General features: G+C 65.8%; 54 protein-coding genes and 1 pseudogene (2 of these 55 running past the window's edge). 17 read left to right on the forward strand and 38 right to left on the reverse strand.

All coding sequences use genetic code 11. The features are described from left to right. The 3 genes in view from FQV39_RS19505 to rimP are tightly spaced (at most 14 nt apart) and all read right to left on the reverse strand, a layout consistent with a single transcriptional unit that may run on beyond the window. A protein-coding gene (locus tag FQV39_RS19505) for an RNA-binding protein (RefSeq protein WP_282570088.1) crosses the window boundary here: on the reverse strand, positions 1-673 show its 5' portion. It extends 17 nt beyond the left edge of the window; the window shows 673 of its 690 coding nt (coding positions 1-673); the start codon lies at positions 671-673; its stop codon lies beyond the left edge, outside the window. A 14-nt stretch (positions 674-687) separates the two neighbouring features. After that, entirely contained in the window at positions 688-2,280 is a 1,593-nt protein-coding gene (nusA, locus tag FQV39_RS19510; RefSeq protein WP_149131803.1) for a transcription termination factor NusA, read from the reverse strand. Between the two features lie 5 nt (positions 2,281-2,285). Further along, on the reverse strand, positions 2,286-2,984 hold the full coding sequence (gene rimP / locus FQV39_RS19515; protein ID WP_248313071.1) for a ribosome maturation factor RimP: 699 nt from the start codon (positions 2,982-2,984) through the stop codon (positions 2,286-2,288). Between the two features lie 217 nt (positions 2,985-3,201). On the opposite strand from rimP, the gene FQV39_RS19520 reads away from it, so the two are divergent. Next, entirely contained in the window at positions 3,202-4,290 is a 1,089-nt protein-coding gene (locus FQV39_RS19520) for a DUF2336 domain-containing protein (RefSeq protein ID WP_149131805.1), read from the forward strand. Here FQV39_RS19520 and trmB read toward each other — a convergent pair. The 19 genes from trmB to hslV all read right to left on the reverse strand — a co-directional run bounded on the left by trmB (position 4,265) and on the right by hslV (position 21,767). Further along, positions 4,265-4,960, reverse strand: a complete 696-nt coding sequence (gene trmB, locus FQV39_RS19525; protein WP_149131806.1) for a tRNA (guanine(46)-N(7))-methyltransferase TrmB — start codon at positions 4,958-4,960, stop codon at positions 4,265-4,267. The genes FQV39_RS19520 and trmB overlap by 26 nt on opposite strands. 212 nt (positions 4,961-5,172) lie before the next feature. After that, positions 5,173-6,378, reverse strand: a complete 1,206-nt coding sequence (metK, locus tag FQV39_RS19530) for a methionine adenosyltransferase (protein ID WP_149131807.1) — start codon at positions 6,376-6,378, stop codon at positions 5,173-5,175. Positions 6,379-6,536: 158 nt separating this feature from the next. Then, positions 6,537-6,950 (reverse strand): helix-turn-helix domain-containing protein, encoded by a 414-nt coding sequence (locus tag FQV39_RS19535; protein ID WP_149131808.1) that lies wholly within the window; start codon positions 6,948-6,950, stop codon positions 6,537-6,539. 129 nt (positions 6,951-7,079) lie between these two features. Further along, entirely contained in the window at positions 7,080-8,672 is a 1,593-nt protein-coding gene (gene lnt / locus FQV39_RS19540; protein ID WP_149131809.1) for an apolipoprotein N-acyltransferase, read from the reverse strand. Beyond that, positions 8,672-9,661, reverse strand: a complete 990-nt coding sequence (locus FQV39_RS19545; protein WP_149131810.1) for a hemolysin family protein — start codon at positions 9,659-9,661, stop codon at positions 8,672-8,674. Before FQV39_RS19545 ends, lnt begins: the two co-directional genes overlap by 1 nt. Further along, a complete protein-coding gene (gene ybeY / locus FQV39_RS19550; protein WP_248313072.1) occupies positions 9,658-10,239 on the reverse strand; it encodes an rRNA maturation RNase YbeY in 582 nt (193 codons plus the stop codon). Before ybeY ends, FQV39_RS19545 begins: the two co-directional genes overlap by 4 nt. After that, the gene (locus FQV39_RS19555; protein WP_248313073.1) at positions 10,236-11,354 is read right to left on the reverse strand and encodes a PhoH family protein; all 1,119 of its coding nucleotides are present in this window, start codon (positions 11,352-11,354) and stop codon (positions 10,236-10,238) included. The genes ybeY and FQV39_RS19555 overlap by 4 nt, the downstream gene beginning before the upstream one ends. 207 nt (positions 11,355-11,561) lie before the next feature. After that, complete coding sequence (gene miaB / locus FQV39_RS19560) at positions 11,562-12,932, reverse strand: tRNA (N6-isopentenyl adenosine(37)-C2)-methylthiotransferase MiaB (RefSeq protein WP_149131811.1); 1,371 nt, start codon at positions 12,930-12,932, stop codon at positions 11,562-11,564. Between the two features lie 107 nt (positions 12,933-13,039). Beyond that, positions 13,040-13,840, reverse strand: a complete 801-nt coding sequence (locus FQV39_RS19565; protein ID WP_149131812.1) for a lysophospholipid acyltransferase family protein — start codon at positions 13,838-13,840, stop codon at positions 13,040-13,042. 79 nt (positions 13,841-13,919) lie between these two features. Continuing rightward, positions 13,920-14,414, reverse strand: coding sequence for a GNAT family N-acetyltransferase (locus FQV39_RS19570; protein WP_149131813.1), 495 nt, complete (start codon positions 14,412-14,414; stop codon positions 13,920-13,922). A 53-nt stretch (positions 14,415-14,467) separates the two neighbouring features. Further along, complete coding sequence (gene tsaB, locus FQV39_RS19575; RefSeq protein WP_149131814.1) at positions 14,468-15,151, reverse strand: tRNA (adenosine(37)-N6)-threonylcarbamoyltransferase complex dimerization subunit type 1 TsaB; 684 nt, start codon at positions 15,149-15,151, stop codon at positions 14,468-14,470. 54 nt (positions 15,152-15,205) lie between these two features. Further along, entirely contained in the window at positions 15,206-15,766 is a 561-nt protein-coding gene (locus FQV39_RS19580) for a NifU family protein (protein ID WP_149131815.1), read from the reverse strand. A 191-nt stretch (positions 15,767-15,957) separates the two neighbouring features. Beyond that, complete coding sequence (locus FQV39_RS19585) at positions 15,958-16,452, reverse strand: universal stress protein (RefSeq protein WP_149131816.1); 495 nt, start codon at positions 16,450-16,452, stop codon at positions 15,958-15,960. Positions 16,453-16,539: 87 nt separating this feature from the next. After that, positions 16,540-17,586 carry a tryptophan--tRNA ligase gene (gene trpS, locus FQV39_RS19590; protein WP_149131817.1) on the reverse strand — a complete coding sequence of 349 codons (1,047 nt, stop codon included), beginning with the start codon at positions 17,584-17,586 and terminating at the stop codon, positions 16,540-16,542. A gap of 46 nt (positions 17,587-17,632) precedes the next feature. After that, complete coding sequence (gene murJ, locus FQV39_RS19595; protein WP_187639991.1) at positions 17,633-19,189, reverse strand: murein biosynthesis integral membrane protein MurJ; 1,557 nt, start codon at positions 19,187-19,189, stop codon at positions 17,633-17,635. After that, positions 19,186-19,500, reverse strand: a complete 315-nt coding sequence (locus tag FQV39_RS19600; RefSeq protein WP_149131819.1) for a type II toxin-antitoxin system RelE/ParE family toxin — start codon at positions 19,498-19,500, stop codon at positions 19,186-19,188. Before FQV39_RS19600 ends, murJ begins: the two co-directional genes overlap by 4 nt. Further along, positions 19,497-19,757, reverse strand: a complete 261-nt coding sequence (locus FQV39_RS19605; RefSeq protein ID WP_149131820.1) for a ribbon-helix-helix domain-containing protein — start codon at positions 19,755-19,757, stop codon at positions 19,497-19,499. Before FQV39_RS19605 ends, FQV39_RS19600 begins: the two co-directional genes overlap by 4 nt. Before the next feature lie 78 nt (positions 19,758-19,835). After that, complete coding sequence (gene hslU, locus FQV39_RS19610) at positions 19,836-21,146, reverse strand: ATP-dependent protease ATPase subunit HslU (RefSeq protein WP_149131821.1); 1,311 nt, start codon at positions 21,144-21,146, stop codon at positions 19,836-19,838. 51 nt (positions 21,147-21,197) lie between these two features. Then, a complete protein-coding gene (hslV, locus tag FQV39_RS19615; RefSeq protein ID WP_472840600.1) occupies positions 21,198-21,767 on the reverse strand; it encodes an ATP-dependent protease subunit HslV in 570 nt (189 codons plus the stop codon). Between the two features lie 381 nt (positions 21,768-22,148). Between hslV and FQV39_RS19620 the strand changes: the two genes are divergently transcribed. Further along, a complete protein-coding gene (locus tag FQV39_RS19620) occupies positions 22,149-24,296 on the forward strand; it encodes a methyl-accepting chemotaxis protein (RefSeq protein WP_187639992.1) in 2,148 nt (715 codons plus the stop codon). Between the two features lie 313 nt (positions 24,297-24,609). Then, positions 24,610-24,960 carry an Atu4866 domain-containing protein gene (locus FQV39_RS19625; protein ID WP_187639993.1) on the forward strand — a complete coding sequence of 117 codons (351 nt, stop codon included), beginning with the start codon at positions 24,610-24,612 and terminating at the stop codon, positions 24,958-24,960. A gap of 88 nt (positions 24,961-25,048) precedes the next feature. On the opposite strand, the gene FQV39_RS19630 is transcribed toward FQV39_RS19625, so the two are convergent. After that, a complete protein-coding gene (locus FQV39_RS19630; protein ID WP_149131824.1) occupies positions 25,049-25,660 on the reverse strand; it encodes an NAD(P)-dependent oxidoreductase in 612 nt (203 codons plus the stop codon). A gap of 124 nt (positions 25,661-25,784) precedes the next feature. Between FQV39_RS19630 and FQV39_RS19635 the strand changes: the two genes are divergently transcribed. Beyond that, positions 25,785-26,192, forward strand: coding sequence for a winged helix-turn-helix transcriptional regulator (locus FQV39_RS19635; protein WP_210251118.1), 408 nt, complete (start codon positions 25,785-25,787; stop codon positions 26,190-26,192). Here FQV39_RS19635 and ligD read toward each other — a convergent pair. Next, entirely contained in the window at positions 26,179-28,698 is a 2,520-nt protein-coding gene (gene ligD, locus FQV39_RS19640; RefSeq protein ID WP_149131825.1) for a DNA ligase D, read from the reverse strand. The two genes, FQV39_RS19635 and ligD, sit on opposite strands and share 14 nt — an antisense overlap. Positions 28,699-28,920: 222 nt before the next feature. Then, complete coding sequence (gene ku, locus FQV39_RS19645; RefSeq protein ID WP_149131826.1) at positions 28,921-29,793, reverse strand: non-homologous end joining protein Ku; 873 nt, start codon at positions 29,791-29,793, stop codon at positions 28,921-28,923. Between the two features lie 289 nt (positions 29,794-30,082). Between ku and rpsO the strand changes: the two genes are divergently transcribed. The 3 genes from rpsO to FQV39_RS19660 all read left to right on the forward strand — a co-directional run bounded on the left by rpsO (position 30,083) and on the right by FQV39_RS19660 (position 33,682). Then, positions 30,083-30,352 (forward strand): 30S ribosomal protein S15, encoded by a 270-nt coding sequence (gene rpsO / locus FQV39_RS19650; RefSeq protein WP_149131827.1) that lies wholly within the window; start codon positions 30,083-30,085, stop codon positions 30,350-30,352. Positions 30,353-30,614: 262 nt separating this feature from the next. Beyond that, positions 30,615-32,789: a polyribonucleotide nucleotidyltransferase gene (gene pnp, locus FQV39_RS19655; RefSeq protein ID WP_149131828.1), complete on the forward strand. Its 2,175-nt coding sequence runs from the start codon at positions 30,615-30,617 to the stop codon at positions 32,787-32,789. 257 nt (positions 32,790-33,046) lie between these two features. Further along, the gene (locus tag FQV39_RS19660; protein ID WP_149131829.1) at positions 33,047-33,682 is read left to right on the forward strand and encodes a pyridoxamine 5'-phosphate oxidase family protein; all 636 of its coding nucleotides are present in this window, start codon (positions 33,047-33,049) and stop codon (positions 33,680-33,682) included. 126 nt (positions 33,683-33,808) lie between these two features. On the opposite strand, the gene FQV39_RS19665 is transcribed toward FQV39_RS19660, so the two are convergent. The 5 genes from FQV39_RS19665 to FQV39_RS19685 all read right to left on the reverse strand — a co-directional run bounded on the left by FQV39_RS19665 (position 33,809) and on the right by FQV39_RS19685 (position 37,724). Beyond that, entirely contained in the window at positions 33,809-34,807 is a 999-nt protein-coding gene (locus tag FQV39_RS19665) for an adenosine kinase (RefSeq protein WP_149131830.1), read from the reverse strand. 92 nt (positions 34,808-34,899) lie between these two features. Next, positions 34,900-35,274, reverse strand: coding sequence for a helix-turn-helix domain-containing protein (locus FQV39_RS19670; protein WP_149131831.1), 375 nt, complete (start codon positions 35,272-35,274; stop codon positions 34,900-34,902). Next, entirely contained in the window at positions 35,271-35,834 is a 564-nt protein-coding gene (locus FQV39_RS19675) for a Smr/MutS family protein (protein WP_149131832.1), read from the reverse strand. The genes FQV39_RS19670 and FQV39_RS19675 overlap by 4 nt, the downstream gene beginning before the upstream one ends. Position 35,835: 1 nt before the next feature. After that, a complete protein-coding gene (gene mltA / locus FQV39_RS19680; RefSeq protein ID WP_149131833.1) occupies positions 35,836-37,002 on the reverse strand; it encodes a murein transglycosylase A in 1,167 nt (388 codons plus the stop codon). Continuing rightward, positions 36,999-37,724, reverse strand: coding sequence for a Tim44/TimA family putative adaptor protein (locus tag FQV39_RS19685; protein ID WP_149131834.1), 726 nt, complete (start codon positions 37,722-37,724; stop codon positions 36,999-37,001). Before FQV39_RS19685 ends, mltA begins: the two co-directional genes overlap by 4 nt. Before the next feature lie 247 nt (positions 37,725-37,971). Between FQV39_RS19685 and secB the strand changes: the two genes are divergently transcribed. Together secB and FQV39_RS19695 are read left to right on the forward strand one after the other, a co-directional pair. Then, positions 37,972-38,469: a protein-export chaperone SecB gene (secB, locus tag FQV39_RS19690; protein WP_149131835.1), complete on the forward strand. Its 498-nt coding sequence runs from the start codon at positions 37,972-37,974 to the stop codon at positions 38,467-38,469. 172 nt (positions 38,470-38,641) lie between these two features. Further along, complete coding sequence (locus FQV39_RS19695) at positions 38,642-39,376, forward strand: TerC family protein (RefSeq protein ID WP_149131836.1); 735 nt, start codon at positions 38,642-38,644, stop codon at positions 39,374-39,376. Positions 39,377-39,513: 137 nt separating this feature from the next. Here the strand turns inward: FQV39_RS19695 and dnaQ are convergent, their stop codons facing one another. Genes dnaQ through FQV39_RS19720 form a run of 5 tightly spaced genes read right to left on the reverse strand, consistent with a single transcriptional unit; the run spans position 39,514 to position 43,167 of the window. Next, positions 39,514-40,230: a DNA polymerase III subunit epsilon gene (gene dnaQ, locus FQV39_RS19700; RefSeq protein ID WP_149131837.1), complete on the reverse strand. Its 717-nt coding sequence runs from the start codon at positions 40,228-40,230 to the stop codon at positions 39,514-39,516. Positions 40,231-40,234: 4 nt separating this feature from the next. Beyond that, the gene (gene coaE, locus FQV39_RS19705; RefSeq protein WP_149131838.1) at positions 40,235-40,852 is read right to left on the reverse strand and encodes a dephospho-CoA kinase; all 618 of its coding nucleotides are present in this window, start codon (positions 40,850-40,852) and stop codon (positions 40,235-40,237) included. 15 nt (positions 40,853-40,867) lie between these two features. Then, entirely contained in the window at positions 40,868-41,701 is an 834-nt protein-coding gene (locus FQV39_RS19710; protein WP_149131839.1) for a shikimate dehydrogenase, read from the reverse strand. 12 nt (positions 41,702-41,713) lie between these two features. Continuing rightward, complete coding sequence (locus tag FQV39_RS19715; RefSeq protein ID WP_149131840.1) at positions 41,714-42,340, reverse strand: Maf family protein; 627 nt, start codon at positions 42,338-42,340, stop codon at positions 41,714-41,716. After that, the gene (locus tag FQV39_RS19720; protein WP_149131841.1) at positions 42,337-43,167 is read right to left on the reverse strand and encodes a pyruvate, water dikinase regulatory protein; all 831 of its coding nucleotides are present in this window, start codon (positions 43,165-43,167) and stop codon (positions 42,337-42,339) included. The genes FQV39_RS19715 and FQV39_RS19720 overlap by 4 nt, the downstream gene beginning before the upstream one ends. A 440-nt stretch (positions 43,168-43,607) precedes the next feature. Between FQV39_RS19720 and hemE the strand changes: the two genes are divergently transcribed. The 8 genes and pseudogenes from hemE (at position 43,608) to FQV39_RS19760 (ending at position 52,794) form a co-directional block, all read left to right on the forward strand. Continuing rightward, positions 43,608-44,660: a uroporphyrinogen decarboxylase gene (hemE, locus tag FQV39_RS19725; RefSeq protein ID WP_149131842.1), complete on the forward strand. Its 1,053-nt coding sequence runs from the start codon at positions 43,608-43,610 to the stop codon at positions 44,658-44,660. Positions 44,661-44,667: 7 nt separating this feature from the next. Next, positions 44,668-45,093: pseudogene (gene hemJ / locus FQV39_RS19730) on the forward strand (protoporphyrinogen oxidase HemJ); the annotation flags it as partial. Between the two features lie 223 nt (positions 45,094-45,316). Beyond that, positions 45,317-46,582, forward strand: coding sequence for a transcription termination factor Rho (gene rho, locus FQV39_RS19735; RefSeq protein WP_149131844.1), 1,266 nt, complete (start codon positions 45,317-45,319; stop codon positions 46,580-46,582). A gap of 533 nt (positions 46,583-47,115) precedes the next feature. Next, positions 47,116-48,444: a tRNA uridine-5-carboxymethylaminomethyl(34) synthesis GTPase MnmE gene (mnmE, locus tag FQV39_RS19740; protein ID WP_149131845.1), complete on the forward strand. Its 1,329-nt coding sequence runs from the start codon at positions 47,116-47,118 to the stop codon at positions 48,442-48,444. A 75-nt stretch (positions 48,445-48,519) separates the two neighbouring features. Next, on the forward strand, positions 48,520-50,409 hold the full coding sequence (mnmG, locus tag FQV39_RS19745) for a tRNA uridine-5-carboxymethylaminomethyl(34) synthesis enzyme MnmG (protein ID WP_149131846.1): 1,890 nt from the start codon (positions 48,520-48,522) through the stop codon (positions 50,407-50,409). Further along, positions 50,406-51,053 (forward strand): 16S rRNA (guanine(527)-N(7))-methyltransferase RsmG, encoded by a 648-nt coding sequence (gene rsmG / locus FQV39_RS19750; RefSeq protein ID WP_149131847.1) that lies wholly within the window; start codon positions 50,406-50,408, stop codon positions 51,051-51,053. The genes mnmG and rsmG overlap by 4 nt, the downstream gene beginning before the upstream one ends. After that, the gene (locus tag FQV39_RS19755) at positions 51,050-51,880 is read left to right on the forward strand and encodes a ParA family protein (RefSeq protein ID WP_149131848.1); all 831 of its coding nucleotides are present in this window, start codon (positions 51,050-51,052) and stop codon (positions 51,878-51,880) included. The genes rsmG and FQV39_RS19755 overlap by 4 nt, the downstream gene beginning before the upstream one ends. A 32-nt stretch (positions 51,881-51,912) precedes the next feature. Then, complete coding sequence (locus FQV39_RS19760) at positions 51,913-52,794, forward strand: ParB/RepB/Spo0J family partition protein (protein WP_149131849.1); 882 nt, start codon at positions 51,913-51,915, stop codon at positions 52,792-52,794. Here the strand turns inward: FQV39_RS19760 and holA are convergent, their stop codons facing one another. The 3 genes in view from holA to leuS are tightly spaced (at most 6 nt apart) and all read right to left on the reverse strand, a layout consistent with a single transcriptional unit that may run on beyond the window. Next, positions 52,795-53,823, reverse strand: a complete 1,029-nt coding sequence (gene holA, locus FQV39_RS19765; RefSeq protein ID WP_149131850.1) for a DNA polymerase III subunit delta — start codon at positions 53,821-53,823, stop codon at positions 52,795-52,797. Positions 53,824-53,829: 6 nt separating this feature from the next. Then, positions 53,830-54,363: an LPS assembly lipoprotein LptE gene (locus FQV39_RS19770; RefSeq protein WP_149131851.1), complete on the reverse strand. Its 534-nt coding sequence runs from the start codon at positions 54,361-54,363 to the stop codon at positions 53,830-53,832. After that, positions 54,350-56,014, reverse strand: partial view of a leucine--tRNA ligase gene (leuS, locus tag FQV39_RS19775; protein ID WP_149131852.1) — the 3' portion only. 960 nt of this gene lie beyond the right edge of the window; the window shows 1,665 of its 2,625 coding nt (coding positions 961-2,625); its start codon lies off the right edge, out of view; its stop codon occupies positions 54,350-54,352. Before leuS ends, FQV39_RS19770 begins: the two co-directional genes overlap by 14 nt.

Consider the following 56,014-nt stretch of genomic DNA (forward strand, 5'->3'; position numbering starts at 1 on the left):
CTGCCGGTTCGGTCGTGTCTTCAATATCGTTCTGGTCGGATGCGGCGGTATCGTCCGTCCGGTACCGGACGAGCCGACGCCAGCGCGAGAGGACGCCCTCGGCCGCTGGTCCCGGAGCAAGCGCGGCATGTATCACATGTGCGCGCCCCAACGCCAATTCCAAATCCGCCGCCGTGAAAATCGCGACGACGGGCAATTCGCGGGCCTTGAGCCCTTCGGCCTCGCGGGCCGCAGCCAACCGGCGTACGGCTTGGCCGATCTTGCGCTTGCCGTCCTCGGCGCCATCGCTTGCGGCGATCACTGCCAGACAACGGCCGGTTTCGATCTGCGCCTCGACCTTGGCGAAGCCGGCGGTGACGAGTCCGGCCTTATTGGCCATCGCCAGCGCCTGCAGCGTGTCGCGGTACATCAGCCCGTCGATCATATCCGGCAAATCCGCCGGAACCGCGACCTTCGCCTTGAGCGAACGCTCGAAGGCTTTCCGCTTGATCGCCTCGACAACAATCTTGCGGCTCAAGCTCGCCCAGACGCCGCGGCCAGGCAGCTTGCGCCGCAGATCCGGCACGAGCACCCCGTCGGGCCCGGCGACGAAGCGGATCAGGTCGTCAGGTGCCTTGACGGCCCGCGTGACCACGCAGCTCCGCTCCGGCCCTTCCTTCTGCGCCGCCTTCACCGCGACAGCCCCGCTCAGGCCTCGGCCTCCTCGCCGGCTTCCGCCTCAGGCTCCTCGGCCGGCGCCTCGATCCAGCCGGCGTGGATGCGCGCAGCCATGATGATGGCCTCGGCATCCTGACGGGAGAGATCAAAGCCGTCGAGATAGCCGGCATGGCGGGTCGCCTCGCCGTCCTTGCGCTCGGTCCAACCAACCAGATCGTCCGTGGCGCAACCCGCGAGATCCTCGACGGTCTTCACATCGTTCTCGCCGAGCGCGACCATCATCGAAGTGGTGACGCCCTCGACCTCGCGCAAGGCATCCTCGACGCCGAGCGCCCGACGCTTCTCGTCGAGCTCAGCCTCGATAGCGGCGAGGTGTTCCTGCGCGCGGTTCTGGATCTCGCCCGCCGTCTCCTCGTCGAAGCCCTCGATCGAGGCGAGCTCGGCAAGCTCGACATAGGCGAGCTCCTCGACATTGCGGAAGCCTTCCGAGGCCAGCAGCTGGCCGACCGTCTCGTCGACGTTCAGCGCGTTCATGAACAGCTCGGTGCGCTGCACGAACTCCTTCTGGCGACGCTCCGACTCTTCCTGCTCGGTCAGGATGTCGATGTCCCAGCCGGTGAGCTGCGAGGCGAGGCGCACATTCTGGCCGCGGCGGCCGATGGCGAGCGAGAGCTGCTCGTCCGGCACGACGACCTCGATCTTGTCGGCCTCCTCGTCGAGCACCACCTTGGCGACCTCGGCCGGCTGCAGCGCATTGACGACGAAGGTCGCGACATCCGGCGACCACGGGATGATGTCGATCTTCTCGCCCTGCAGCTCGCCGACCACGGCCTGCACGCGCGAGCCGCGCATGCCGACGCAGGCGCCGACCGGATCGATCGAGGAATCGCGGCTGATGACGGCGATCTTGGCGCGCGAGCCCGGATCGCGGGCGACAGCTTTGACTTCAACGATGCCGTCATAGATCTCCGGCACTTCCTGGCCGAAGAGCTTGGCCATGAACTGCGGATGGGTGCGCGACAGGAAGATCTGCGGACCGCGCGGCTCGCGACGCACGTCGTAGACATAGGCGCGGGCACGATCGCCGACCTTGAAGGTCTCGCGCGGGATCATCTCGTCGCGGCGGATGATGGCTTCGCCACGGCCGAGATCGACGAAGACGTTGCCGTATTCGACGCGCTTGACCGCGCCGTTGACGATCTCGCCGATGCGATCCTTGTACTCGTCGTACTGGCGGTCGCGCTCAGCCTCGCGCACCTTCTGGACGATGACCTGCTTGGCCGACTGGGCGGCGATGCGGCCGAAATCGAAGGGCGGCAGCGGATCGGCGATGACGTCGCCGACCTGGGCGGCCGGGTTGTGGCGCTTGGCCTCGTCGACGGTGATTTCGACCGCCGGGTTCTCGACGGTCTCGACGACCTGAAGATGGCGGGCGAGGCGCAACTCCCCGGTCTTGGTGTTGATCTCGGCGTGGACGTCGGTCTCGGCGCCGTAGCGCGAGCGGGCGGCCTTGGCGATGGCGTCCTGCATGGCGTCGACGACGATCTGACGATCGATCGACTTCTCGCGCGCGACCGCGTCGGCGATCTGCAGCAGTTCGAGCCTGTTGGCGCTGACGACCATGACGCTCACTCCTCTTCGTTATTGTCTTCGTGCGGAGCCGGTCCGCGGGCATTCTTGCCCGGCCGCGGTCCCAGCGATTTGCCTCGGCCCTTCTTCGGGCTGGCGATCTCATCGGCGGCCGGCATCTCCGGCGGCAGGCCGGACTTGCCGCGACGCAGCGATTCGGTGACGAGCGCATCGGTCAGCAGCAGGCGCGCCTCGGCGATCAGCCGCATCGGAATGGCGACGTCGCGCTCTTCCTCGCTCTTGGCGTCGTCCCGCGTCAGCAGCGCGTCCTGACCGGAAGCACCGCGCAGGATGCCACGGAAACGCTTGCGGCCGGCGACGGGCTCACTCGTATCGATCTTGGCGAGGTGACCGGCCCAGCGCTCGAAATCGCTCGCGCGCACCAACGGCCGGTCGATCCCCGGCGACGAGATCTCGAGATGATAAGCTGCCTGAATGGGATCGTCGACGTCGAGCGCCGGCGAGATCGCCTGGCTGATCTCCTCGCAGCCCTCGACGGTCATCGAGCCGTCCGGCTTCTCGGCCATGATCTGTACGGTGCAGCCGTTCTGACCGGTGACGCGCACGCGCACCAGCCGGTAGCCAAGATCGACGATCGCCGGCTCGACGATCGCGGCGACGCGCGCAGCCACGCCGCCCTCGACGACGAGGCGCGCTTCCTGATCGGGCGCTGCTTTCGGTTCGCTTGGTTCGTTCATGGTCCGGGCCGTCCCGTCTGCCTCCGGCGGGTTGCGGCCAATAAAAAAGAGCGGGCCGGCCGGCCCGCTCTTGATCATCGGCGTTAACCGATACCAGAGCTGTTGGCCGCTATTTAGTCCGCATCGCCTCGATATGCAAGCTCCGAGCATTGGCGATAACCCAATGGTCATCCTTGCCTGCCAGTCTGGCTGACGGGATAGCGGTCGAGGACAGAGTATGAGTACGGTCGCAACGCTGCTGCGGGATCTCGAGGCGACGATGGCGCGCGGCTCGGGAGACGAGCGCGCCGTCATCCTGTCACGCCTGACGGACCTCTTCCTCGCGACCGCGATCGACATGGACGAACAGCAGATCGGCGTCTTCGACGCGGTCATCGGACGGCTGTCGCGAGCCATCGAGCTGCGCGCCCGGATCGAGCTCTCGGAGCGGATCGCGCCCGTGCCGAACGCGCCGAGCGGCGTCGTGCGCCAACTCGCCCTCGACGAGATCGCCGTGGCACGTCCTGTCCTGGTGCAGTCGCCGCGGCTGACCGACCAGGATCTCGTCGCGGTGTCGGCGGCCAAGGGCCGCGACCACATGCTCGCCATCACGGAGCGACCCGATCTCGGCGAGCCCGTCACCGATTTCCTGATACTGCGCGGCGGACGGGTCGTCACCCATGCGGTCGCGGCCAATCAGACGGCGCGGTTCTCGCGTCATGGCATGGGCGTTCTGGTGATGCGCGCGGCCCAGGACGACGCGCTCCAGGCGACGCTCGGCTTGCGGCGCGACATTCCGCCGGAGCTGGTCGGGCAGCTCATGACCGCCGCCAAGAATTCCGCCCGCCGCCGCCTGAGCGAGAGCCTGGAGCCGACGCTGGCCGGAGACGTCGACGGTGCGGTCGAACGCGGCGCCGACGCCATCGCGGCCGGCGGCCAGATGCCCGGCGAACTCGGCGCCATCAGCGCCGCGCTTGTCGAGATCCGTGAGCTGAACGAAGCCGGGCAGCTCGATGAAGCCAAGGTACGCGGTTTCGCGCGGGAGGGTGCGACGGAGCACGCCACCTGCGCCGTCGCCGTGCTGGCGCAGCTCAGCCTGCCGGCGAGCGAGCAGGTCATCCTCGGCAGCGACCGCGAAGCGATCCTGATCGTCGCGCGCGGCCTCGGCTGGTCATGGGAAACGACGGCCGCCCTGATCTCGCTGCGCAAGGATTTCGGGAAATCGCAGGCCGCCCTCGACCGTGCCCGCGAGAGCTTCCGCAACCTCGCCCAGAGCACCGCCCAGCGCGTGCTCGGCTTCCTCAGGATGCGCGACGCAAAGCCGTGAGGTAGCTGGAAATACGCCCTTCCCGAACCGCCTTCGCCTCGTAGCGCGTGCGAATCCAGCCGGGATAGGGCGTGCGCCAGTCGCCCGGCCGTTCATCCGTCCAGTCGAAATCCGGCGAGACCAGCAGGCGCGACAGCGTCCAGCCGACATAATCGTCGATGTCGCTGGCGAAACGGAAGCGCCCGCCGGGGCGGAGCGCCCGCGCGAACAAGGCGAGCGTGTGCTCGGAGACGAAGCGGCGCTTGCGCTGGCGGCGCTTCGGCCAGGGGTCGGGATAGAGCAGGTCGATGGCATCGAGGCCACCGGCGGCCAAGCGCGGCAGCAGCAAGGCGGCATCGTCGTCCCAGACGCGGATGTTGGTCAGCCCCTCCCGCTCGGCGACGGCGAGGAACTTGGCCATGCCGTTGACGAAGGGTTCGACCCCGATGAAGCCGATCTGCGGGCTCTCGCGCATCCGCATCAGCAGATGCTCGCCACCGCCGAAGCCAATCTCGAGCCTGACCGCCTCGACAGGCTGGGGAAAGAGCGCCCTGAGATCGGCAATCTCGCCCTCAGGCAGACGCAGCCGCGGCAGCGTGTGCTCGATCAGATGGCTCTGGCCGTCGCGCAGCGCCTTGCCCTTGCGGCGGCCATAGAAGGCGCGGTCGTCATGATCAGGGTCGTAGCTCATGATCCGTGTTCGTATCGCTTTGTCGGACAGGGCGCCGTCATTCCGGACGCAGCGAAGCGGAGATCCGGAATCCATCATAGAGCTCCGGAGCCCTACGATGGATCCCGGGTCAAGACCGGGATGACGGCGGTGTTTCAGCGACCTCATCCATCAAGTCAAAGAAAAAGGCCGGGTGAACCCCGGCCTTCTTGCTCATGACCCGACGGTCCGTCTCAGGCGACAGCCTTCTTCAGCGCGTCGACGAGATCGGTCTTCTCCCAGGAGAAGGAGCCGTCGCGGCCGGCCTTGCGGCCGAAATGGCCGTAAGCGGCGGTCTTGGCATAGATCGGCTTGTTGAGGCCGAGATGGTTGCGGATGCCGTTCGGCGAGAGATCGACGATCTTGCCGAGGACGTCCTCCAGCTTGGCCTCGTCGATCTTGCCGGTGCCGTGCAGGTCGACATAGATCGACAGCGGCTTGGCGACGCCGATGGCGTAGGAGAGCTGGATCGTGGCGCGATCGGCGAGCTTCGCCGCAACGACGTTCTTGGCGAGGTAGCGCGCCGCATAGGCAGCCGAACGATCGACCTTGGTCGGATCCTTGCCGGAGAAGGCGCCGCCGCCATGCGGCGCCGCGCCGCCATAGGTGTCGACGATGATCTTGCGGCCGGTGAGGCCAGCGTCACCGTCCGGGCCGCCGATCACGAACTTGCCGGTCGGGTTGATGTGCCAGACGGTGTCCTTGGAGATCCAGCCTTCCGGCAGGGCCTCGCGGATATAGGGCTCGACGATCTTGCGGACGTCGTCCGAGCTCAGCTTCTCGTCGAGATGCTGGGTCGAGAGCACGATCTGGGTGACGCCGACCGGCTTGCCGTTCTCGTACTTGACGGTGACCTGGCTCTTGGCGTCGGGACCGAGCTTGGCGGCATCGCCCTCGCCCTTCTTGCGGGCCAGCGTCAGCGTCTCGAGGATCTTGTGGGCGTAGTAGATCGGGGCGGGCAGCAGCTCGGGCGTCTCGCGGCTGGCATAGCCGAACATGATGCCCTGGTCGCCGGCGCCGACATCCTTGTTGCTGGCCTCGTCGACGCCCTGCGCGATATCAGCCGATTGCGGGTGCAGCAGCACGTCGATCTTGCATTTCTTCCAGTGGAAGCCGTCCTGCTCGTAGCCGATGTTGCGGATCGCCTTGCGGGCGACCGACTTCACCTTGGACTTGATCTGCTTCTCGTCGAGATGGGTGCGGACCTCGCCGGCGATGACGACGCGGTTGGTCGTCGCCAGCGTCTCGGCCGCGACGCGGACCTTGGACGGCTCATAGCCGGCCTTCACCGCTTCCTTGAAGAAGAGATCGACGATTTCGTCGGAGATGCGGTCGCAGACCTTGTCGGGATGTCCCTCGGAGACGGACTCGCTGGTGAACAGGTAATTCTGGCGTGACACGGTCGCGGTATCCCCTGAATCGGCACATGGAAACAGGCCGGCACACCAAGCCAGCCTCAAAAGACGCGCCGTCTTCGCAGCGGACGCGTTCGACGTCAAGTGGGAAAATCCGTTAATCGAAAGGCTTGTTCGTCAAGACGAACGAAAACGTCCCGGAATCACGCGTTTTCAGCGTCTTGCTCGGCCAACGCCTCGACGAGATCGATAATCCGCTTCCGGACACGGCCACTCTTGATGCGGGTGAAGGCCTTGGTGAGCTGCACGCCTTCGCTGGTCGCAAGGAAGTCGGAAATATACGCTGTCGCCGCGGAATCGGCGAAACCGCCGGCCGGAACGTCGCCCGTGGGAGCACCATCAAAGAAAAAGGACACCGGCACGTCAAGCATCTTGGCAATCTGCTGCAGACGACTTGCGCTGATTCGGTTGGAACCCTTCTCGTATTTCTGTACCTGCTGAAAGGTCAGACCCAGTGCATCACCCAGTTTTTCTTGGCTAATACCAGCAAGCATTCGACGCATGCGGACGCGGCTTCCGACATGTTTATCGATCGGATTGGGGACCTTCTTGATCATGATTAACCTGCTCTTGCGTCAGTCGTCATGACCAGGAGCCGCCATCCTGGTCGGCGCGGAAACGGTGGTGTATTATAGCCGGCACGGACGGTCCACTCATTCTCGCAAAATTTGTTCCAAATGGGATGATCAGCCCCTTTTGAAGCGAGAAACCGCCAGAAAAATGAGCAACATGCCTGCAAAAACGGCATCGCCACCCCGGGCATAGGGTGTCACCGGCCCGCTGCGCGGAAGCGGGGCATCCAATACGCCTTCCACACCGAGAGGCAAGCTCGCGACGACACGGCCGTAGGCATCGACCACCCCGGAGATCCCGGTATTGGCGACCCGGACGAGCGGCAGGCCTTCCTCGATGCTGCGAAGCCGCGCCTGGGCAAAGTGCTGATAAGGGCCACTGGTCTGGCCGAACCAGCCATCATTGGTCAGATTCAGGAAAAACCCGGCGCGGGGGCCGCGCGGGGCGACCTCTCCCGGAAAAACGGCCTCATAGCAGATCAGCGGGGCCGCGACGGGAAGTCCCTTGACCGCAAGGGGCGTCCGATTCGTTCCAGCCGCAAACCCGCCGGGAACGGACACGAATTCCGAGAGTCCGACGCGGCGGATCAGCGTATCGAGGAAAGACGGAAGATACTCGCCGAACGGGACCAGATGGACCTTGTCATAGCCCGCGACGATGACACCTTCGTCGTTGACGACCTGGATCGCATTGTAAATCGGCGGCCTGCCCTCTCCCGGCAGCATCTCGCCGGCCCTGGCGGCGCCGGTGATCAGGGTGACGTCGGGCGGCAGGACGGCCGCGATGCGGGACAGCGCGCCGGGCGTGCGACCCAGCAGGAAGGGGAAGGCGGATTCCGGCCAGATCAGATGCGTGACCGATTGCAGGCCGGGCGTCGTCGGGCTCGTCGCGCGATCACTCAGCGCGAGATACTGGTTGAGGATGGCCTCGCCGTTGCGGCCATTGAACTTGGCGTCTTGGGGCAGGTTGGGCTGCATCAGCCGGAGCTTCACACCCGCTACGACCGGCGACGGGCCGGACGGGATGCGCCAGAAGCCAAAGCCGAACAACGCCGCGACGGTGGTCAGCGCGATCAGCGGAGCCGTCCAGCGGCCGGCCGGAGTCTTGGCCGTGCCGATCACAGCCGGCGCAGCGCCAATGGCGACAGCGAGCAAAGTCAGGCCGTACAGACCTGCCAGCGAAGCGAACTGGGCGAGGTGGATCTCACCCGCCAGCATCATGCCGTAGACGTTCCACGGAAAGCCGGTCAGCACATGGCCACGAAGCCATTCGCTCACCGCCAGCGCTGCGGCGAGGACGAGAATGCGTCGGGCTCCTTCGGGCCAGAACAGGCGAGCGGCGCCAAAGGCCAGGGCCGGGAAGATCGCCAGAAAGGCTGGCAGCGCCACGACCCCCAGCGGCATCGCCCAGGCGAATTTGTCGGCCTCGACGAGGAAGGCGGCGCCGAGCCACCACAATCCGGCAAGGAAGAAGCCGAAGCCCCACCACCAGCCGGCGGAGAAGCCTGCACGGAAGCGACCGATCGCAGTGGTGCCAACCGCGCCATCAAGGAGCCAGACCGCCACCGTCATCGGGACAATGACGAGCGGCCAGAGATCGAGGGGTGGCAAGGCAAGCGCGCCGCTCGCACCCGCGAAAAGCGCGATGAGCCGCTTACGCCATCCCCAAGCGAGAATGACGGCTTCCGCAAGCCTCGCCACGCGCATCAACCAGGCTCCATCGCCGTTTCTTCAGGCGCCGTCTGGCTGCGGCGATGGATCGTCAGGCGCTTCACGCGGCGCTGATCGGAGTCAAGGATCTCGAAGCTCAGCCCTTCCGGCCCCTCGACGATCTCGCCCTGCGCCGGAACACGGCCGGCCAGGGTCACGATCAGCCCGCCCAGCGTGTCGATATCGTCAGCCACCTCATTCTGCGAGAGATCGACGCCGGTCGCACGCTTGAGCTCCTCCAGCGTCGCGCGCGCATCCGCGGTGAAGCTGTCCTCGCCCATCGGTGCGATCGGTATCTCCTCGAGATCGTGCTCGTCTTCGATGTCGCCGACGACGATCTCGATCAAGTCCTCGATCGAGACGAGCCCGTCGGTGCCGCCATATTCGTCGATGACGAGTGCGATATGCGTGCGCGTCGCCTGCATGCGGACCAGAAGATCGACCGCCGGCATCGAAGGCGGAACATAGAGCACCGGCCGCAGCAGCTCCGTCGCCGAGAGCGGCGTCTTCAGGTCAACCGCCGCAAGGTCATGCGGGACGGCCAGCTTGCCGCCGTCTTCGGAGGGCTGGTCGCCTTCGGGCCGGGCCTTCTCGGCGATGTATTCCAGAAAGTCGCGGATGTGGACCATGCCGCGCGGGTCGTCGAGCGTATCGTCGAAGACCGGCAGGCGCGAATGGCCGGCAGTCCGGAAATGCGCGAACAATTCGTCCAGCGTGGCATCCGCCGGCACGGCGACGATATCGGCGCGCGGGATCATGACATCGCTGACGCGGCGCTCACGCAAGCTCAGCACGTTGCTGAGCATCGCACGCTCCTGTGCGGAAATGTCAGCAAGCTCGCCATTCTCCTCGGCCAGGGCCTCAACGATCTCCTCGCGCGCCGTGCCGCCGGCGCGCAGGCCGAGACGTTCGAGGAACTGACCGAGCCAATGGCCGAAGCCGCGGCCATTGGTTTCAGACTGGGATTGTCGACTGTCGTCGCTCATGGCTGCGGAAACTGTACGGAAGAAGGGGCCGGCGCGGCGATAAGCTCGCCATCGGCATAGGGGTCGGCAATGCCGAGACGGGCGAGCGCCTCGATTTCGAGCGCTTCCATGCGGCGCGCCTCGTCATCGGTCTCATGATCCTCGCCGAGCAGGTGCAGCAGGCCATGGATGACCAGATGGCGCAGATGGTCGGCGATGTCCTTGCCTTCGCCCTGAGCTTCGCGCTCGACCGTCTCGAAGGCGATGACGATGTCGCCGAGCAATGGGCTGGCTGAAATGCGCTCGGCCGGGGCCGCCGGGAAGGAGAGCACATTCGTCGCCTTGTCGAAGCCGCGCCAGTCGCGGTTGATGACCCGAATCCGCTTGTCATCGGTCAGCAACAGGCTGAGCTCGGCACCGGGCAGGGGCTTGCGAGGCGCTACGGCGAGGCCTGCCGCAAGCGCCTCGGTGACCAGTGCCCGTAGGCTCGCAAGATTGCCGACGGCCTGCCACTTGCGTGACTGAGCCCTCAGATCGAGATCAAGTGACATCTTCTCGGGTGGCGGCGCCGAGCGCCGCCCGCGAGGTCGATCGTTCATCGCGGCCGCTCCCGCGCCAACATCCGCTTCAGTCCTTCGCTGTCGCCCTCGCGGTGGAAATCCGCGGGCGTATCGGGATTGCGCAAGCGCTCCTCCCGTTCCTCGCGCTCATGGCGCGCCGCCGTCTCATAAGCCATGACGATGCGTCGCACCAGTTCATGCCTGACGACATCACCCTCCTCGAAGCGGGCATAGCCGACGCCGTCGACATCCTTGAGCAGCCTCACCGCCTCGACAAGCCCGGAGCGCTGGCCCGGCGGCAGGTCGATCTGGGAGGGATCGCCGGTGATGATCATGCGGGAGCCCTCGCCCAGGCGGGTGAGGAACATCTTCATCTGCATCGCGGTGGCGTTCTGCGCCTCGTCCAGCAGAACGACGGCATTGGTCAGCGTGCGGCCGCGCATGAAGGCGAGCGGCGCGATCTCGATCATGCCGGTCTGCAGGCCGCGCTCGACATGGCGCGCCTCCATGAAGTCGTTGAGCGCGTCATAGATCGGCCGGAGATAGGGATCGACCTTCTCGCGCATGTCGCCGGGCAGGAAGCCGAGCCGCTCGCCCGCCTCCACCGCCGGGCGCGACAGGATCATGCGCTCGACCACGCCCTGCTCGATCAGCGAGACGGCGTGCCCGACCGCGAGCCAGGTCTTGCCGGTGCCGGCCGGGCCTTCGGTGAGCACCAGTTCATGGCGCTTGAGCTGGCGCAGATAGGCGTCCTGCGCGGCGTTGCGCGCCCTGACCGGCCCGCGCTTGCGGGTGACGACAGCGTCGAAGGAGGCCTTGCCGACATCGGCGGCCGGGAAGAGCGAGCGCTGGACATTGCTCTCCTCGATCGCCCCGTCGACCTCGCCGAGAGTGACCGAGGCGCCGGCCTTGGCGCGGGCATAGAGCGTTTTCAAAACGCGGCCTGCCTGCTCGGCGGTCTCGCGCGGACCCTTCACCGTGACGTGGTTGCCGTTGGGATTGACCACGACGCCGAGCCGCCGCTCGAGATGGGCGAGATTCTGGTCGTACTGGCCGAAGACGAGGCTGGCGAGGCGGTTGTCATCGAAGGACAGCACGACCTCGGTGGCCGGCAACCCATCGCGGCCCGCAACCTCAGGGCGGGCTGGCGACACCTCACGTCGCGGGGTCCGGTCGGGTCTTTGCGTCGTCGAATCAGCCTGTGCCAAATGCGTCGTCTCCGTAGGGCGGGCTTTTGCACCCGTTCCCGCCGGGCAGGAGCGCCCGGCCGGGTCGTCTCGCAGCATATCCGAACGCAACAATCTCAGCCTGATGACAGGCCAGAGCCTTCCAGCAGGAGATGGGCACGAACCGCAGCGCGCTCAAGCGGCCATGTCCTTTCCATCCGTCCGCCCCGCCTCCGCCAGCCGGCCGAAGAGCGAATTGGAACCGGCCCGCTCGATCGTCACCTGAACGATGTCGCCGATCTGATTCGCCTCGCTCTCGATCTGGACAGCCTGCAGATAGGGTGACTTTCCAGCAAGCTGGCCGGGGTGGCGGCCCACCCGCTCCAGCAGGACATCCACAGTTCGCCCGACCATCGCGGCGTTGAAAGCCTGGCGGTGATGTTCGATCCGCTCCTGCAGCCGGTAGAGGCGCTCATCCATCACCGTGCGCGGAATCTGTGCGTCGAGCTCGGCTGCCGGCGTGCCGGGGCGCGGCGAATATTTGAAGGAATAGCTCGAAGCGAAGCCGATCTCGTCGACCAGGCGGATCGTGTCCTCGAAATCGGCGTCGGTCTCGCCCGGAAAACCGACTATGAAATCCGAAGAGAGCGCGATATCGGGACGCGCCTTGCGGATGCGCTCGATCAGGCGGCGATACTCGTCGCCGGTGTGCTTGCGGTTCATCGCGGCGAGGATGCGGTCCGATCCGGCCTGCACCGGCAGATGCAGGAAGGGCATCGCCTGCGGCAGGTCACGATGGGCGGCGATGAGATCGTCGTCCATGTCGCGCGGATGGCTCGTCGTGTAGCGGATGCGGGCGATGCCCGGCACCTCGGCAACGCGGCGCATCAGCCGCGCCAGACCCCAGACCGCCCCATCCGGCCCCTCGCCATGATAGGCGTTGACGTTCTGGCCGATCAGCGTGACGTCGCGCACGCCGGCCTGCGCCAGGCGCTCGACCTCGGCGAGAACCTGGGCGACGGGGCGCGAGAACTCGGCGCCGCGGGTATAGGGCACGACACAGAAGGCGCAGAACTTGTCGCAACCCTCCTGGACCGTGACGAAGGCGGAAACGCCGCGCGCCCGGATGATCTGCGGCTTCGGCGCCGGCAGGAAGCCGAACTTGTCCTCGATCGGCAGGTCGGTGTCGACGACCCGCTTCCGCGCCGCCTCGGCCAGCAATTCCGGCAGGCGGTGATAGGCCTGCGGCCCGACCACGAGATCGACGGCAGGCTGGCGATGCTGGATTTCGGCGCCCTCGGCCTGGGCGACGCAGCCGGCGACGACGATCTTCGTCTCCTGCCCCTCGGCCGTCTGGGCGTTCTTGATGTCGCGCAGCTTGCCGAGTTCGGAGTAGACCTTCTGCACCGCCCGATCACGGATATGGCAGGTGTTCAGCAGGATCAGATCCGCGCCCTCCGGCGTCGCCGTTTCCTCATAGCCCTGGTGGCTCAGGATGTCGGCCATGCGCTGCCCGTCATAGACGTTCATCTGGCAGCCGAAGGACTTGATGTGGACTTTCTTCATCGTCGCGGATCGGGTCTCCAAAAGCTTTTCTTTACTGCGGATCGGGCGCCTTGGAAACGGCCCGGCTTCGCTGACATCGCAACAGGCAAGCCGTGCGCCAACCCGTCTCAGACGGCCGGCCGGCCCGTGACCGCCTCGTTCCGCGCCGCGCGTACCGCATCCTCTGCCCGTCGCGTCGCCGCCTTGCGCGACATGGTGCGGCCCATCACGATCGGTTCACCCCAGACCAGCTCGACATCGATCGCGCCGCATTCCAGCACCAGCTTCAGATGCGGCCAGAGCTCGGTATCGCCGTACCAGGCAAGCGCAGCACGCTCGACACGCCCCCCTGGCAGCCCCTGCCAGCCGGTATAGGTGATGGTCAGCGGGTAGACCGTGACATCCGTCTCTACGTCGCCCATGGCCTGATGCGCCGCGCCGAGCAACGAGGAGCGGAAGGGCAGGATGCGCGTGCCGTCTCCGGTCGTGCCTTCGGCGAAGAGCACCACTTCCTCTCCGGCGGCGATGCGGGCGCCCATCGCGGCAGCAACACCTGCGGTCGCGCCGCGGCGTTGCCTGTCGATATAGACCGTATGCTGGAGATTGGCGAGGAAGCCGACCACCGGCCATTCGCCGACCTCGCTCTTGGCCACGAAGGCCAGCTCACGCTCGGCGCCGAGGACGCCGATATCGAGCCAGGAGACATGGTTGGCCACGATCAGCGCCCCTGTCCCGGCCGGCGGCGGCAGTCCCCTGACCCGGCGGCGCACGCCCAGGCACCAGCAGGTCAGGCGATGGAAATGCAACGGCAAGACGCCCCGGTATTTCGGCGTGACCCGCATCACGACAAGCTGAAGCAGGACGAGCCCGAGCGTGCCGCCGATGAGCAGGGCAAGGCGAAAAAGCGCGCCGACGCGGAGGTCTTTCATGCGCGGACGGGTCCGGTCATCGGCGGGGAGAACACCTTGTTGGTCGGAGCGCCGTCAATGGCGCGATTATGTCGCAGAGTCACGTCAGATCGAGGCGCATCGCAATCGCGGTGGCGCGGCTGCCGTCGGCCTTGGGGTAGTAGCCCTTGCGACGCCCAACCTCGCGGAAGCCGAAATGCCGATAGAGCCGCTCCGCCGCGAGATTGCCTTCCTCGACCTCGAGGAAGACGCGCGCGACGCCATCCTCCGCGAGCCGGGCAAGATGAGCCGAGAGCAGGATGCGGCCGAGGCCGTCGCGCCTATTGGCCGGGGCGACCACGATGCTGAGGATCTCGGCCTCGTCGGCCGCCTTGCGTGACATCACGAAGCCAGCCGGATCGCTGCCCTTGCCGAAAACACCATCGGCGGCGACGCTCGTCTCGGCGATCAGCGCGGCGCACTCGGCCGGCTCCCAGCCGCGCGCGAAGCCGCCCTGATGATGCAGGATCGCGACTTGCCGGGCGTAGCCGGCATCGAGCCGCATTGTGCGGGCGGGCGCCGAATCAGGGTGCAGGAGCTTGCGCAGCCAATCCATCCCGCTTGTTCGCACAGATTGACGTTTCGACAACCACCATTTGGAGGAGGCGTTCACCGGCGCGGCAGGCGGGCTTTGTCCTGCGGCGTCGTCTCCGGTGCCTTCAGGTAGAGCGGGCGCGGCGGGGCGGTCTCCGGATCGGCGATCAAGCCAAGCCGCGCAACCCAGGCAATGTCCGGCGCCTTCGTGTCATCGACGACCACAGCATCGAGGCCGATCGCCCAGGCCTCGTTGGCGACGGCCAGCGCCGAGGAACCGACGAGGCTGACGGGGCCGGCGCCGATGGCACGTGCGGCATCGCGATAGCTGACCTGCCGGAGCGAAACGAGCGGCTTGCCTTCCGAGGTCAGCGCCTGGAACCAGACCTGGCCGTGCTTGGCATCGAGCGCAGCCGCGATGACACGACCGGATTCGCGGCCGATCAACGGAGCAGCGCAGGCAGCGACGGTGGTGACGCCGACAGCCGGGATGCCGGCCGCAAAAGCGATGGCGCGGGCCGCGCTGACGCCGACCCGCAGCCCGGTATAGCTGCCGGGGCCGACGGTGACCGCGACGCGGCCCAGCGAGGAGAAACCGCCCTCGACGGCGTTCATCACCCGCTCGACCAGCGGCATCAGCGCTTCCGCATGGCCGCGGTCCATGGCGAGCTGCTCCTGCGCCAGCGGCTCGGTTTCACCGGCTTCCAGGACACAGGCCGAGCAGGCCCCCAGCGCCGTGTCGATCGCGAGAATGCGCATCAGATCTTCATTCCGCGAAAGCCAGGCCCGTCACGCGCACATCCTTCGGCCGGTTCAAACCGCCTCGACTCCGCGCACTTCCGGCAGGAAATGGTGCAGCAGGTTCTGAATGCCGTGCTTCAGCGTCGCGGTCGAGGAGGGACAGCCCGAGCAGGCACCCTTCATGACGAGATAGACCGTGCCGTCGCGATAGCCGCGGAAGGTGATATCGCCGCCGTCACCGGCCACCGCCGGGCGGATTCGGGTTTCGAGCAGATCCTTGATCGTATCGACCGTCTCGGCATCTTCCGGAGCGAAGAACTCGCCTTCCTCGTCGAGATCGGCGGCGGAATTCTCGGCCAGCACCGGGGCGCCGGACATGAAATGCTCCATGATCGCGCCGAGGATGGCCGGCTTCAGATGCGGCCATTCGCCATCCGACTTGGTGACGGTGATGAAATCGGAGCCGAGGAAGACGCCGGAAACGCCGGAAACGCCGAACAGGCGCTGAGCCAGCGGCGAGCGCGCGGCGCCTTCGGCATCGCGCAGGTCGAGCGTGCCGCTGCCCATGACGATGCGGCCGGGCAGGAACTTCAAAGTCGCCGGATTCGGCGTCGCTTCGGTCTGGATGAACATAGATACCTCCGGTACCGGCGGTTCAAGGTCGCCGTTCCTAGTCTCGATATAGGGGCGTCACTGGAATCATTCCAGCACGAAGCAGAGCGCGCGTCGTCATTGCGAGGAGCGAAGCGACGAAGCAATCCAGGGGACTAGGTTGAACGTCTCACCCAGTCCCCTGGATTGCTTCGCTGCGCTCGCAATGACGGTCAGGCGAGCGCGTCGATTTCCTCATCCTCCAGATGCCCCGGCACGATGGCGACGGGAATCGGGAAGCTCGCGGAGGATTTGCCGGCCAGCGCGCTGACCAGCGGACCGGGGCCTTCACGACCGGTTCCAGCGGCAAGCACCAGAAGCGAGATATCCTCGTCCTCCTCGATCAGCTTGACCAGCTCTCCGGCCTTGTCGCCGATGCGCACAATGCGTTCGGGCTCGAGGCCGGCGAGCGTCCGCACCGCGGCAGCAGCCGCGTCGAGCCGCTTCTCGGCCTCGGCCTCGGCTTCCGCCCGCATGACGTCGCCGACGCCGAGCCAGGTCTCGTGCTCGGGCGGTGGGGCGACGGCAAGGAGCACGATCGCCGCGCCGAGGCGGGCGCAGCGGCGCGAAGCGAAGCGAAGCGCCTTGGCACATTCCTCGGTATCGTCGACCACCGCGAGAAACTTGGGGCGATGGCCCGTCTCGTAGGATCGCCGTTTCTTGACCATGAAACTGTCCTGCCGCCGCTTGAGGGACAAGCATGGTGGCCTGCGCCGGCCCCCCGGCGCAAGCCCGTCACCCCCAAGCGGTCCTCGTCAGCCGCGCACGAAGCCGACGATATCCTTGACCTCGCGCATGATCGGCGCGGCGATGGTATCGGCCCGGGCCGCGCCTTCACCGAGGATCGTGTCGATATGCTTCGGCTCGGCCAGCAGGCGGCGCATCTCCACGGCGATGGGGGCGAGCTTTTCGACCGCGAGATCGACCAGCGCCGCCTTGAAGCCCGAGAACTGGCTGCCGCCAAACTGCTGCAGAACCGCGCCCTTCGACGAGCCCGAGAGGCCGGCATAGATGCCGACGAGATTCTCGGCCTCGGGCCGCCCCTCCAGCCCCTTCTCCTCGGAGGGGAGCGCGTCGGGATCGGTCTTCGCCTTGCGGATCTTCTGGGCGATGGTGTCGGCATCGTCCGTCAGGTTGATGCGCGAATAGTCGGAGGCATCCGATTTCGACATCTTCTTGGTGCCGTCGCGCAGGCTCATCACGCGCTGAGCCGGGCCCATGATCATCGGCTCCGGCAGCGGGAAGAAGCCGACATCGCCCGTACCCAGGTCGAGCTCGGCGATCTGCGGCGCGAAGTCGTTGTTGAACTTCTGGGCAATGTCGCGGGTGAGCTCCAGATGCTGCTTCTGGTCCTCGCCGACGGGCACATGCGTGGCCTTGTAGAGCAGGATGTCGGCCGCCATCAGGCTCGGATAGGCGTAGAGGCCGAGCGAAGCATTCTCGCGGTCCTTGCCGGCCTTCTCCTTGAACTGTGTCATGCGGTTCATCCAGCCCAGCCGCGCGATACAGTTGCAGATCCATGCGAGCTCGGCATGGCCCGAGACCTGGCTCTGGTTGAAGATGATGCTCTTCTGCGGATCAACGCCGGCGGCGATATAGGCCGCAGTGACCTCGCGGATGGCGCGCTTCAGGTCGGCAGGGTCCTGCCACATCGTGATCGCGTGCATGTCGACGACGCAATAGATGCACTCATGCGTCTTCTGCATCGCCACCCAGTTGGTCAGCGCGCCGAGATAGTTGCCGAGATGCAGCGTGGAGGTCGGCTGCATGCCTGAGAAAACGCGCTGATGAAAACCCGACATGGGGCACTCCGTCGTCACGATGGAGGAGGGAAGCGGCGCTTCTGGCTCAAGCCCGCCGCTTGCGCAAGGGGAGAGCGCCGAAGGCGCCGAGCACCCAGCCCGCCGTGCCGTAGCTGACAAGGCCTGCGAGGCAGAGCAGGCCGAGCGCCCCGACGCGGTGGAATGTCGGCTGGCCTGCCATCAGCGGCACCGCCAGCAGGCGCAACAGCAGCACCAGCACGCCGAGCATGAGCGCGCTGGCGGCGAGGCTGGCGGCGATGGGCCGCAGATTGCCGAAACTCGGCCGCCAGATGCCATCGCGCAGCAAGGCGATACCAAGCATGAGCGTCTGAACGGCAAAGGCGAGTGTTGCCGCCAAAGCCGCCATCTGCGCCGCATTGCGACCGCCCGGCAGCAGAAACCCGGCCAGCACCGCGACGAGCACCGCCAGGCCGCCCGAGATCAGCGGCAGCCTCGGCAGGCTGCGCGCGAAATAGACCTGTCCGAAGACCTTCGCCACGACGGCGAAAGGCAAGCCGCAGCCGAAGGCGGCGAGCGCCGCAGCCGTGCGCTCGCGATCGCCGGCATCGAAGCGACCATACTCGAACAGTGCGGACACGATCGGCTCGGCGAGCGCCACGAGCGCCGTCGCCGCCGGCAAGGCGAGCGCAAGGCCGAGCGCCAGCGACTGCCCGAGCATGGCGTCGGGCCCGCCGCGGTGCGCCGCCAGCGCCATGTCGGAGAGCACGACCGTACCCATCGCCACACCGACGAAGCCGAGCGGGAGCTGGAAGACGCGGTCGGCATAGTAGAGCGCCGCCACCGCGCCGGGCTCGGAAGAGGCGATCTGCGTCGCGACGAGCAGCACGAGCTGGGCGGCCGAGGCCGCCAGCAGCGTCGCCCCGCCGGTGCGGATCAGCCGCGCCATCTCCGGCGACCAGCGCAGACTCGGGCGCGGCAGGGCCAAGCCATGCAAGCTGATCAGGATCATCGCAAGATGGGCGAGGCCGGTGAGGCTGACGCAAAGCGCGAGCCAGCGCGCCCCGACCTCGGGCGCTGCACCCGTCACATGCAGGACGAGCAGGAGGGCGAGCAGGATCGCGTTCATCAGCGCCGGCGCGAGGGCCGCGACGGCAAAACGGCGCTCGGCATTGAGCAAGGCCGCCAGCAACGCGGCAAGCGTCGTCAGCAGCAGGAAGGGCAGCATCAGCCGCGTGTAGGAGGCCGCCAGAGCAAGCGTTTCAGGCTCATCGGCGAAGCCGCTGGCAAGGCCGAGCACGAGCCAGGGCGCGAAGAACTCGCCGAACGCGACAAGGAGGAGCAGAAGCAGGCCGAGATGCCCGGTCGCCTCGCCGGCGAAGCGTAGCGCAGCGCCATTGCCCTTGTCGTTCTTGACGGCCAGGTAGAGCGGTACGAAAGGCGCGTTGAGCCCGCCCTCGCCCAGCACGCGCCGCACCAGATTGGGCAGGCGCAGCGCGGCGAGGAAGGCGTCGGCCACCGGCCCGCCGCCGAGCAGGCGCGCGATCAGCACGTCACGTGCAAAGCCGAGCAGGCGCGAGGCGACCGTGGCGGCTCCGACAACGGCCGAATCGCGGGCGAGGCGGGAGGGCGAGGTCTCGATCACAGCCCGAAATCCTCGCGGAAGCGGTCGATTTGGTGCATCCGCTCGTGGAGGATGGTCACGATGCCGATATCCCCGTTCGCGAGCCTGCGCCAATAGACGACATGGCGCCCGTAGCGAAAGAGGAAACCGTCGACGCCGAATTCCGCGGGTACAGGCCGCGACAGCACGGCATGCGTCTCGATCCGCCCGAAAGCCTCGAAAAGACCTTCGATATAGCGTTCGGCCTGCGCAGCGCCGAAAGCGTCGCGCGTATAGCAATAAATCTCGTCCAGCCGCCGCGATGCAGCTTCCTGAACGCGAATGGCGGTCACACGGAGGCCTTGTTGCGCGCAATCACCTCGGCCGCCGTCAGCGGGCGATAGCTTTCATCGGGGGCCGCGAAGGCGTGGGTCAGCTCGGCCTTGAGCCGTTCGAACGCTTCACGCTCGACCCGTTCCTTGTCACGCCGGATCAGGTCGCGGACGTATTCGCTGACATTCTCATAGGCGCCGTCTTCGCCGATATTGCGGGCGACGAATTCGCTCAACGTACTACCGATGCGCACCGTCATGGTCGTCGTGCGGGACATGGCTTCGAACCTCTTCTGTCTTCAAGATACACAATCTTGAAGACAGAGGCCATGCGCGACAGGCGCGATTCCGCGACGTCAGAGAATAAACCGGCTCAGATCGGCGTTCTTCGCCAGATCCCCGATGCGGGTCTCGACATAAGCTGCGTCGATGACGACGGTCTCGCCCGAGCGATCCGGCGCGGTGAAGGAGATCTCGTCGAGGATGCGCTCGATCACGGTCTGGAGCCGGCGGGCGCCGATGTTCTCGACCGTGGAGTTCACGTCGACGGCGATGCGGGCGATGGCGTCGATCGCGTCGGGTTTGAATTCGACCGTGACCTCTTCGGTCGCCATCAGAGCGACCGTCTGCTTGATCAGGCTCGCCTCGGTCTCGGTGAGGATGCGCTTGAAATCCTCGATATCGAGCGGATTGAGCTCGACGCGGATCGGCAGACGGCCCTGCAGCTCCGGCAGCAGATCGGAGGGGCGGGAGATGTGGAACGCACCCGAGGCGATGAACAGGATGTGGTCGCTCTTGACCGCGCCGTACTTGGTCGCGACGGTGGTGCCCTCGATCAGCGGCAGCAGGTCGCGCTGCACGCCCTCGCGCGAGACATCGGCGCCGCCCTTGCCCTCGCGGCTGCAGATCTTGTCGATCTCGTCGAGGAAGACGATGCCGTTGTTCTCGACCTCGCGGATCGCCGCCTGCACGATCGCCTCCTGGTCGATTAGCTTGTCGCTCTCCTCGGCCAGCAGTGGCTGATAGGCATCCTTGACCAGCATGCGCCTCGGCTTGCCCTTCTGGCCGAAGGCCTTGCCGAGCATGTCGGAGAGATTGATCGCGCCGATCGAGGCGCCCGGCATACCGGGCAGTTCGAACATCGGCGTGGCCGCGCCAGCGCCCGCCGCCACCTCGACCTCGATCTCCTTCTCGTCGAGCTCGTTGTCGCGCAGCTTGCGGCGGAAGGACTCGCGCGTCGCCTGGCTGGAACTCGCGCCGACCAGGGCGTCGAGCACACGCTCCTCGGCCGCGAGATGCGCCTTGGCCTGGACATCCTTGCGCCGGCTCTCGCGCACCAGCGCGATCGCGACCTCGACGAGGTCGCGCACGATCGATTCCACGTCGCGGCCGACATAACCAACCTCGGTGAACTTGGTCGCTTCGACCTTGAGGAAGGGCGCGTTGGCGAGCTTGGCGAGGCGGCGCGCGATCTCGGTCTTGCCGCAGCCGGTCGGCCCGATCATCAGGATGTTCTTCGGCAAGACCTCCTCGCGCAGTGGCCCCTGCAGCTGCTGGCGGCGCCAGCGGTTGCGCAACGCGATGGCGACGGCGCGCTTGGCATCCTTCTGACCGACGATGAAGCGGTCGAGCTCCGAGACGATCTCGCGGGGGGAAAAGCTGGTCATTGCGTACTGTATCCGGATGAAATGGCCTGGCGAGCGTGCTGGCGGCAAACGTCAGGCTGCTTCGAGCGTCTCGATGACGAGCGAGTGGTTGGTGTAGACGCAGATGTCACCGGCGATCGTCATCGCCTTGCGCACGATCGTCTCGGCATCGGGCTCGATATCGATCAGGGCACGCGCCGCCGAAAGCGCATAGTTGCCGCCGGAACCGATCGCCATCACCGCGCCGTGCTCGCTTGCCTCCGGCTCCAGCACGTCGCCGGTGCCGGAGATCAGCAGGCTGACCTCCTTGTCGGCGACGAGCAGCATCGCCTCCAGCCGGCGCAGATAGCGATCCGTGCGCCAGTCCTTGGCAAGCTCGACGCAGGCGCGCAACAGCTGCGCCGGATATTGCTCGAGCTTGGCCTCCAGCCGCTCGAACAGGGTGAAGGCATCGGCAGTCGCCCCGGCAAAGCCAGCAATCACCTGCCCCTTGGCGAGGCGACGGACTTTCTTGGCATTGCCCTTCATGATCGTCTGGCCGAGCGAGACCTGCCCGTCGCCGCCGATGACGACCCGCCCGCCCTTGCGCACCATCAGGATGGTGGTGGCGTGCATCACGGGGACATTGCTGTGTTCGGACATGGCGATCGGGAACCGGAACTGGACTGCGGAAGACGCCAACATGTTCAGGCAAGCCCGCTCTATCAAGAGGGCACAGTCGCAACGTCGCTGCAAAGCTGGGTTTTGCGGACGAATCACGGCTGACGCTGTTAGCGATGAGCCGTCGGCAGCCCGCGCGTGAGGCCATCGAATAGTTCAAATGTAAACTGCTTGAATCCGGATATTGACTTCGTTCGCCCGAGGAAAACCCTTCGGCACATCGAGGTCATTTCGAGCATGAACGAGCCTGAATTCCAGGTGATCAATTCGATCAGTTTTTAAGCAGTTTTTTATTGTTAACGGCGAATGGTCGGCTTGTGGAAACGACCTTCTCGTTCAGGAGGTCGCCTTAGGACCGTCACCATGAAATCCATCCGCCTGAAGATTCTCGCCATGCTCGCCATCGTCGCAGGCGGGGCCATTATTTCCGCGATCATCAGTCTCTACGGTCTGCACAAGGCGGATGACCTGAATACGCGTTCCGAAATCCAGGGCAATGTCGCGCTCCTGACGCAGCGGATCAATGGCGTCGTCACGGCCGTGGTCATGGAGTCGCGCGGCATCTACATGGCGAAGACTCCACAAGAGATGGGTGTATACGCCAAGGGGATCGACGATCGTATTCCGACGCTGCGCAAATTCGTGGCCGACCTGCAGAACATCACGCCCACCGAGGAGCGTGAGACCGTTGCGCAGATCGCCAAATCCGTCGAGGAGTTCATCGCCTTCCGCACCGAAACCGCCCGGCTCGGACGCCAGGTTTCGGCGGAAGCCGCCAACGCCCAGGGCAATAACGAGACGAATCGCGCCAACCGCAAAGCGCTCAATGACCTGCTGATCAGTTTCAGCCAACGCATCGAGAAAGCCAGCATCGCCGTGGGAGACGAGGCGACGGCCTTTACCCGTCAGGTCCAGTGGCTCTTGCCGCTCGTCCTGCTGGCAACCCTGGTGATCTCCATCGGCGTGGCGCTCGTCTTCGCACAGCGTTCGATCACCCGTCCGATCCTCGATCTCAGCGAGGTGATGGAGAAGCTCACGGCCGGTGACACCCGCATCGATGTGCCTCATGCCGATCGTCCGGACGAGATCGGCGCCATGGCCCGCGCGGTCTCGGTGCTGCGCGAGAGCACGGAGCAGGTCGCGCTTCTACAGGAACAGGAGCGCGCGGCAGCGGCGGCGCGGCTGGCGCGGGCGCAGTCGATGGAAGCGGTGGTGTCGGATGTCGGCGAGGTCGTCGCGGCGGCAGCCGCCGGCGACTTCTCGGCCCGGCTGCAGATCAACGACGCCGACGAGCAGATGCAGCGGCTGGTGGCCGGCATCAACGAGATCAACGTCGTGGTTGATTCTGCGACGACGGAGTTTGCGCAGGCCTTGTCGGCGATCGCGGGCGGCGACCTGACCAGCCGGGTCGAGACCGCCTATCGCGGCCGCTTCGCCGATCTCAAGGGCGCGATCAACGAGACGGTCGACCGGCTCTCGGCCACGGTCGCGACGATCCAGACCACCTCGGCCGATGTCGGGCTGGCCGCCCGCGAGATCAACATGGGCGCCGACGACCTCTCCAAGCGCACCGAGGAGCAGGCCTCCTCGCTCGAGGAGACCGCCGCCACCACCGAGGAGCTCGCCGCCTCGGTCAAGGCCTCGGCCCAGGCCGCGAAGGATGCCGCCCGCATCGCCGACGACGCCATGCAGGCCGCCGAGAACGGCGGCGCCATCGCCGGCCAGGCGGTCGAGGCCATGGCCCGCATCGAGAGCGCCTCGCAGAAGATCTCCGACATCATCCGCGTCATCGACGACATCGCCTTCCAGACCAACCTCCTGGCCCTCAACGCCGCGGTCGAGGCGGCGCGTGCCGGCGAGGCCGGCAAGGGCTTCGCCGTCGTCGCCTCCGAGGTGCGCACGCTGGCGCAGCGCTCGGGCGAGGCGGCCAAGGACATCTCGGGCCTGATCTCCTCCTCCAATGCCGAGGTCGGCGCGGGCGTGAAGCTGGTGCGCCAGGCCGGCGACCAGCTCGCGCGCATCCTCGAAGCCTCGCAGAAGGTGGCGGCGACCATCGCCGACATCTCGGCGGCCTCCGGCGAGCAGGCCAACGGCATCGACGAGATGAGCCAGGCGGTGGCGCATCTCGACGAGATGACCCAGCAGAACGCGGCGCTGGCTGAAGAGAGCGCCGCTTCCGCCAATGCGCTCTCGGGCCGCATCGGCCAGCTCAACGAGCTGGTCGCGACCTTCCGCACCGGCCGCGAGGCGGTCGGCCAGTCAGGCTATCCGCAGCCCGTCCCGGCAGCGGCCTCGTCCACGGCGCGCCCGGTGAAGGCCCCGGCTCGCGCGTCCGCACGACCGGTCGCTCTGGCGGCAGCGGCTCCGGCTGCATCCGCCAAGGCCCCGGCCGCCGAGCCGGAGCGGCTGCGCCAGCTGGCGGAAGCCGCCTTCGCCCAGTCCAAGGCCGCCCCCGCCCCGCGCAAGGTCGCCAATGGCCGCGCCCAGGATGCCGGCTGGGAGGAGTTCTGAGGCCAAGCGGCTCGGACCCGAACTCTAGCGGCCCTCCCCCCAAACGACACGGCGCTCCAAAAGGGCGCCGTTTTTCTTCGATCGTGAATTTTCTGCGCAGCGGTCCCTTGCGCCGCACCCATATCGACCTATCTCTGCGACAGGCGCCGGGACTTCATGCCCCTTCGTGACGCCGCCATTGCAAACTCATTCGTGACGATCGTCCGTCCGGCTCCTTGGAGGCGGCAGATGCTCAACCGCTTGCTGACAGATCCCGGCGGGGATGTCTGCGACAAGCGGTTTCAGCCGTCACCACAACAGGGAGACGAAAACCATGCCGTTCAGCCAGGTTCTTCAGACTCTCGGCCAGCTCGCCTCCAGCTTCACGCAGGCCAGCCGTCCCACCCGCCTGCTCGAGATCGATCTCGACGACAGGGGCGGTCCCACCCCGTTCGAGCAGGCCGCCATCGGCACGTGGAAGACCGAGGACGGGTCGATCCTGATCGATCTGCGGCCCGACGGGCAGTTCCACAAGGCCAAACCGGCCGCCGGCGCCCAGCATCGCGGCCGCTATGCGGTCGATCGCTCGAAGCTGTATTTCGAGGGCGAGACCGGATGGGTCGCGCTGGGCAAGCTCAAGCGCGGTACGCTCAGCATCGGTGAAAAGCATTTCCGCAAAGCGTAACGCAGCGCCGAAGCTGAATGCGTAAAAAAGGGCGATGCCTTCGACAGAAGGCATCGCCCTTTCATTTTCGAGCAGTTCGCGGAGCCGGTCAGTAGCCGACCGTGAAGCGGCGGCGGCTGTGAGCCGGCTTTTCCAGCTCATCGACCAGTGCGATGGCGTAGTCCTCCGCCGAGATCGCGCTGTTGCCCTTGTCGTCGACCAGAAGCTGGTCGGTGCCGAGCCGGAACTTGCCGGTGCGCTCGCCCGGCTGGATCAGCACCGAAGGCGAAAGGAAGGTCCAGTCCAGCCCCTGCTCCTGCTTCAGCAGATCGAGGAAGACGCCGCCCTTCTTCGCCTCGTCGAGGTAGATCGCCGGGAATTCCGGCGTATCGAAGAGCTTGACGCCCGGCGCCACTTCGAGGCTGCCGGCCCCGCCGACGACGAGATAGCGCTTCACACCCGACTGCTTCACCGCGGCAAGCAGAAGCTGCGGATCGCTGGCGGTGAAATGCACGGCGCTGATCGCGGCATCGTGCCCGGCGACGAGCTTCGCGAGCCCATCCTTGTCGAAGACGTCGCCCTTGACGGCAGTGACGCCGGGCAGGGCCGCGACTTTCTCCGGATTGCGGACGATGGCGGTGACGGCGTGGCCGCGCGAGGCAAGCTCGGCCAGCAGGCGCGAACCGATGAATCCGCTGGCGCCGATCAATGCGACTTTCATGACAGAGGCTCCTTGTTGTGGTATCTTTTGGATACCTGCATTCCAATAGAACCTATCTGACTATGCCACGCCGCCCCGTAAAGAAGGCACTTTCGCGCGACATGGTCACCTCCGGGAAACCGCCATGCTGAAACGTCCCGACCCTTTCCAGGCGCTGTGCCCGACGCGGCGCGTGCTCGACCGCATCGGCGACACCTGGGCCGTTCTGATCCTGATCGCGCTTGACGATGGGACCCTTCGCTTCAACGAGCTCCGACGCCGGATCGAGAACATCTCGCAGAAGATGCTGTCACAGACGCTGAAAAGCCTCGAACGCGACGGGCTCGTCCGGCGCGAGGTCTTTCCGACCGTGCCGGTTACGGTCGAGTATTCGCTAACCGAGCTCGGGCGGACGCTGTCACAGACGGTGCACCAGCTCACGCTCTGGGCCGAAGCCCATATCGAGGAGGTCGAGGAGGCCCAGCGGCGCTATGATCGCGGCTTGTCGCCGGCGGCAGGCGGCCTCATTCCGATTCCGCTCAGCTCCCGGTAAGCGGCTTGTCCGCAGCGAAGAAGCCGCTCCAGAGATCGGGCGGCAGATCGCCGTCGAGAATCTCGCGGGCCTTGAAGGCATCGGGCTTCAACTTGTCGAGATCATCCCATTCGACCGGCATCGCCAACGTCGCCCCGGGACGGGCGCGGGTCGAGTAGGGGGCGATCGCCGTCGCGCCGCGGCCGTTGCGCAGATAGTCGATGAAGATGCGGCCGCGCCGCGCCTTCTTCGACAATGTCGCGGTGTAGAGCTTCGGCTCGGCCTGCTCCATCGCCTTGGCGAAATCGCGGGCGAAGCCGCGCACGCGCTCCCAGTCGGCCTTCGGTTTCAGCGGCAGCACGACATGGAACCCCTTGCCGCCGGAAACCTTGAGGAAGCTGTCGAAGCCGAGGTCATCGAGATGGCGGCGGACGGTCAGCGCGGCATCGCGGACGCGCTCGACTGGCACGCCCGTATCGGGATCGAGGTCGAAGATGATCTGGTCCGGCGTCTCGATGGCGTCCATGGTCGCGCCCCAGACATGGATCTCGACAGTGCCGAGCTGGACGAGCGCGGCGAGTCCATCGAAATCCTCGATATAGATCAGCTCCTCACCGTCGGAATCCTTCCGGCGCCTGACCGCCTCGTGCAGGCCCGGCCCGGCATGCTTCTGGAAGAAGCGGGAGCCCTCGATGCCGTTCGGGGCGCGCACGAGGCTGAGCGGGCGCCCCACGACGAAGCGCTGCATCAGCGGCCAGATTTTCGCGTAGTAGGCGAGCAGATCGCCCTTGGTGAAGCCGATATCCGGCCAGAGCGGCTTGTCCGGGCTCGACAGTTTCACGATGGTCTCCACCGGCGCCACATTTTTGGAAGAAGGCGGGGCAACCTTGCTGCTTCTTGTCTTCTCCGGCGCCGGTTTGGCCGGCAGCTCGGCGACGATCTCCCCGGCCGGCTTGTCCTCGCGCAACCCTAAGAAAGAAGCGTGGCGCAAGGTCTTGGAAGCCGTCCAGGCCCGGAACTCGACCTCTGCGACCAATTCGGGCTTCACCCAGACGACACCGCGCTCGCGGGCCGCCGCGCCCTTGAAGGGCGAAGTATCCGTTGCGAGCCTGTCGAGCTTCGTCTTCAGCGAGGCCGCCGAGGTCGCGGTGAAGCCGGTGCCGACGCGGCCCGCGGGCTTCAGCTCGCCATCCTCGTAATAGCCCGCGACGATCGAGCCGAGCTTGCGCGGCGAGGCCTGCGAGGAGACGTAGCCGGCAATCACGAACTCCTGGCGCTGCGTGCATTTCGACTTGATCCAGTCGCTCCCGCGCCCGCTGCGATAGCGGGCGTCGGCCCGTTTCGAAACCACGCCTTCAAGCCCCATGCGGCAGGCATGGGTCAGCATGGTCTGACCCGGCTCGACGAAGTGCTCGCTGTAGCGCAGCGGCCCATCGGCCGGGCTGCCTTCCAGGAGGTGCTGCAGTCTTTCCTTGCGGGCGAGCAACGGTTCGTCGCGCAGATCCTCGCCGTCGAGATGGAGCAGATCGAAGGCGAAATAGACGAGACCGCCGGCCTTTCCCTCCGAGAGCGCCTGCTGCAAGGCGGAGAAGGACGAGATGCCGTTGCTGCCGAGCGTCACCAGCTCGCCGTCGATCAACGCGGTCTCGCAGGGCAGGCCGGCCAGCGCCGCGACGAGCCTCTTGCCGAAGCGGGCCGTCCAGTCGAGGCCGGAGCGCGTCAAGAGCTTGACCGCACCATGGTCAATGCGGGCTTCCAGCCGGTAGCCGTCGAACTTGACCTCGTGCAGCCAGTTCTCGCCAGTCGGCGGCTTATCCTGCAAGGTCGCCAAGCAGGGCTCGACGAAGGATGGCAGATCCTCCTCGTCGCTGCGCCGCTTCGCCTTGCGGGCTGGTTTGGCCGCGGCAGCGGCCTGCTTCGCCGGCTTGGTCGTATCCCAAACGGCCCCCCTTGCTTCGTCGGCACCGATCTGTTCGACCGACAGGCCGGATTTCACCGAATTCGGCTCGGTTTCGAGAATGTCCTCGTCGGTGCGGGCGAATTCGTCCTCCGACTTGATCAGCAGCCAGTTGTCGCGCTTCTCGCCGCGCCGGGGCTTCAGCCGGACGAGATGCCAGCGGCCATGCAGCTTGTGCCCCTCCAGCATGAAGGCGAGATGGCCCTTCTTCATGCCGGCGGCCGGATCGCCTTCCGGAATCCACTGGCCCTCGTCCCAGACGATGACCGAGCCGCCGCCATATTGGCCGGCGGGAATCGTGCCCTCGAAGCCGCCATATTCGAGCGGGTGATCCTCGACATGAACAGCGAGGCGCTTTTCGGCCGGGTCGAGGCTCGGACCGCGCGTCACCGCCCAGGACCAGAGCACGCCGCCATGTTCGAGCCGGAAATCATAGTGCAGGCGCCGGGCTGCGTGCTTCTGGACGACGAAGGCGCCGCCTTTCGCGGCTTTCTTCCCGGCCTTGGCGCCTTTCGGCTCCCGGGTGCGAGAGAAGTCGCGCTTGGAGCGGTAGAGATCGAGCGTGGACATCAATCCTCCTCGGGGTCCGTCTGAAATGCGCAGCCCTCGTCCTGCGCTCAAAAAAGGAGCGCGCGTCATCCCGGACGGAGCGAAGCGTAGATCCGGGATCCATGCCAGAGCATCTCCCCTTGGTGCTCTGGCATGGATCCCGGGTCTCCCTTCGGTCGCCCGGGATGACCCGGTATGAACGAACGCTCGACCAGATTTCTCGTACCTCGCCTGTCACGGCGCTCAGGCGCTCTTGCGTGCCTTGCTCGCGGAGCGCTTGGTCGCCTTGGCGGATTTCGCCGATTTGGAGCCGGGTGGCGGCGCGGCCTTGCCGCCGCCCTCGCTTGCGAGACTCTTCTTCAGCGCATCGAAGAGGTTGACGACATTGGCCGGGCGCTCGGCCGCCTGCACGACCGGCGGCTTGCGGCCCCTGCGCTTGGCCTCGATCAGTTCGAGCAGCGCATCCTCGTAACGATCCTCGAAACCGGAGGGGTCGAAGGCGGCCTCCTTCTTCTCGATGATATGCGTGGCGAGGTCGATCAGCTCGGGATCGCTCTTCTGCTTGCCCAGCCCCTCGAAGATCTCCGCGGGTTTCCGAACCGTCTTGTCGTAGCGCAAAGTCGTCAGCAGCAGGCCCTTGTCGAAGGGCTCGATCATCACCGGCCGCTCGCGGCGATAGAGCACGACGCGGGCGATGCCGGCCTTCTTCTGCTTCGCCATCGCCTCGCGGATCACGGCGAAGGCCTCCTCCGAGACCTCGTCGGCGGGTGTGACGTAATAGGGCGTGTCGAAATAGATCTGCGGGATATCGGCGCGATCCACGAAGCTCTCGATCGACAGCGTATGCGAGGATTCGATCTGGACAGCCTCGATCTCGTCCTCCTCGATCAACAGATACTCGTCGTCGCCGATTTCGTAGCCCTTCACCTCGTCATCATCAGCGACGGGCTTAGCCGTGACGCTGTCGATATATTGCCGCCGCACCGTGTTGCCGGTCTTGCGGTTGATGATGCGGAAGGAGACCTTCTCGCTTTGGCTGGTCGCGCCGGTGAGTTCAACGGCGCAGGAGACGAGCGAGAGCTTGAGATAGCCCTTCCAGGCGGGACGAGGCGCCATCAGACGACCTCCCCGGCGAGGAACCCCAGCCTCGTGCAGCAATGCCGGATGCAAACGGGCATGACGCGACCCCGCCGTCTGGAGTGACGATAGCGAGTCAAACCGGCGTCCGGCACTCCTGTTCCGCACGGCGCTGGCGTTTCCGGCGATTTCGTGTATATGCCCCGCATCCGGCCCGAAAAAGCCGGCTGCGCGACCCCTCCGCGATGAGGCGGATCGCGGATTTCGGACCTCGCTGGACGACATCCCGGCCAGGCCCGCCAGATCAACCCGAACAGAGGATATCCCGATGTCGATCACTGCCGAGCGCAAGACCGCGCTGCTCCAAGAATACGCCACCAAGCCGAACGACACCGGTTCGCCGGAAGTGCAGGTCGCGATCCTGACCGAGCGCATCAACAACCTGACCGGCCACTTCAAGTCGCACGCGAAGGACAACCACTCCCGCCGCGGCCTGCTCAAGCTGGTCTCGCAGCGCCGTTCGCTGCTCGACTACCTCAAGGGCAAGGAAGAAGCCCGCTACAAGACGCTGATCGAACGGCTCGGCATCCGCCGCTGATCGAAGGCTGAAAACCGTTTCCGCCCGGTGCGCCACGCTCCGGGCGGCTCCTTTTCGGGCGATGCCGCCATGGGCGGCGCGCCTGACTGCCGCGGCGGCCGCATGGGGCGGCCCTCCCGCGTGACCCGCCGGGCGCCGCAGACGTCCATGGCAGGATCGCCGAGCGCTCGGGCGCACCTCCTTTCCCACCCGAGCTTTCTGCCGTCTTGCCCATGGGCCTGAAGGCACCGGACGGGTCGAACCCGACCGAAAGATGAAACACATGTTCGACATCCAAACCGAAGAACTGATCTGGGGCGGCCGCAAGCTCGTCCTCGAAACCGGCAAGGTCGCCCGCCAGGCCGACGGCGCCGTGATGGCCACCTATGGCGAGACCGTCGTGCTCGCGACCGTCGTCTCGGCCAAGGAGCCGAAGCCCGGCTTCGACTTCTTCCCGCTGACCGTCAACTACCAGGAAAAGACCTTCGCCGCCGGCCGCATCCCGGGCGGCTACTTCAAGCGCGAAGGGCGCCCGAGCGAGAAGGAGACGCTGGTCTCCCGCCTGATCGACCGGCCGATCCGCCCGCTCTTCGTCGAAGGCTACAAGAACGACACGCAGGTCGTCGTCACCGTCCTGCAGCATGACCTCGAGAACGATCCCGACATCGTCGCGATGGTCGCCACCTCGGCCGCGCTGACCCTTTCCGGTGTGCCTTTCATGGGTCCGATCGGTGGCGCCCGTGTCGGCTATATCGACGGCGCCTACAAGCTCAACCCGACGATCGAGGAGGCCAAGGAATCGGTTCTCGACCTCGTCGTCGCCGGCACGCAGGACGCGGTGCTGATGGTCGAGTCCGAGGCGAAGGAGCTGACCGAGGAGGTCATGCTCGGCGCCGTGATGTTCGGCCACAAGCATTTCCAGCCGGTGATCGAGGCGATCATCCGCCTCGCCGAGAAGGCTGCCAAGGAGCCGCGCGACTTCAACCCGCCGGATGATACCGCCATTCTCGACGCGATCATGAAGACGGCTGAGGCCGATCTGCGCGCCGCCTACAAGATCACCGCCAAGGCCGAGCGCTATGCCGCCGTCGACGCGGCCAAGGCCAAGGTCATCGCTGCGCTCGTCTCCGAGACGCCGGACGGCGTGACCTCCTTCACCAAGGAGAAGGTCGGCGCCCAGTTCAAGGAAGCGCAGGCCAAGATCGTCCGCTGGAACATCCTCGATGACGGCACCCGCATCGACGGCCGCGACGTCAAGACGGTCCGCCCGATCGTGGCCCAGGCCGGCGTCCTGCCGCGCACCCATGGCTCGGCGCTGTTCACCCGCGGCGAGACCCAGGCGCTGGTCGTGACCACGCTCGGCACCGGCGACGACGAGCAGTTCATCGACTCGCTGGAAGGCACCTACAAGGAAACCTTCCTGCTGCACTACAACTTCCCGCCCTATTCCGTCGGCGAGACCGGCCGCATGGGCTCGCCCGGCCGCCGCGAGATCGGCCACGGCAAGCTCGCCTGGCGCGCCATCCACCCGATGCTGCCGGGCAAGGGCGAGTTCCCCTACACGCTGCGCGTCGTCTCGGAGATCACCGAGTCGAACGGCTCCTCCTCGATGGCCACCGTCTGCGGCACCTCGCTGGCGCTGATGGATGCCGGCGTGCCGCTGCGCGCGCCGGTCGCGGGCATCGCGATGGGCCTGATCCTGGAAGGCAAGCGCTTTGCCGTGCTCTCCGACATCCTCGGTGACGAGGATCATCTCGGCGACATGGACTTCAAGGTCGCGGGTACTGCCGATGGCATTACTTCGCTCCAGATGGACATCAAGATCGCCGGCATCACCGAGGAGATCATGAAGGTCGCCCTCGAGCAGGCCAAGGGCGGCCGCGAGCACATCCTCGGCGAGATGGCCAAGGCGCTCTCCGCCTCGCGCAGCCAGCTCGGCGAGTTCGCGCCGCGCATCGAGACGATGAAGATCCCGGTCGACAAGATCCGCGAAGTCATCGGCTCCGGCGGCAAGGTGATCCGCGAGATCGTCGAAAAGACCGGCGCCAAGGTCAACATCGAGGACGACGGCACCATCAAGATCGCCTCGGCCGACGGCAAGTCGATCGAAGCGGCGATCAAGTGGATCAAGTCGATCGTCTCGGAAGCCGAGCCGGGCGTGATCTATGACGGCACCGTCGTCAAGATCATGGAGTTCGGCGCTTTCGTGAACTTCTTCGGCGCCAAGGACGGCCTCGTGCACATCTCCGAGCTCGCCCCCAAGCGCGTCCAGAAGGTCCAGGACGTCGTCAAGGAAGGCGACAAGGTCAAGGTGAAGTTCCTCGGCATGGACGAGCGCGGCAAGATCCGCCTCTCGATGAAGGTCGTCGACCAGGAGACCGGCGAGGACATCACCGAGAAGCTCAAGGCCGAGCGCGAGGCCGAGAAGGCCCGCGAGAAGCAGGCCGCCGGCGAGTAATCGCTCACAGCCGATTCACGTGAAACGAGGCGCCCCGCATCAGCCGATGCGGGGCGTTTTGCTTTATGTGGACTGGACGAGGTTGACGTCGGCCGCCGTCGGGCTTGACCCGAGCATCTTCGGAAGGAAGGGGCACCTCTTCTTGCAAGAGATTCTCGGGTCTGCGCTTAGCTTCGCGCGAGAATGACGGCCTGCCTCCGGGGAGGTGACGCGCCGCGACCAATAGTCTAGACATATGCCGCCTCATGGAGACCGGCATGTCCGACCACCGCATCGCCTCGTTCGACGACCTCGCCCGCGCCTACTCCAACCCGATCGCACCGGCCTCAGTCTTCAAGGAGATCGACCATGTCGACGAGAATTATGCAGAGCTGATCGCGGCTTCCCCGTTTTTCGTGCTCGCGACAGTCGGTCCAGAGGGGCTGGATTGTTCACCGCGTGGGGATTTGCCGGGCTTTGTCACGGTCCGGGACGCGAAAACGCTCCTGATTCCCGACCGAAAAGGCAATAACCGTCTGGATTCGTTGAAGAATATCCTGTCCGACGATCGAATCGGAATGCTCTTCCTCATCCCGGGATACGGTGAGACGCTGCGCGTGAATGGACGCGCCGAGCTTTCCTGCGATCCTGGGTTGTGCGCGCAGTTTGAGATGGCCGGCAAGCTGCCGGCGAGCGTGATGGTCGTCCATGTCGAGGCGGTCTACTTCCAGTGCTCGCGTGCGGTGGTACGGGCGGAGCTCTGGAATCCGGAGCGGCAGGTCGACAAGCGGACCTTGCCCTCGCCCGGAACGATCCTGCGCGACATCACGGCGCGCAACGCCGCCGTCGAGACCTTCGACGGCGAGGCCTATGACGAAGCGCTGCCCGCACGGGTCAAGGCGACGCTGTATTGAGGGGCGAGTTGGCGCGTCATGCTCGGCCTTGAGCCGAGCATCTCGTGACAAGCGGCCGTTGAATACCGAACCTGAGATTCTCGGGTCCGCGCGAAGCACGGCCCGAGAATGACGGCTGCTACAGGCTCACAGCAGCCCTTCGTTGCCCGACAGGGTCTTCAGGCTGACATCCGGCCGGGCGCCGATATGGGAGATGATCTCGGCCGCCGCCAAAGCGCCAAGGCGCAGGCAGTCGCGGGTCTCGCGGCCCGAGGTCAGGCCGAAGAGGAAGCCGGCGGCGAAGAGATCACCGGCGCCGGTCGCATCGACCACGCGCTCGACCGGGAAGACCGGCTCCTCGATGATGCCGTCCGGCGTCACTGCCAGCGCGCCCTTCTCCGAACGGGTCACGACGGCAAGGATGTTCTCCGAGCGCAACCAGGACAGGGCCGTGTCGAAATCCGAGGTTTCATAGAGGCTCTTCAGCTCGTGCTCGTTAGCGAAGACGAGATCGACCATCCGGTTGCGGATCAGGCCGATGAACTCGTGGCGGTAGCGGTCGACGCAGAAGGAGTCGGACAAGGTGATAGCGACGCGCCCGCCCGCCCTATGAGCGATCTCGGACGCCTTGCGGAAGGCCTCCTTCGCCGCCGGCGGATCCCAGAGATAGCCTTCGAGATAGATGATGTCGGCGTTCTCGACGGCCTTCTCGTCGACGTCGGCGACCGAGAGACCCTGGCAGGCGCCGAGATAGGTGTTCATGGTGCGCTCGCCATCGGGCGTAACGATGATGAAGGAACGCGCCGTGGCCGGGCCTTCCGCCGCGTCGGCGGTGCCGAAGGCGACGCCGAGCGAGGTCAGGTCATGGCGATAGAGCTTACCCAGTTCGTCGGCCTTGACCTTGCCGATGAAGGCGCCCTTGCCGCCGAAGGAAGCGAGGCCGGCGATGGTGTTCGCCGCCGAGCCACCGGAGATGATGCGGGCCGGACCCATCGCCGCATAGAGCGATTCCGCGCGGGCCTCGTCGATCAGCATCATCGCGCCCTTGGTCAGCTTCTGGGCGGCCAGGAAATCCTCCTCGGCCGAAGCCAGGACGTCGACGATGGCGTTGCCGAGGGCGAGGACGTCCGTACGGGTCTTGGTCATGAACTGTCTTGTCCGGAATTGCGCGGCCGAAGTGCCGGAAAGGAAGGTTTCGGCGTGTCGCATCCACACGCGACGGGGTCAAGCGGCCTTGCTCAACCCCGTTCCCGGCGCAAGGCGGCTTCGTCGAGGACCGCCGCGAGGCGACGCAGATCCTCGCCGTCGAGCTCGCCGATCTCACGGGCAAGGCGGTTGGCGAAAAGTGTCGCCTCGGGATCGAGGCCAGCTGTATCGACGGTGACGCGCGGATGCGAGAGATCGGCGAGGCGGACGAGTTCGTCGGCCTCGTCCCAGATGATGCCGAGCAGATGAATCGTGCCCTGGATCAGGGTGAAGGTCGGACGGCCGCGCTTGCCGTGCTCCAGCGCCGAAAGATAGGCAGGCGTGACACCAAGGCCTGCCGCCATCTCGGCAAGGGTGAGACCACGCCGCTCCCTGAGTTCGCGCACGCGCCGGCCGAAGGGCGTCACGGCCCGTGCTCCCTGAGGCGCCGGAGCCGCACATAGAGCGCGCCGGATCCACCATGTCGCTGCTCGGCCTCCTCGAAGCCAAGAACGAGCGGGCGCAGCTCCGACAGCCTGAGCCAATGCGGCACCATGCGACGCAGCACTCCGCGTTCCTCGCCGAACAGCGCCGGCGCCGGACCGCCCTTGCCGGTGACAATAAGGGCGAGGCGGGTGCCGCGTGCCTGCTCTCGACGCAGGAAGCTATGCAGGGCCAGATGCGCTTCGTCCTGGCGCATGCCGTGCAAATCGATCGAGGCCTCGACCTCCTGCCGGCCGCGCCGCAGCTGCGTGCGCAGGCGGCGCTCGATCGGTGCGAGCGGCGGGGCAGCCGGCGGCACCGCTTTGGCCGAAGCCAGGGTTGCGACGACAAGGACGGACGTCTCGGTTGGAGCAGGAGCCGTAGCAGGCGGAACCGGCTCCGGCTCGATCGGTGCCCGGCCAGGCAGCGGCTTCACCGAACGCGCCACCTGTCGCCAGAGCGCGATATCGGCCTCCGTCAGTGTCTTGCCCCGGCGCGACCGCATCTCAACGCGGCCAGAGCACGGTGAAGGCGACGGGGTGGCGGATCAGCCCGGCGCGATGGCCGGCTGTCGGGCCGGAGCCGACGAAGAGATCCATTCGGGCGGGGCCGAGGATGGCCGAGCCGGTATCCTGCGCGATCATCAGCCGTGCTAGGCGCTCATCACCGCCGGTCCCGTCGGGAATCGTCGTGTCGATCCAGACCGGCAGACCATAGGGCCAGGCCGTGCGGTCAATGGCGATGCTGCGCAGCGGCGTAAGCGGCAGGCCGGCGCCGCCGATCGGCCCGCTCTCCGCCGGCAAGTCGTCGCGACGGGCGAAGAAGACGAAGGACTTGTTCAGGCGGATGAGGTCGCGGGCAAAGATCGGGTCGGCCTTCAGCCGGGCGATGAGCCGGTCCATCGTCATCTGCTCAGGCGGGATGTCCTCGCGCTGGCTGAGCACGCGGCCGAGCGACGTATAGGGATGGCCGTTGCGGCCGGAATAGGTCAGCCGGGTGACGGAACCATCGGGCAGGCGAACCCGGCCCGAGCCCTGCACCTGCAGCACGAAGCGATCGACCGGATCACGCAGCCAGAGAATCTCCAGCCCCTGCCCGTCGAGCGCACCGGTCTCGATCGCGCTGCGGTCCGGAAAGGGTTCGAGCCCCTTTTCGGTGCGGCGCGCGGCGGACAACGTCTTGTCCACGCCTGGCCAATCATCCTCGGGGAAGCGCGTCACGAGGTCCTTGGGCCGATCATAGAGCGGCGTCGGGAAGGCATCGGAGCGGGTCAGCGAGCCTTCGAACTCGGGCTCGAAATAACCGGTGGTGAAGCCGGTATCCGCACCCGGCGGCTGGATGCGCCAGAAGCTGAAATGTCGTTCGAAGAAGCCGCGCGCCTCGTCCCGGCCGACCTCGCCCTTCGCGGCCAGCGCCTTCGCCTTGTCGCAGGCGGCGGCGAAGCTGTCGGGCAAAGGCACGGCCTGGCGCAGCGGCGGATCAGCCATGCAGCCGCGCGCAAAGATGGCGAAGGCCCGGGCGTGATCGTCCCGGGCCCAGCCATCGATCTCATGGGGGCTGAGCTGCTCGGCCCGGACGCCGTCCGGCAGGGGAAAGGGGGCAGCCATGGCGGTCACCGATGCAAGCCCGACCGCCGCCGAAAGCGCCAGCGCGATCCCGGCGCCACGATTCACGCGGCCGATTCGGTGGCGACCAGCATCCAGTTCGGATCGCGGCTGCCGAGCTGACGCGAGAAGGTCCAGATGTCATTGACCTCGGAGACCTGATCGGCGCTGCCGTCGACGACATGGCCCTGCAGGTCGCGGGTGACGCTGATCAGCTGCGAAATGAAGGCGATGGTCACCTGGGCGGTCTTGCCCTTGACCTCGACCGCCGCGAGATCGGCCTTGTCGATCGAGACGAAATTCGATTCCGCCTTCTCGCCGCGCTTCTCGCGCTCGGTGATCGCCTGCTCGAAGCCGTCATAGACGTCCTTGGCGAGAAGGCCCTTCAGCATCTTGCGGTCGCCGCGCGCGAAAGCCGTGACGATCGCCTCATAGGCTGCCTTGGCGCCGGCGACGAAGGCATGCGGATCAAACCCCGCCTCCTGACGGATGATCGCCTCGATGCCGGCGCTGATCGGCGAATCCGCGGGAGCGAGATCCTTCCAGCGCTCGGCCACCGGCTGCTCCGCGGCGACGGGATCGTTGGCCGCGCCTGGCAGCCTGATCACATTGTCGCGCTGCTCCGGGGCTTGCGGCTGGTCCGCGCGCATCGGCGGGGTCTCGCGACGCGCAAACGGGTCCTTGGGCTGCTCGTTGCCGGTCTTCTGGCCAAGCACGGAGCGCAGCTTCCAGGCGACGAAAACGGCCAGAGCCAAGAAGACCAGAGTCGTCATGTCGAAGGAATTTTGCATCGAAGGCTGACCCGCGGCTCCCCGTCATGGCTTGCAGCCTTTCCGCGCAGTCGCGGCAGGCCCTAGCCGTCATATGGTAAGACAGGCTCGTAACATCCACCCCCCACCTTGTGAAGGCGACTTCTTGTGCCGATCCGGCGTCCATGATAGCCGACGCGCGCGTCGCTCCGGAACATGGGGCGCAGTCCCGAACGCCGGCAATGGCGCGGGATTTCCCGAGACAGCCTGCCAGAACAAGATGGGACCGATGGCCAACGAACTCCCCAACGGAAATGGCACGGATGCTGCGAACGCCGCTCCGAGCCTCAACGCGCTAGTCCAGTACACCAAGGATTTCTCCTTCGAGAACCCCAAGGCGCCGCGTTCGCTCGCCCAGCAGGAGGCGCAGCAGGGCCCGCAGATGTCGCTGCAGGTCAATGTCGGCAGCACCGCGCTCGGCGACAACGACTACGAGACCGTGCTGCGCCTGGAAGGCAAGGCCGAGCTGAAGGGCGAGACGCTCTTCGCCTTCGATCTGAGCTATGCCGGCGTCTTCCGCCTGCAGAACATCCCGCAGGAGCACATCCACCCTGTGCTGGTGATCGACTGCGCCCGCCTGCTCTTCCCCTTCGCGCGCCAGATCGTCGCAGAAGCGGTGCAGAACGGCGGCTTCCCGCCCTTCTACATCCCGCCGATCGACTTCGCCTCGCTCTATCAGCAGCGCATGCAGGAGATGCAGGGTCAGCCCGGCGCCGCTGCCAACTGACGGCAGCTCAAGCCGCTGCGAGAATCGGGAAAGGGCCCTTCCGGGGCCCTTTTTCGTTTGTTGCGGATCATTGTTGTCCTTGCGAAGCCCGCGACCTCTCTCCATGTCGCGTGAGCAACGGCGGACGCCCCCGGGAGGGACGCCCGCCTTTTCCGTATCTGATGGAGACCCGATGGACACCCTTCTGACGCTTGCCGCCGACCCCGCCATATGGGCCGCGCTCGGGGCATTGATCGCCATGGAGGTCGTGCTCGGCATCGACAACCTGATCTTCATCTCGATCCTGACCAACAAGCTGCCCGAGCATCAGCGCTCGAAGGGCCGCAGGATCGGCATCGGCCTGGCGCTGATCCTGCGCCTCGGGCTGCTCAGCACCGTCGCCTTCATCGTCACGCTGACCACGCCGATCTTTTCGGTTTTGGGTCAGGCCTTCTCCTGGCGCGACCTCATCCTGATCGCCGGCGGCCTCTTCCTGGTCTGGAAGGCGACGAAGGAGATCCATCACAAGGTCGATCCCGATCCGGACTCCGTCCTCACGGAGGGCGGCACCCGGGCGGTGACATTGAGCTTCGGCAGCGCGATCTTCCAGATCCTGCTGCTCGACCTCGTCTTCTCGATCGACTCGATCATCACCGCAGTCGGCATGACTGAGCATGTGCCGGTGATGGTGATCGCCGTGATCGTCGCTGTGCTGACGATGCTGCTCGCCGCCGACCCGCTGGCGCGCTTCATCGACAGGAACCCGACCATCGTGATGCTGGCGCTCGGCTTCCTGCTGATGATCGGCGGCACGTTGATCGCCGAGGGCTTCGGCGTGCACGTGCCGAAGGGCTACATCTACGCAGCCATGGCCTTCTCGGCCCTGATCGAGGCGCTCAACATGCTCTCGCGCCGGAAGGTGCGTTGAGGCTTCCGCCGACTCTGCGACGTCATTCCGGGCGCAGCGAAGCGGAGGCCCGGAATCCATCGTAAAGCTCAGCGCTCTATGATGGATTCCGGATCGGCGCCGCTTCGCGGCTTGTCCGGAATGACGGCGATCAAGCTTTACTGCGCCGCGTCGTCCGTGATGCCGAGATAGCCCTTCCAGAGCGGGGCCTTCAGCGATCCCAGGATGAAGGCCTCGTGCGCCTTGATAGCCGCTTCGTCGAGCCGGGGCGCGAGCGGGCGCTGGCGCTGCGGCTTCTCGGCCGCGACCACGGCAAGGCCTCCGCGACCCGCCACTCCCTCGACACCGAGACCGAGTGAGGTCTGCTTGCCACCGATCAGCTCGATATAGACCTCGGCGAGGATCTCGGAGTCGAGCAAGGCGCCGTGCTTGGTGCGGCGGCTGTTGTCGATGCCATAGCGCGAGCAGAGCGCATCGAGGCTGTTCGAAGCACCGGGGTGCTTGCGGCGCGCCATCGACAGCGTATCGACAACCCATGCCTGCTCGACCGGCGGCAGGCCGAGACGCTTGAACTCCATATTGATGAAGCCGACGTCGAAGGCGGCGTTATGGATCACCAGCTTCGCCCCGGCGATGAAATCCGCGAACTCCTGGGCGACCGCGGCGAAGACGGGCTTGTCCGAGAGGAACTCCTCCGAGAGGCCGTGGACGTTGAAGGCCTCGACCGGCATCGAGCGCTCTGGATTGATGTAGACGTGGTAAGTGCGGCCGCTCGGGCAGTGATTGACCAGCTCGACGCAGCCGATCTCGACGATGCGGTCACCGTTGTTGGCTTCGACGCCAGTGGTTTCGGTATCGAGAACGATCTCGCGCATCGCTTCAGGACCTCGCTATCGCCGCGCCGCGCCCGGGTCGGCCGGCGAGCGCCATCAGGATAGAGCCGACCTGCCGCTCGGCGGCCACGAGGCCGCGGGACGTGTCCACAAGGAAATGGGCGTGGCGGCGTTTCTCGGCATCCGGCATCTGGCGCGAAAGGATCGCGTCGAGCTTGTCCGCGGTCATGCCGGGCCGGGCGAGGACGCGTTCGCGCTGCACATGCGCCGGCGCGGTGACGACGAGAACCGCGTCGCAGCGCCCCTCCCCACCTGTCTCAAGCAGCAGCGGCACGTCGATGACGGCAAGCCCTGCCCCTTCGCGGCGACAGCGGGCGATGAAGGCTTCCTCCTCCTCGCGCACGAGCGGATGGATGATCGCCTCGAGCCGCTTGAGCGCCTCCGGCTTTCCGAGGACTGCGGCGCCCAGCTTTGCGCGATCCACCACGCCATCGATGACGGTGCCGGGAAAGGCGGCCTCGATCGGCGCGGCTGCACGGCCGCGGTGCAGGCGATGCACAGCGGCATCGGCATCATGCAACGGCACGCCGCGCTGCACGAACAGCCCGGCCGTCGTCGACTTCCCCATCCCGATCGAGCCCGTCAGGCCCAGCACGAAGGTCATGCTCTCTCCGCCGAATCAGGTCTTCAGGATATCGGCTTCGATCAGGGCGCGCAGGGCCGGCGTGACCTGAGGCGTGACGCCGAACCAGCAGGCGAAGCCGGGCACGGCCTGGTGCAGCAGCATGCCGAGCCCGTCGACCGGCGTGCCGCCGCGACGCTCGGCTTCCGCGAGCAGTGCCGTCTTGAGCGGCACATAGACGATATCGTTGACGATGGTGCCGGGCCGCAGGCCGGACAGATCGATCTCCAGCGGCGGCTTGCCCTGCATGCCCAAGGCCGTCGTGTTCACGATGAGATCAGCCTGGCCGACCAGCCGGTCGCGCTGATCCCAGGCGCCGGTTTCGAGCGGACGCCCGAAGGCTGCCCTCAATTCGTCGGCGCGCTCGCGGCTGCGATTGACAATGAGGATGCGGTCGACGCCCCGCAACTTCAACCCGTAGCAGATGCCCCGCGCCGCACCGCCTGCGCCGAGCACGAGCGCGGTTCCGACACGCCCTTGCCAATCCGGCACCGTCGCATCGAGATGGGCGAGGAAGCCCGGCACGTCGCTGTTATCAGCCAGGATGCGCGTGCCGTCACGCCAGAGGGTATTGACCGCGCCGACCGCTTTGCCCGCGTCGCTGACCTCGTCGACCAGCGCCATCATCGCTTCCTTATGCGGCACGGTGACATTACCGCCGGCGAATTCGCCTTCGCGCAAGCGCTGGATGAAGGCCGGCAGATCGGGCGGCGCTACATCGACGCGCTCATAACAACCGGCGATCCCGTACTGGCGCAGCCACTCGCCATGGATCAGCGGCGAGCGGGAATGGGCGATGGGGTGTCCAATGACGAAACAGCGAGGCGGCATGGGATAGTCCGGTCAGCAGGCAAGGCAGCCGAGATCGCGCAAGGCGGCGAGAACGGCAAGCAAGGGCAGGCCCAGGATGGTGAAGTGATTGCCTTCGACGGTATCAAAAAGCTGTGCGCCCAGCCCTTCGAGCTGATAGCCGCCGACGCTGGACAGCGCGACGGGGCCGACCAGTTCGACATAGAGCCCGATGAAATCCGTATCGAGGGAACGCATCGTCATTCGGGCCGTCTCGCGCCCTTCGGCGATCGGCGCGCCATCCCTGGCCAGCACGAAGGCGGAATGAAGTTCATGAGTCCTGCCGGCCAGCGCCATGATCTGCTCGGCCGCGGCGAAGCTATCGACCGGCTTGTGGAAGGTGATCCCATCGCAGGTCAGGGTTTGATCAGCGGCGAGGACGAGACGGCCCGGCCGGAGGTTCGACACGGCGAGCGCCTTGGCGCAGGCGAGCGCTGCGGCGATCTGATCCGCCGGGACCTCCTGCTCGACGAGCGGATGCTCGACCGCGCGCTCGTTGATCTCGGGCTTCAGCACTTCGACCGGGATGCCGGCCGCAGCCAGCATGTCGCGGCGGGTCGCGCTCCCGGAGGCGAGGATCAAGGGTTCTGCTTCGAGCCAGAGGCTGTCCGATATGATCATGTCGCGATGAACTTCATGCGATGGTCGCGCAGCAGGTCGAGGATCGATGCTGCGGTCTCCTCGATCGAGCGACGGGTCACATCAATGACCGGCCAGCCCTTGCGGGCGCAAAGCCGGCGCGATTGCGAGACTTCGTCGGCAACGGCCGCTGGATCTACATAGGATGTCTCATCGTCCGCGCGTAGGGACAGGAGCCGATTCTGGCGAATCTGGACAATGCGATCGGGGCTGGCGATCAGGCCGACAATCAGCGGCTTCTTGGTATTCTCCAGTTCCGCCGGCAGCGGGATGTTCGGCACGAGCGGGATATTGGCGGTCTTGATGCCGCGATTGGCGAGATAGATGCTCGTCGGCGTCTTCGAGGTGCGGCTGATGCCGACCAGGATGACGTCGGCATTGTCGAGATCGCCGCCCATCTGCCCGTCGTCATGCAGCAGGGTGTAGTTCATCGCATCGATGCGGCGGAAGTACTCGGTGTTGAGAACGTGCTGCGCGCCCGGCTTCGTCGCGGAGGCCTGGCCGAGATAGGACTGGAACAGCGACAGCACCGGCTGCAGCACCGAAAGGCAGGGACAGCCCAGCTCCCGGCAGAAGTTCTCCAGCTTCTCCTGCCATTCCGGCTCGACCAGCGTGTAGAGCACGACGCCGGGCGAGGATTCGATTTCGGCCAGAACACGGGCGAGCTGGGCCTCCGAGCGCACCAGCGGGTAGACATGCTCGATGGCGGATACGCTCTCATATTGTGCCGCCGCGGCGCGGCTGACCGCGATCAGGGTTTCGCCGGTCGCGTCCGAAACCAGATGCAGATGGAAATAGTTGCGGACCACGGCATCCCCCAGCCTGAAGCGCTCTCGTCTTCATCTAGCGCGCTTTGGGCTGGACCGGAATCAGGCATTCGATCGGAATGGGTCGGTACCGCGGCCGATCTGGGTTTTCCCGGGGCATGGGGAGCAATGTGGACAACGCGGCATCCGCCAGGGCTCACGAGATCGGACTGTATAACCCGCGCCGGCCATCAACAGCCGCCGCGCTGTGCATGGTTAAGGAAGTGTTTCACGTGAATCATTTTGCCCGACGCAGGAGCCGGCTCAAATTTCAATTCGTTAATAAAGCCTTAACACCCCGTGCCTCGCCCCAACGACCCGCGACCTGCTGTCCCACCGCCTGTGGAATGGTTGTGGACGGAATTGGACCGGGCTATCTCCCCCCATCCAAGAGTCAAAGAAAAAGATTCTTTCATAGAATCTCTTTTGAGAGAGGATACGGGATGAGCCGCCCAGCCCCTGGAACAACCAGCGCCGAGCCGCTCTTTCTCCGGGCATTGGCTGGCGAGACACTGCCTGTCCCTCCGATCTGGCTGATGCGTCAGGCTGGGCGCTATCTGCCGGAGTATCGCGAGATCCGCGCCACGGCCGGCAGCTTCCTGGCGCTCTGCTACAATCCCGAGCTCGCTGCCGAGGTAACGCTTCAGCCAATCCGGCGCTTCGGCTTCGATGCCGCGATCCTGTTCTCCGATATTCTCGTCGTACCGCAGGCGCTCGGGCAGACGCTCTGGTTCGCCGAGGGCGAAGGGCCGCGGCTCGAGCCCGTAGCGGATGCGGCAAGGCTTGCAGAGATCGATGGGCTTGCCGATGGGGCCAAGCTGGATCCCATCCTGGAGACGGTGCAGCGCGTGCGTGGTGCCTTGCCGCGCGAGACCGGGTTCATCGGCTTCTGCGGTGCGCCCTGGACGGTGGCGACCTATATGGTGGCCGGTCGCGGCACGCCCGATCAGGGTCCGGCAAAGGCGCTGTTCACGAAGGACCCGGACCTGTTCCAGGCGATCATCGACCGGATCGTCGCTGCCTCGGTGCGCTATCTCAACGCGCAGATCGCTGCCGGCGTCGATGCGGTGCAGATCTTCGACAGCTGGGCAGGCGCGCTGGGACCGGAGGATTTCAGGCGCTGGTGCATCGTGCCGACCCGCCGGATCGTGGAAGGCGTCCGTGCTGTTCACCCGCATGCCCGCATCATCGGGTTCCCGCGTGGCGCCGGCCGGTTGATCCCCGACTATGTTGCAGGAACAGGTGTCGATGCTGTCGGGCTCGAATCCGATATCGACCGGGAGTTTGCGCGCGACGCGATCCAGTCGAGACTGCCCGTGCAAGGCAATCTCGATCCACTCGTGCTGAGGGCCGGTGGTCCGGAGCTCGAGCAGGACATCGAAGCGGTTCGCTCAGCCTTCGGTGGCGGACCGTTCGTCTTCAATCTCGGGCATGGCATCCTGCCGGATACGCCGATCGCCCATGTCGAGCGGCTGCTGAAGGCAGTGCGGGGCTGAGGGTCAGGACATGTATGAGTGGATCAAGGCTTTCCACGTCGTCGCGGTCATCTCCTGGATGGCCGGGATGCTCTATCTGCCACGGCTGATGGTCTACCATGCCGAGGCGCAGATCGGCTCGATCCAGTCCGAGACCTTCAAGATCATGGAGCGCCGGCTGCTGAAGGGCATCATCAACCCGGCGATGATCCTGACCTGGGTTCTGGGTCTCTACCTCGCCTGGTACGCTTTCGGCTTCAAGGGCGGCTGGCTGCATGCCAAGCTGCTGCTGGTGCTGATCCTCTCTGGCATCCATGGCATGCTGGTGAAGCACGTCCGCGCCTTCGCTGAGGATAAGAACCAGAAGTCCCCCCGCTATTTCCGCATCATCAACGAAGTGCCGGCCGTGCTGATGCTCGGCATCGTTATTCTCGTCATCGTGAAACCGTTCTGACGGGCGTCATCGTTTCCCGCTTGAGCCTGGCTGCGTTTCCCGCTATCAGGACGCTGCGCTTCTCCAGCGTCCTCCCTTGTTGTCGACTGTTCGTGAGCCATCTGCCCTAGCAGCAGCTCATGTCGCGTAACCCACGCGCAGGTCCGGTCAGGACCGAAGTCGATCACTCCAGTACCGTCCCCACCCCTGCCTGTTCGCAGGGCGTTCACGATCCGGGTGCCCCATGCGGGAAATCAAGCTCCAAGAGCTCAAGATCAAATCGCCAACCGAACTTCTGACCTTCGCCGAGGGGGTGGAGGTCGAGAACGCCAGCACCATGCGCAAGCAGGAGCTGATGTTCGCCATCCTGAAGCAGCTCGCGGCTCGCGAGACCGAGATCCTGGGCGAGGGCGTGGTCGAGGTCCTGCAGGACGGCTTCGGCTTCCTGCGCTCCTCCGATTCGAACTATCTGCCGGGACCGGACGACATCTACGTCTCGCCCTCGCAGATCCGGAAGTTCGGCCTGCGCACCGGCGATACGGTCGAGGGTCCAATCCGCAGCCCGAAGGATGGCGAGCGCTATTTCGCCCTGCTCAAGGTCAACTCGATCAATTTCGAGGACCCGGAGAAGATCAAGCATAAGATCCACTTCGACAACCTGACGCCGCTCTACCCGGATGAGCGGCTCAAGCTCGAGGTGCAGGATCCGACGAAGAAGGATTTTTCGCCGCGCGTCATCGACATCGTCGCGCCGGTCGGCAAGGGCCAGCGCGCGCTGATCGTCGCGCCGCCGCGGACCGGCAAGACTGTCCTGCTCCAGAACATCGCGCAGTCGATCACGACCAATCATCCCGAGTGCTATCTGATCGTTCTGCTGATCGATGAGCGTCCCGAGGAAGTCACCGACATGCAGCGCTCGGTGAAGGGCGAGGTCGTGTCCTCGACCTTCGACGAACCGGCCTCGCGCCACGTCCAGGTCGCGGAGATGGTGATCGAGAAGGCCAAGCGCCTGGTCGAGCATGGCCGCGACGTCGTCATCCTGCTGGACTCGATCACCCGCCTCGGCCGCGCCTACAACACCGTGGTTCCGTCCTCGGGCAAGGTGCTGACCGGCGGTGTCGACGCCAACGCCCTGCAGCGTCCCAAGCGCTTCTTCGGCGCGGCGCGCAATATCGAGGAAGGCGGTTCGCTCACCATCGTCGCCACCGCGCTGATCGACACCGGCTCGCGCATGGACGAGGTGATCTTCGAAGAGTTCAAGGGCACCGGCAACTCGGAAATCGTGCTCGACCGCAAGGTGGCCGACAAGCGCATCTTCCCGGCGATCGACATCCTCAAGTCGGGTACCCGCAAGGAGGAGCTCATCACGCCGCGGTCCGACCTGCAGAAGACCTATGTGCTGCGCCGCATCCTCAATCCGATGGGCCCGCAGGACGCGATCGAGTTCCTCATCGACAAGCTGCGTCAGACCAAGCAGAACTCCGATTTCTTCGACTCGATGAACACCTGACGGGTCTGCCGACCCGGCATTCGATTCGCCGCCGTATCGATCGCGCGAAAGCGGTCGGTACGGCGGCGAATTCGTTTGAGGGTGTCGCGGCGCGTCGTCGGTTACACCAGTCGACACTAGAGCCCGCTGATTTGACGCGGAACCCAGCCGTCATCCCGGGCTTGACCCGGGATCCATGCCGAGCGTCACGAATCAAGGTTCAGCACCCCGGCTCTGCGCCGCGTTTATCCTTGGGTCGATCAAAGATCGGACCGGAGGGCTCCAGCGAGGATGACCCGCCTGCCAGTGAAAACGCAGCATGCTCTAGTCGATTCACTTCCGTTACGACCGACTGGCGCTTTCAGAAGCGCCCCAAAAAGACTCGATTCGCTATCGAAACGAAATGGGATCACAGCTGAGTTGATCTCCCCATACTTCTGCGAACTCCGTTTGGATGCGGCGAATACCATCGACGACGGGTGCGCGCTTGACGCGCCGCCCGGGCAAGGCACAGCTGTGCCGGCATCCTTGAGATCGAGCAGCGAACGATCAGCATGACGGCGACCGAGACGCATACCCCCGAAGCCCACCCGACGATCGTGGCTCTGTCTTCGGCACCTGGCCGGGCGGGCGTCGCGGTCGTGAGGGTTTCCGGCCCGCGGGTACGTTCCGTTCTTGAAACCGTGGCGGGAGTCATACCGGCGCCCCGCATCGCGACACTGCGTCGCCTGGCGGATGGAAAAGGTATGACCGTCGATACGGCGTTGGTTCTGTTCTTTGCCGCGCCGGCGAGCTTCACTGGCGAGGATGTCGCGGAGTTCCATGTCCATGGTTCCCGGGCAGTTCTTGCGCAATTGCTGGTCATACTCACGGCACTACCGGGAGTCAGACTGGCGGAAGCCGGGGAATTTACCCGGCGTGCCTTCGAGGCCGGTAAGCTCGATCTCGCCGCGGTTGAGGGTCTAGCCGACCTGATCGATTCGGAAACGGAATGGCAGCGCAAGCAGGCGTTGCGCCAGATGGATGGCGCCCTCGGTGCAGTCGCCAAGCGCTGGCGCGGAGAGCTGATCGAGGCGATGAGCCTGCTCGCCGCCGAGCTTGATTTCTCGGATGAGGGCGATGTTTCCGGTCCGCTTCAGGAACAGGCACTCGGGATTGCCGGCGATGTGCTGATCTCGCTGCGTGAGGCGCTAGGCAGCTTTGCGATGGGTGAGCGCGTGCGGGAGGGCTTTGTGATCGTGTTGGCCGGGCCGCCCAATGCCGGCAAGTCGAGCCTGCTCAACGCCTTGGCGCGGCGAGAGGTTGCTATCGTCTCGCCTATCGCCGGCACGACGCGCGATGCCCTGGAAGTGCGGCTCGACCTGGATGGTCTGCCCGTCATCTTGATCGATACCGCGGGCCTGCGCGACAGTACCGATCCGATCGAGGCGGAAGGGGTCAGGCGAGCGCGGGCGCTGGTGGAGCGCGCCGATCTCGTCCTCAGCCTGCGCGGAGTCGATTCGGATACGTATCGAATCGACGAAGAGGCTTCGCTGCTGCGGATCGCGACGAAATCCGATCTGGGTGGCGAGGTTCTGGGTGGCGAACGTGCGATCTCCGTGAAGACCGGAGAGGGCATCCCGGATCTGCTGTCGGAGATCGTGGTGCGGCTGCGCCGGCTGGGTCAGGCGGAACCGGCGCTGCTGACCCGCGAGCGTCACCGCGTCGCCGTAACCGATGCCATCGCGGCTCTGGAGCGCGCGGTCACCGCCGATCATGGCCAGGGCGAATTGCTGGCGGAGGATATCCGCCTGGCCGTCGTCGCTCTGGAGAGGCTGGTCGGCCGCATCGATGTCGAGGATGTGCTCGACCAGCTCTTCGCTGGATTCTGCATCGGGAAGTAAGCCCAGGCTGATGATCCGCTCGGTTTGCCGCGATTGCCGTTGACCCGCCTCCCCGGCTTCGCTAGCGAAAATGCCATGTCCACTCATCAGCAGCACTACGACGTCATCGTCGTCGGCGGCGGCCATGCCGGGGCCGAAGCAGCGGCGGCTGCGGCGCGCTATGGTGCGCGCACGGCATTGGTGACGCACAAGCCTGAGACCATTGGCGTGATGTCGTGCAATCCGGCGATCGGTGGTCTCGGCAAGGGCCATCTCGTCCGGGAGATCGATGCGCTTGACGGCGTGATGGCGCGTGCAGCCGATCTCGGCGGCATCCAGTTCCGGATGCTCAATCGCCGCAAGGGGCCGGCGGTGCGGGGCCCGCGCGCCCAGGCTGATCGCAAGCTCTATCGCCAGGCGGTCCAGGATCTGCTCGGCGAACAGGCCGGGCTCGATATCATCGCCGGCGAGGTCTTCGATCTCGAGATCGAAGCCGGCTGCGTGGTTGCGGTCGTCCTTGCGGATGGCCGCCGATTCGGAACCGGAACGGTCGTGCTGACGACTGGGACCTTCCTGCGCGGTCTGATCCATATCGGAGAGACCAAGATTCCAGCCGGGCGGGTTGGCGAGGCGCCATCGCTCGGACTTTCGGCGACGCTTGAGCGCTACGGTTTCCCGCTCGGGCGATTGAAGACCGGAACCCCTCCCCGGCTTGACGGCCGCACCATCGACTGGGCGGCACTTGAGATGCAGCCGGGCGACGAACCGCCGGAACCGTTCTCGGCCCTGACCAAGACAATCACCAATCCGCAGATCTCTTGCGGGATCACGCGCACGACCTTGGCGAGCCATGAGCTGATCCGGGCCAATCTACATCGTGCGCCGATGTTTTCGGGGCAGATCGAGGGCCGCGGCCCGCGCTATTGCCCGTCGATCGAGGACAAGGTCGGACGTTTCGGCGATCGCGACGGACACCAGATCTTCCTGGAGCCCGAGGGCCTCGACGATGACACGGTCTATCCGAACGGCATCTCCACCTCGCTGCCAGAGGACGTCCAGCTCGGCCTTCTGAGGACGATTCCCGGTCTCGAAAGCACAGTGATGCTGCGGCCGGGCTATGCGATCGAGTATGACTTTGTCGATCCGCGCGCCCTGAAGAACACGCTTGAGACGCGCGCCATCGCCGGCCTGTTCCTGGCCGGTCAGATCAATGGCACGACCGGTTATGAGGAGGCCGGCGCTCAGGGATTGCTTGCAGGGCTCAATGCGGCGCGCCTCGCCGGCGGCGCTGAGCCGGTCGTGTTTGATCGGACGCAATCCTATATCGGCGTCCTCGTCGACGACCTCGTCACGCGCGGCGTTACGGAACCGTATCGAATGTTCACCTCGCGCGCGGAGTTCCGCCTGTCGCTGCGCGTCGATAACGCTGATGAGCGGCTGACGGCGTTTGGAGCAAAGCTTGGCGTCGTTGGCTCAGCCCGCCAGGCGGCTTTCGAAGCACGCCACGGCGAGATCGCGCGATTGCGCGAGACCTTGCAGAGCCTGTGGCTGACGCCTCGGCAGGCCGAAGCCGTCGGATTGCAGCTCAACCAGGATGGGCTGCGGCGCAGCGCCTACCAGATCTTGTCCTATCCGGATGTTGGATTCGAGCGGCTCGCTGCGATCTGGCCCGAGCTGCAGGGCAATTCGGCTTCTGTTGCGGCTCGCGTCACGGCGGATGCGGTCTATGCGGTGTATCTCGATCGGCAGGCTGCCGAGATCCAGGCCTATCGGCGCGATCAGGCTTTGAAAGTTCCGGCTGATCTCGACCTCGACACCATCTCTGGCCTGTCGAACGAGCTCAAGGCCAAGCTCGCCGCGCAGCGTCCAGCTGATTTGGCGCAGGCCGGCAAGATCGAAGGAATGACGCCGGCGGCTCTGGCACTGCTGGCGGCGCATGCGCGAAAGAGCCGGGCTCCGGCGCTGTTATCCACAGGATCGACGTGACTGTTGAAAAGAGCGACAGGCAACGCGCTTTGCGCTTGACGCCTGTTTCACGTGAAACACAGGAGCGCCTGGCGCTGCTCGTGGCGGAACTCGAGCGCTGGCAGGCGGCCAAGAATCTCGTCTCTTCCACGACGCTGGCGGACGTCTGGACGCGTCATATTGCGGACTCCCTCCAGATTTTCAGCCTCGCGCCGGAGCGCGAACGCTGGCTCGATCTCGGTTCCGGCGGCGGTTTTCCGGGGCTGGTGATCGGCATCTGCCTGGCGGAGCGCGGTCGTGGCCAAATCGACCTCGTCGAGAGCAACGCCCGCAAATGCGCCTTTCTGCGTCATGCGGCGCGGATCACCGGGGCGCCGGTCAAGGTCCATGCCGCGCGGATCGAGGATGTGATCGGCGATTTTACCGGCAAGGTCGATGTGGTGACGGCCCGCGCGCTCGCACCGCTGACGCAGCTTCTCGACTGGTGCGAAGAGTTGTTGAGAACCGGCTCTTTGGGGCTCTTTCCCAAGGGACAACATCTAGATGCGGAATTGACCGACTCAGCCAGATATTGGAAGATTCAGGCGACAACGGTTTCCTCCGTAACAGATGCCGCCGCGCGAATCCTGATGGTTCGTTCGGCCGAGAGACGAGCCGATCCATGACTGAGGTCACATCTGGAGCTGCGAAGCGCCGCCCGCGCGTCATCGCGCTTGCGAATCAGAAGGGTGGCGTCGGCAAGACGACCACGGCGATCAACCTTGGCACTGCGCTGGCCGCTATTGGCGAGAAGGTCCTGATCGTCGACCTCGACCCGCAGGGGAATGCCTCCACCGGGCTTGGGGTCGATCGCCGCAGTCGGAAATCCTCGACCTACGATGTCCTCTGCGGGGATGTCGGCTTGGGGCAGGCACTCCAGCCGACCGCCGTGCCCGGCCTGTCGCTGGCGCCTTCCACGCTCGACCTGCTCGGCGTCGAGCTGGAAATCGCCTCGGCGAAGGATCGCGCGCATCGGTTGAAGAATGCGATCGATGAATTGTGCTATGACCAGCGCTGCCAGGACCTGACCTATGTCCTGATCGATTGCCCGCCTTCGCTCAGCCTGATCACCATCAATGCGATGACGGCGGCTGATGCGGTGTTGGTGCCGCTGCAGTGCGAGTTCTTCGCGCTCGAAGGTCTGAGCCAGCTGCTCAAGACGGTGGAGCAGGTTCGCGCCGGGCTCAATCCGCGGCTGATCATCCAAGGCGTGGTGCTGACCATGTTCGACCCGCGCAATAATCTGTCGGGTCAGGTCATGGCTGATGTGAAGAGTTTCCTTGGTGACAAGGTTTATGAGACTGTGATCCCACGCAACGTGCGGATTTCCGAGGCGCCGTCCTATGGCAAGCCGGCGCTGCTCTATGATCTGCGCTGCTCGGGTTCGCAGGCCTATCTGCGATTGGCGTCGGAGGTGATCAAGCGGGAGCGCGCCCTGCGCGCCGCCGCCTAATTAACGAGAAAGCAGAGGTAACGAGGATGGCGATGGCCGAAGAACAGGGGCGTTCCCGCCTTGGCCGCGGTCTGGCGGCGCTGATCGGCGACGTCGGGGAGGAAATCGGCGCAATCGAAAGGGCGCGCGGCCAGCGCAAGGTTCCGGTCGAATTCCTGCGTCCGAGCGCGCGCAACCCACGCCGCAGCTTTGCCGAGGATGATCTGGAGGAGCTGACAGCCTCGGTCCGCGAGCGGGGCATTCTGCAGCCGATCATCGTGCGCTCGATCCCGGGCATGGTCGACGCCTACGAAATTATCGCCGGAGAGCGACGCTGGCGCGCGGCACAGCGCGCCGAACTGCACGACGTGCCGGTGATCCTTGTCGAGGCTGATGACCGCGAAGCGCTGGAAATCGCGATCGTCGAGAACGTCCAGCGCTCGGACCTCAACGCGATCGAAGAGGCGGCTGGCTATGAGCGGCTGATCGCCGAGTTTGGCTATACGCAGAACGATCTGGCACGCGTCATCGGCAAGAGTCGCAGCCATGTCGCCAATACGCTGCGCCTGTCGAAGCTGCCGGAAGCCGTGCGCAAGATGGTGAGCGAGGGTGCAGTTTCGGCCGGTCACGCCCGCGCCCTGCTTTCCGTTTCGGATCCGGAACTGATGGCGCGCAAGATCGTCGACGAAGGCATGAGCGTCCGCGATATCGAGCGCGTCGTGCAGGAAGAAGCGCGCGGCGAGACAAAGAGCGCCGTCGTATCCAAGCCTAAGGTCGAGAAGGACCCGGATACGCGGGCGCTTGAGAAGGCGCTGGAGGAAGCGCTTGGTCTCTCAGTCTCGATTGCGCATCGCGCCAACGGCTCAGGAGACGTTCGGATCGGCTACAAGACGCTCGAACAGCTCGACGCGCTCTGCCATCGGCTCAAGGCCTGATCACTCGGGCCGGCCGCTGCGGGCGAGCCGGGCCAAGGTCCACAGGGTGCGGGTTGCGACAGCGCGGCCCATATCGGTATTCTGGCGTGTGGTCAGGATCGCATTGCCGAGCAGGCCGACAGCTTCGCTCAGCTTGGCGCTGGACCAGGCATTCAACGCGGCTTCAGTCGTTGCAATGCGTGGGTAGGGCAGGCGCATCGTCCCGACAACATCTCGCAGTCCTCGCCCGGCGTCGATCGACTGGCGCGCCTTGAGCAAGGACAGCGCCTGGCGCAGCACTGCGCCAAGCATGACGCCGGGATCGAGCCCTTCGCTGCTGAGCTTGGCCTGAGCGAGGTCGAGCACCGGAAGCTTTCCAGCAAAGACCGCATCAACGAGCATGGCCTGCTCGCGCTGGGCGGTGTCGCCGACAATGGCGTCGATATGCTCGTCCCTGATGGCGGGCTCGGCTCCGACATAGAGCAAGAGCTTCTCGATTTCGCGCCGCGAGGTCTGACGGTCGCCGCCGAGGAGGCCGGCGAGATGCTCACGGCTGGTGCGGTCGATCGATTTGCCGGCAGCCCGCACCATCTCGTCGATGATCGAGCCGAGATCGCGGGCAGCGTCGCCATAGCAGGGTACGGCCAAAGCGGTCTTCGCCTTCTCGCAGGCGGTGCGCAGCGGGTTTGTGCGCTGCAGATCGCCCGCCTCGACGATGACGATGGCATCCTGCGAGGGCGCCGCCAGCAGGGGCTCGACGGCTGCCAGCAGGGGTTTGGATGTCGGAGAGACGCGGATTGCGCGGCGGCCGCCGAAAAGGCCGATGGTGTTGGCTTCGTCAGCGAGCTTCAGCGGGTCGGCGGCAATAGCGTCGCCATCCATGCGGATGAGCTGGAAAGCATCGTTGGGATCGTCGACGCTTGTGCGGGCCAATGTGCCTGCCCGCTCGGAGACGAGCCCGGCGTCGGGCCCGTAGATCAGGATGAGGCGCCAGGCCGGATCAAGGCGCGCCAGTGTCCGTTCGGCTTCATGCGCCTTGATCGCGACCATGACCGGTCAGGAGGTGAGATCGGCGGCGATCTGTCCCCGGACGATCGTGGCAAGGTTCTTCGCAGCGCGGATCTGGGCGTCACGCGCCGCGCGCACCGTGGCGAAACGCTGCGAGGAACGCTCATAGGGCGCGCGCACGGAATTGGTGCCGGAGGAGACGACCTCACCTGTCCCGATGCGCGTCACTTTCCAGGTTGCGGTGGCGACGAGCACCGCCGAATCGGCACGCCCGGCGGCGTAGTCGACCGTGACGACTTCGACCGATTCCGCGAGATTCGCTTCGAGCTTCAGCTTCCTCTGGGCATCGGGCTCGCCGCCGCCATCGAGCTCGAAGACGAGCTCGTTGCGGAAGTATTGACCCATCAGGCCCTTGATCTCGGGAATCTCGATGCTGCGCAGCGCCGTCTTGACGCTGCCGCCAACCGTGCTCGTCGTCTGCTCGGCATAAAGCGGCCGGAAGCAGCCGCCCGCCAGAGCCGCGGCGGCAAGCGCCGCCGCGAGCAGCGCACGGCGGGGGAGAACGGCTTCAGACGACGACATTCACGATTCTCCCGGGAACCACGATGATCTTGCGGATAGCGCGCCCTTCGAGAGCCCGCAGCACCGCTTCGTTGGCGCGCACAGCGGCTTCCACCGCCACCGTATCGGCATCGGCTGGAACCGTCACCTCCGCGCGCTTCTTGCCGTTGAGCTGGACCGGCAGCGTGATGCTGTCATCCTTCAGCAACGCGGGCTCGACCTCCGGCCAGGAGGCTTCACCGACGAGGCCAGCCTGGCCCAGCACCTGCCAGCATTCCTCGGCCAGATGCGGCATCATCGGCGCCACAAGCTGGGTGACGATCGTGGCGGCCTCAAGGAGGGCGAAGGCGATATCGGCATCGAGCTCGGCCTTCTCGGCCGCAGCATCAAGCGCCTTACCGATGGCGTTGGTCAGCGTGTAGACGTGGGCGACGCAGCGGTTGAAGGCGAGACGCTCGATATCGGCGCCGACGGCATCGAGCGCGCGGTGGCTTGCCTTGCGTAGCGCCAGTGCGGCGTCACCGATCTGGGCGGGCTTCTCCGCCTTGCCACCGGTGCGTTCGGCGATCTCCGCGACGAGGCGCCACAGACGCTGAACGAAGCGGGCGGCGCCCTGCACGCCCTCATCCGTCCAGATCACGTCACGATCGGGCGGGGAATCGGAGAGCATGAACCAGCGGGCGGTGTCGGCGCCGTAGGAGGCGATGATGTCGTCGGGGTCCACGACGTTCTTCTTGGACTTCGACATCTTCTCGATCGCGCCGATCTCGATCGGAGCGCCGGTCTCGACGTCGAAGCCCCGGCGGTCGTTGCCGGCGACTTCGATGCGGACATTGCCCGGCTCAACCCAGTCGCCATTCGCGGCCCGATAGGTCTCGTGCACGACCATGCCCTGGGTGAAGAGGCCGGCGAAGGGCTCGTCGAGCCCGGCATGGCCGGTCTTCTTCATCGCGCGGGTGAAGAAGCGCGAATAGAGCAGGTGCAGGATCGCGTGCTCGACGCCGCCGATGTACTGGTCGACCGGCAGGAAGCGATCGACCGCCTTGCGGTCGGTCGGGCTCTCCGTCCGCCACGGATCGGTGAAGCGGGCGAAGTACCAGGACGAATCGACGAAGGTGTCCATCGTGTCCGTCTCGCGGCGTGCCGGCTTGCCGCATTGCGGGCAGGCGACGTGCTTCCAGCTCGGATGATAATCGAGCGGGTTGCCCGGCTTGTCGAAGGAGACGTCGTCCGGCAGCTGCACGGGGAGATCGGCATCCGGCACCGGAATCGTTCCGCAGTCGGAACAATGGATGACCGGGATCGGGCAGCCCCAGTAGCGCTGGCGCGAGATGCCCCAGTCACGCAGGCGGAAATTGACCTTGCGCTGGCCGACCGGGCGATTGCCGCGCGTCTCGCTTTCGAGGCGGCGCGCGACCTCCTCCTTGGCTTCCGCGATGGTCATACCGTCGAGGAAGCGGGAATTGATCATCCGGCCGTCGCCGTCATAGGCGGTGTCGGTGATGACGAAGCTGGCCGGATCGGTACCTTCCGGCGCTACCACCGGGGTATTACCCAGGCCATACTTGTTGACGAAGTCGAGGTCGCGCTGGTCATGCGCCGGGCAGCCGAAGATGGCGCCGGTGCCGTACTCCATCAGGATGAAGTTGGCGACATAGACCGGCAGCGTCCA

This window comes from Bosea sp. F3-2 (assembly GCF_008253865.1).
GTDB lineage: Bacteria > Pseudomonadota > Alphaproteobacteria > Rhizobiales > Beijerinckiaceae > Allobosea.

Coding starts and splice junctions, on each gene's coding strand:
- FQV39_RS19685 (WP_149131834.1), bottom strand. CDS start 37,724: ATGCAAAATTCCTTCGACATGACGACTCTGGTCTTCTTGGCTCTGGCC.
- FQV39_RS19545 (WP_149131810.1), bottom strand. CDS start 9,661: ATGAGCGACGACAGTCGACAATCCCAGTCTGAAACCAATGGCCGCGGC.
- pnp (WP_149131828.1), top strand. CDS start 30,615: ATGTTCGACATCCAAACCGAAGAACTGATCTGGGGCGGCCGCAAGCTC.
- mnmG (WP_149131846.1), top strand. CDS start 48,520: ATGTCCACTCATCAGCAGCACTACGACGTCATCGTCGTCGGCGGCGGC.
- hslV (WP_472840600.1), bottom strand. CDS start 21,767: ATGTCCGAACACAGCAATGTCCCCGTGATGCACGCCACCACCATCCTG.
- ybeY (WP_248313072.1), bottom strand. CDS start 10,239: ATGAACGATCGACCTCGCGGGCGGCGCTCGGCGCCGCCACCCGAGAAG.
- secB (WP_149131835.1), top strand. CDS start 37,972: ATGGCCAACGAACTCCCCAACGGAAATGGCACGGATGCTGCGAACGCC.
- FQV39_RS19715 (WP_149131840.1), bottom strand. CDS start 42,340: ATGATCATATCGGACAGCCTCTGGCTCGAAGCAGAACCCTTGATCCTC.
- hslU (WP_149131821.1), bottom strand. CDS start 21,146: ATGACCAGCTTTTCCCCCCGCGAGATCGTCTCGGAGCTCGACCGCTTC.
- FQV39_RS19535 (WP_149131808.1), bottom strand. CDS start 6,950: ATGATCAAGAAGGTCCCCAATCCGATCGATAAACATGTCGGAAGCCGC.
- FQV39_RS19580 (WP_149131815.1), bottom strand. CDS start 15,766: ATGTTCATCCAGACCGAAGCGACGCCGAATCCGGCGACTTTGAAGTTC.
- FQV39_RS19585 (WP_149131816.1), bottom strand. CDS start 16,452: ATGGTCAAGAAACGGCGATCCTACGAGACGGGCCATCGCCCCAAGTTT.
- hemE (WP_149131842.1), top strand. CDS start 43,608: ATGAGCCGCCCAGCCCCTGGAACAACCAGCGCCGAGCCGCTCTTTCTC.
- mnmE (WP_149131845.1), top strand. CDS start 47,116: ATGACGGCGACCGAGACGCATACCCCCGAAGCCCACCCGACGATCGTG.
- FQV39_RS19760 (WP_149131849.1), top strand. CDS start 51,913: ATGGCCGAAGAACAGGGGCGTTCCCGCCTTGGCCGCGGTCTGGCGGCG.
- FQV39_RS19755 (WP_149131848.1), top strand. CDS start 51,050: ATGACTGAGGTCACATCTGGAGCTGCGAAGCGCCGCCCGCGCGTCATC.
- coaE (WP_149131838.1), bottom strand. CDS start 40,852: ATGACCTTCGTGCTGGGCCTGACGGGCTCGATCGGGATGGGGAAGTCG.
- lnt (WP_149131809.1), bottom strand. CDS start 8,672: ATGCGCGTGGCGAGGCTTGCGGAAGCCGTCATTCTCGCTTGGGGATGG.
- FQV39_RS19630 (WP_149131824.1), bottom strand. CDS start 25,660: ATGAAAGTCGCATTGATCGGCGCCAGCGGATTCATCGGTTCGCGCCTG.
- FQV39_RS19660 (WP_149131829.1), top strand. CDS start 33,047: ATGTCCGACCACCGCATCGCCTCGTTCGACGACCTCGCCCGCGCCTAC.
- FQV39_RS19625 (WP_187639993.1), top strand. CDS start 24,610: ATGCCGTTCAGCCAGGTTCTTCAGACTCTCGGCCAGCTCGCCTCCAGC.
- holA (WP_149131850.1), bottom strand. CDS start 53,823: ATGGTCGCGATCAAGGCGCATGAAGCCGAACGGACACTGGCGCGCCTT.
- FQV39_RS19635 (WP_210251118.1), top strand. CDS start 25,785: ATGCTGAAACGTCCCGACCCTTTCCAGGCGCTGTGCCCGACGCGGCGC.
- dnaQ (WP_149131837.1), bottom strand. CDS start 40,230: ATGCGCGAGATCGTTCTCGATACCGAAACCACTGGCGTCGAAGCCAAC.
- FQV39_RS19520 (WP_149131805.1), top strand. CDS start 3,202: ATGAGTACGGTCGCAACGCTGCTGCGGGATCTCGAGGCGACGATGGCG.
- trpS (WP_149131817.1), bottom strand. CDS start 17,586: ATGTCGGGTTTTCATCAGCGCGTTTTCTCAGGCATGCAGCCGACCTCC.
- miaB (WP_149131811.1), bottom strand. CDS start 12,932: ATGAAGAAAGTCCACATCAAGTCCTTCGGCTGCCAGATGAACGTCTAT.
- FQV39_RS19605 (WP_149131820.1), bottom strand. CDS start 19,757: ATGTCCCGCACGACGACCATGACGGTGCGCATCGGTAGTACGTTGAGC.
- FQV39_RS19695 (WP_149131836.1), top strand. CDS start 38,642: ATGGACACCCTTCTGACGCTTGCCGCCGACCCCGCCATATGGGCCGCG.
- FQV39_RS19675 (WP_149131832.1), bottom strand. CDS start 35,834: ATGCGGTCGCGCCGGGGCAAGACACTGACGGAGGCCGATATCGCGCTC.
- FQV39_RS19665 (WP_149131830.1), bottom strand. CDS start 34,807: ATGACCAAGACCCGTACGGACGTCCTCGCCCTCGGCAACGCCATCGTC.
- ku (WP_149131826.1), bottom strand. CDS start 29,793: ATGGCGCCTCGTCCCGCCTGGAAGGGCTATCTCAAGCTCTCGCTCGTC.
- rimP (WP_248313071.1), bottom strand. CDS start 2,984: ATGAACGAACCAAGCGAACCGAAAGCAGCGCCCGATCAGGAAGCGCGC.
- nusA (WP_149131803.1), bottom strand. CDS start 2,280: ATGGTCGTCAGCGCCAACAGGCTCGAACTGCTGCAGATCGCCGACGCG.
- tsaB (WP_149131814.1), bottom strand. CDS start 15,151: ATGCGCATTCTCGCGATCGACACGGCGCTGGGGGCCTGCTCGGCCTGT.
- rpsO (WP_149131827.1), top strand. CDS start 30,083: ATGTCGATCACTGCCGAGCGCAAGACCGCGCTGCTCCAAGAATACGCC.
- FQV39_RS19570 (WP_149131813.1), bottom strand. CDS start 14,414: ATGGATTGGCTGCGCAAGCTCCTGCACCCTGATTCGGCGCCCGCCCGC.
- trmB (WP_149131806.1), bottom strand. CDS start 4,960: ATGAGCTACGACCCTGATCATGACGACCGCGCCTTCTATGGCCGCCGC.
- FQV39_RS19770 (WP_149131851.1), bottom strand. CDS start 54,363: ATGTCGTCGTCTGAAGCCGTTCTCCCCCGCCGTGCGCTGCTCGCGGCG.
- FQV39_RS19565 (WP_149131812.1), bottom strand. CDS start 13,840: ATGAAAGACCTCCGCGTCGGCGCGCTTTTTCGCCTTGCCCTGCTCATC.
- ligD (WP_149131825.1), bottom strand. CDS start 28,698: ATGTCCACGCTCGATCTCTACCGCTCCAAGCGCGACTTCTCTCGCACC.
- rho (WP_149131844.1), top strand. CDS start 45,317: ATGCGGGAAATCAAGCTCCAAGAGCTCAAGATCAAATCGCCAACCGAA.
- FQV39_RS19620 (WP_187639992.1), top strand. CDS start 22,149: ATGAAATCCATCCGCCTGAAGATTCTCGCCATGCTCGCCATCGTCGCA.
- FQV39_RS19710 (WP_149131839.1), bottom strand. CDS start 41,701: ATGCCGCCTCGCTGTTTCGTCATTGGACACCCCATCGCCCATTCCCGC.